Origin of the sequence: Bacillus sp. XT-4 (assembly GCF_050864245.1) — a bacterium.
GTDB classification, from domain to species: domain Bacteria; phylum Bacillota; class Bacilli; order Bacillales; family Bacillaceae; genus Bacillus; species Bacillus altitudinis.
In genome coordinates this window covers 1-57,671 of sequence record NZ_JBPAFI010000011.1, presented here as the reverse complement: position 1 = coordinate 57,671, position 57,671 = coordinate 1, and the positions used below count along the sequence as shown (strand labels likewise).

The window sequence follows — 57,671 nt, the reverse complement described above, 5'->3', positions numbered from 1 at the left end:
AGGTTTTTTATGGGGTGGCGCTATTGCGGCTAATCAAGCAGAAGGTGCATGGAATGTAGACGGAAAAGGGCTATCGACTGCTGATGTGGCGATTTTTAAAAAAGGCCTCAGCAAGTCTGACTATAAAAAGCACAATAAAGTGGATGAAGAACAAATTCAACAAGCGATGCGTGCAGATACCGCTGAAGGTTATCCGAAACGAAGAGGTGTCGATTTTTATCATCGTTATCCAGAAGACATGGCGCTCTTCAAAGAGATGGGATTAAAGACGTTGCGTGTCTCGATTGCCTGGACACGTATTTTTCCAAAGGGAGATGAAGAAGAGCCGAATGAAGCGGGATTATTGTTTTACGACCGCTTATTCGATGAAATGAAGAAACATGATATTGAACCACTCGTTACGCTATCTCATTATGAAATGCCGCTATACTTAGTCAATCAATATGGTGGATGGTCTCACCGCATTGTTGTTGATTTCTTTGTGAAATTTAGTCGAGTGGTATTTGATCGATACAAAGATAAAGTCAAGTATTGGCTGACTTTCAATGAAATTGATAGCATTGTTCGCCATCCGTTTACAAGTGGAGGAATCGTGTCAGAGCGTTTTGATAATGTAGAGCAGGCTGTTTATCAAGCGCTACATCATCAATTTGTTGCAAGTGCTCTGGCAGTGAAGTATTGCCATGAAATGATCCCGGGTTCAAAAATTGGCTGTATGCTGACGAAATTAACAACGTATCCTTATTCTTGTAATCCAAAAGATGTTTTAAAGGCATCGAAGAACAATCAATTTAATATGTTCTTCACAGATGTACAGGTGCGCGGGGAGTATCCACGTTTTATCCATCGACTGTTCAAAGAAAAAAACATTCACATTGAGAAACAGCTAGGAGATGACGAGTTATTAAAGGTTCATACCGTCGATTTTATTTCTTTTAGTTATTACAATTCACTTGTTGCTACTGAAAACAGTGAAGGGATGGAAACGGTCAGCGGAAATACGATAGGTGGCGTAAAGAATCCTTATTTAGAAGTGAGTGAGTGGGGATGGCAGATCGATCCTATTGGTATTCGTATTTCTTTAAATGATCTATACGACCGCTATCAATTACCGCTATTTATTGTTGAAAACGGATTAGGAGCAAACGATCAGGTGGAGCAGGATGGAACGATCAATGATGATTATCGTATTAGTTATCATGAACAGCATTTCCAGCAGATGTTAGAAGCGATTGAGGATGGAGTCGAATTGATGGGGTACACGAGCTGGGGGATTCTTGATTTAATCAGCTATTCATCGTCAGAAATGGAAAAACGTTATGGGTTTATCCATGTTGATCAAGATAACGATGGAAATGGAACATTAAATCGCACACCTAAGAAAAGTTTTTACTGGTACCAGAATGTGATTCGTCAAAATGGACTGGAAATGAACGAATAGATGTGTCAGAAATCTTTTAAGGAGTGGTGTATACCCACTCCTATTTTTTATTGATGAATGTTTCAGCTCGTAAAAGAAAAGATATGCATATGGATATGCATTTCCCTCAAATTTAAGCAATTCACTATCATTACCTTTCACATTCATATAAAATAAGAGCTAGTGAAAATTTGAAGAGATGCTTGATAAATGAAGGGCATGTAAGCTGTATGAAATGATGAGATGTTTCAAGTACGTGAAGGTTGCAAAGCTGTTTCTCTTCACGCATGAATCTTGTAAGCGTAACCATTATTTGTCACTTCATTGCAATGTGTTGAGGGGTGTGTCAGCATGAGGAATCCGTATTTGAGAACGGCTTCTAGTCTTTATATCAATTATTTTTTATTAGGTATGGTCAATATTATTTTGGCTTCAAATATGCCATTTTTGATCAAACAATTAGATACAAATAGTGCAGGGATTAGTTATATGATATCTGCACTCGGTATTGGCAGGGTGCTCACGTATGGTTTATCGGGCGTACTGTCAGATCGTTTTGGACGAAAGCCGGTCATTTTGGTTTCGGGGGTGCTGATGGCGGTGTTCCTCATTGGAATCCCATTGTCTCCGAATTATCAAATCGCGTTTGCGTTTGCGATTTTGGCAGGGGTGGCGAATTCGGCGATGGATGCAGGGACGTATCCGGCTTTAATGGAAGCTTTTCCTCAAAACTCGGGATCTGCAAATGTGATGGTGAAGGCGTTTATTTCGATTGGGGCGACCATTCTGCCGCTCGCTATTTTCTTTTTAGCAGAGCATGATCTGTTTTATGCATTTGCGTTTTTTGTACCTGCTTTTATCTATTTAGTGAATGTGATAATGTTGTGGACATTGCCATTTCCGAATCATCGCAAGGTGGAGCAAGTTCAGGTGACGGAGCATGATGGACTTCCGCGCTTCTCATCAGAGCCTACGTTTTGGAGAGAAGGGGTCGCACTGATTGTGATCAGTTTTACATCAAATGGTCTGTACGCCTTGCCACAAATTTGGCTGCCTACGTACGGTGAGGAAATATTGGGAATGGCTTCTGGCAGTGCTGTGAAGCTGCTTAGTTACTATAGCATGGGCGGTTTGCTGTCTGTCTTATTGCTCGCATTTCTTTTGCGCCGCATTGTTCGTCCGGTCACCGTGCTGCTACTCTATCCGATTATTACATTAGCCTCTATCTGTGTGCTATTGGTCGTGAAGTCTCCAGTCATTGGGACCGTCAATGCATTTGTATTGGGCTTTTCAACAGCGGGTGTCTTTCAGCTGACGTTAACCGTAATGGCTGAGTTCTTCTGGAAAAACAAAGGGACGATGACAGGAATTATCTCAACAGCAGGCGGAGTGTCCGCCATTGTGATTCCGGTCGTCACTGGTTTGATCGAAACCCACTCGACGATTTTGCAAATCTTTATATTTGATGCGGGTGTGGCTGTTGTGGCGATCATCGGGGCGATGTATATCCTTTATCGATATCGCCGTGTGATGATACACGAATAAAAAAGACGACTTCCAAAGCGGAGGTCGTCTTTTTTATGTGTTTCGTTTAGAAACGGTCATTTTCAAATAGAATTTGTTTCACTTGTTCAACCGGCATATCCTCGCCAGTAAAGAGTTTGTACGCAAGGGCACCTTGCCATAGCATCATGCCAAGACCGTTAATCGTTTTGGCACCCGCTTCTTGTGCTTGAGCAAGAAGTTTTGTTTTTTGCGGGTTGTAGACGACATCTGTCACGATTAAGTCTTTGCGTAATACATCAAGTGTATCGTCAATAATGCTGAGCTCATCTAATGGTTTCATGCCAAGGCTTGTCCCGTTTGCTAAGATCGCACTTTCAGCTACTTCACGACGGAAAGCGTCTTTGTCTTCAAGTGGGAAAATATTCGCTTTGACACCGAATGATTTCATTTCGTTGTTGATGTAATTTACATTTTCTTCTGCTTGAACAAAGTATTGGTCATTACGAGCAAAAATACTAATTTCACGAATACCTGATTGTGCAAGCTGAATGGCAATCGGAGTTGCAGCGCCGCCAGATCCAACGAGTGTGACCTTTTGTCCAGCTAATTCAACGCCATGTTCAATTAAGTTTCTAACGTAACCAAGACCATCTGTGTTGTAGCCAACCAGCTTGCCATCTTTGTTCACAACTGTGTTGCTTGCACGAGTATATTTTGCAGAATCATCTAGTTCATCTAAGTAATCGAGCACTTTCATTTTGTTCGGCATGGATACGTTAAATCCAGCTGCACCCATTGCTTTCATCCCGTTTACTGCTGCTTCTAGTTCATCATTTCCTACCTCAAAAGCAAGGTAAGCATAGTTGATTCCTGTTAGTGTATAGCCAAGGTTGTGCATCCGTGGTGACAGGCTGTGCCCGATTGGTGTTGCAAGAAGACCGACTAATTTTGTTTTTCCATCAATATTACGTTCATGTATGTTTGTCATGATTGACATCTCCTTTAATTATCTAAACAATTTTTTCATGCGTCGTAAAACAAAGACTGCTAACAATACGCTGATGACCGCAATGATCATATCGAAGAATAAAGTCATTTTAATATCGTACGTGCTAACGAGTCCGCTTGTAATCAGCGGAACAAGGATAAACGCTGAGCTTGCCGCAATGTTGACATATGATGAAGCCGTTGCTTTGTTTGTAGGGAATAATTTCATCATAATACTCATAGCCAACTGGAAAATGCCGGCTGTAAATAATCCTAAGAAAAAGGTACTAACAATGACAATGCCGTATGTTTCGATTTGAAATAGTGAAAGCATGGCAAGGAATGCCCCGATTGGGTAAATAATAGCGACCATAATTGGTGAAATGAATTTATCTAATACGATTGAAAGCAATAGAACAGATACGAGTGCACCAATACTAAAATAAGAAAGAAGCTGCGTCGCTTGTCCTGAGCCAAGCCCAATCAATTTCAACCCGAGCTGTGGAAGCCAAGTTTGCCATACGACAAATAATGCAGTAGACGTGAATCCCATAAGTACAACAGCTAAACCTTCACCAAACATTTTCGGTTCTTCCTTCATTTGCTCTTGAACGGGAAGATCGTTTTGAGAAGCCGTTTGCTTATGATTTGGGAACGGCATAAAGATCAAGTAAATGCCTACAAGTAAATAAAGAAGTCCTAGACCAAAGAATGCCCAGCCCCAGAAGATGTCATGTGCAATAAGGAATGCCAAGATAAATGGAAGAACAGTCGCACCAATTGATACAGACGCCTTCACTAATACAGAAGCTGAACTTGCTTTTTTAGGAAATGACTCTGTCAAAGCAGGATATGTCCCTGAATCAAGCAATGAGTTTGCAATCCCTGCGGAAATGGCAAAAATGAAAGCCAATGTATAATTGGTCGTCGTTGGAATCCCAATTAAGAATAATAAGTAAAGAAAGTTACCTGTAATAATGACAGGTTTTCGCCCCCAGCTGTCTGCCAGCCTACCAGAGAAAAAGAGAGCAATTAATTTACCGATACCGATTGCTGATACAAGCAAGCTGATTTTTGGAATATCTACATGGTAGCGTTCAGATAAGCTTTCCATGTTTGATGCCACAATAATATTGATCATGCCTAGCATGAAATAGTTTAAGTACATGCCAAGTGATGATTTAATGTATGGATTTTTCATGTTCCCACTCCTATATTTGAAACCCTGTTCGGGCCAAATTCTTGTTACCCTTTGTTATTTCCTTAAACGTAAATAATATTAAGTCCATCACAACACCCCTTGTGTGATTGATGAAAAAATAATGAATATTCATCTGTTCTTCAAATAAGTACATCGTTCTACTAAATAATTAAAAATAATAACAGTTATCATAAGTTGATGGACTTCCTCGATTTGATCAGAATCAAAAGATCCATCTTTAACTGTAGTTGATATCATAAATAACGATATGTTCACAAAAGGTATAACGATATACTAAAAGAAGCAACGAGATAAATATACTCCTGCGTTTAAAATGTGTCAAGTTTATGACTTTGCGATTTAAAAAAAGAAAAATGTAATAAAGAAATAGTTGACTTGCTCAATAAAAAAAGGAGAATCGCTTTGCAATTCTCCTTTCAGCGTGTAGACAAACCCTCGCATTCTTTGTCAGTCCTGCGCTCCGGTGCTCACGAATGTCAAATTCGCTCTGCTCCGGTGCTCGTCCTTCCTAGACTGCAAAGGTTTTCTATCACGCTGAAAAGAAGACAAAGGGCTAAAATCAAGTTCATTTTAGCCCTTTGTCAACAATCTGAAAGGGAGAATCGCTTTGCAATTCTCCTTTTCATGATCATGTCGAGGTTTCTCGAATATGAAGTTGAGGCTTTAATATCAATCGCTGCAGTTCTTCATCCTGCTCGTTCATTTTATGATACAAAAGGTTGGCTGCTTTGACTCCAATGGATCGTGGAAATGATGAGACTGTGGTGAGCGGCGGGTGATACATCTCCGCTTCAGGGATGTTATCGAATCCAACTACATCAATGTCTTCACCAGGCTTGATGTCACGCGCTGCCAATTCTTGAATCACCCCAAACGCCACTAAATCACTGAAGCAAAAAATAGCAGTAGGTGGTTCGGGAAGGTCAATCACTTGGGCAAGGGCTTCTTTCCCGCCTTCACGGGTAGGTACCATATCGATAATAAGAGATTCATCCATCGTCAGGTCTTCATCATCATGGGCTCTTTTGAACCCTTTCATCCGTTCAATCCAAGTCGAGGAGGATTTGACTCCGCCTAAGAAAGCGATGCGGCGATGCCCTTTTTGAAGAAGATGACGCACCGCCATCCAAGTACCTTGTTCATAATCAACGCCGACATAATCACAATGGACATCTGCTAATTCACGATTTGCCAATACTTTTGGTGTGCGAATGTTGTTTAATTGTTTCACCGTTCGTGTCGAGCTCTTCGATGCTGGATTTAAGATGATTCCACCCACTCGGTGCTCTACCATTGTGGAGATGAGACGCTCCTGCTTATCTACACTATCAAAGGTTGTCCCAAGTAAAACGGTATAGCCAAGTGATTCAAGTGTGGTTTGCACACCAATTAAAAATTCAGAAATAAAGGTGTTTGAAATATCCGTGACGATCACACCCACAATATTTGAACTTTTCGACCGCATGTTGGCAGCGACGCGATCGTACACGTATCCCAAATCCTCCATGGATTGCAGCACTTTTTTCCGGGTGGCTTCAGAGATCCTAGGGTTGTTGCGAACAACGAGTGAGGCCGTTGAAGTCGATACACCGGCATGCCGAGCGACTTCTTGTAATGTCACACGCTGTTTGTTCATTTTTTTCATTTGTCTTCACCAACTTCATTGGATTGCCTAACTATGGTTCATCATCAAGATGGATGTCTCCACCAAACTAGCCGAACATTCTTTGTTTCATTATACCTTAATCAAGGGGTGTTGATGAAGTGATGTCATATCGGCTTCAGATAAGGAGGAAACAACATCTTAAAAGATTACCATTGACAGCTTTCTTTTAGAGGCGTAAAATATAAAATTATTCAGAAATAGCAACATTTAAAGTAAATATCGAAGGCTATGATTGCTGTGGGTCACACTATGGCAGGAGCAGCTTCTGGAGAGACCGCATGTATGTGCGGCGCCGAAGGGTTCACAATCTCAGGCAAAAGGACAGAAGAGTACGAAATATTGTATTTGTGATGCATGGATCATACTGTGTATTGCTTTTCTCTATTTTGCTATTCTTTTATGACCGTGAGATTGGAGCGCATCCAATCTCTTTTTTTATGGACTTTTTGAGAGTTCATTATTTCAGTATAGGATCGTGTCGTAGGAGGGTGTTGAAATTGGCACAACAAGAGTTAAAGCGAGATTTATCAAACCGTCATGTTCAATTAATTGCCATTGGCGGAACGATTGGAACTGGGCTATTTTTAGGGTCTGGAAAGGCTATTCAATTGGCAGGACCATCGATCATTTTTGCGTACTTAATTGTCGGAATGGCCATCTTTTTTGTCATGAGGGCACTTGGAGAATTGCTCTTATCTAAGGCGGGCTATCAATCTTTAACGGATATAGCAGAGGATTATCTTGGACCATGGGCTTCCTTTGTGACAGGATGGACGTATTGGTTTTGCTGGATTATGACAGCGATGGCGGATGTTATTGCGGTCGGGGTGTATGTGCAGTATTGGTTTGATATACCGCAGTGGATTCCTGCTATTATTTGTTTATTGATTTTACTAGGATTTAATTTATTAACGGTGAAGCTTTTTGGAGAAATGGAATTTTGGTTTGCACTGATTAAAGTGATTACGATATTACTGTTGATTGGCGTTGGAATTGTCCTGTTAATCATTGGTTTTCAAACAGATGCAGGACCCGTGACGGTAACGAATCTGTGGTCACACGGAGGATTATTTCCAAATGGTGTGACAGGCTTCTTATTGTCATTCCAGATGGTGATTTTTGCGTATGTGGGCGTGGAACTTGTCGGTGTGTCAGCAGCAGAAACAGCGAATCCGCAAAAAAATATCCCGTCTGCGATTAATAAAATTCCATTAAGAATTCTCTTTTTCTATGTAGGTGCGATTTTTGTATTACTATGCATCAACCCATGGACAGAACTCAGTGCATCAGAAAGTCCTTTTGTGAAAACCTTTGGACTCATTGGGATACCAGTAGCGGCGGGACTCATCAACTTTGTCGTCCTGACATCTGCGGCGTCTGCTTGTAATAGCGGTATGTTCTCAACGAGCCGAATTTTGTATAATCTCAGTCATCAAAAACAAGGACCGGCATCTTTTGGCCGTCTAAATAAGCATGCTGTTCCAAGTAATGCCCTGTTTGTGTCGACGATTGTGGTGTCAGTAGGGGCTCTTTTAAGCAAGCTGATTCCTGAACAAGCCTTTGGTATTGTGACTACGATTAGTGCCATTTGTTTCATTTGGGTATGGAGTATTATTTTAATATGCCATCTGAAATATAAGAAAACACGTCCTGAACTGCATAAGGCGTCTACCTTTAAAGCGCCATTTACACCTTTTGTGAATATAGCGGTTCTTGTGCTCTTTGCTGCTATTCTTGTCATCATGCTTTTCGCTGATGCTACACGTCCAGCCCTGTTATTGACACCTGTATGGTTTGGGTTCCTATTTTTGATTTATGCACGAAAGAAACGCCGTTCAGCATAATGAACGAAAAAAGCACAGCCTTTTTAAATGGCTGTGCTTTTGCTTATTTAACGATTTCGAATCTTCAACATATAGTATGCATTAAGAATGATCAGAACAAGTCCAACGACGATGATGGAGAAGAGCTGAGAGTGATTGGCGCCAAGAGAATAGACAATCAAAATAAACATGGCACCGGTCAATAAAATATTCATCATTTGAAAAGTGTGAAAAAGCCCATCGAGCATCACATGCTTTTCGCCTTCATCAGAAATGGCGAGCAGTTTTTTGCCATAATCTTTATCGGTTGGACTAGGTAGGTGACGATTAGGATAGACGAGCTTTAGGACAGAGGTCGACACATAAGAAAGAATGACGGTGATCAAAAATAAGGCAGCATTTGCGAGAATCAGCCAGAGTGGCTGCTCGGTTACGATGGAAATTCCAATTGCAATAATCGATAAAATGGTACTCACCGTATTAGCTAACGTTACATCAGTAAAGGTTCGGTACTGTTTTACCTCTAGTTCATCTTCCTCATCACCAGATACTGAAAGAGAGACTCTTTTCTTCATGCGTGAAATGCCTGAAAAACAATAAATGATGAATAGAACTGTCAAGCCAGTGATGACAAGAGTCGCTTCAAATGCAGCTTGCAGAAGTGTCAGCTCAAATTCGGCAGCCAGCAAACAGTAAGCACCGAGAAAACCAAGGAGAGCACCTAAGAGCATTTTGTATACAGTTTTCATGTGAGTTCATCCTCCTCGAATAGAAAAATTTGTTCAATGGGTTCTTGAAAAATACGTGAAAGCCTCATAGCAAGTAAGAGAGACGGCATTAATTCATCTCGTTCCATTAAGCTGATCGTCTGGCGGGAAACCTTTGCCCGTTTCGCAAGCTCCGTTTGGTTTAAACCATCACGCGCCCGCAGCTCTTTTAGCCGATTTTTCATTCTGTCACCTCAACTCTGATCAAAATGTTATCTTGATTGTAAAGTATTATATTCATTTTGACAAGTATAGTTGTCAAAATGATAAAAATAATTGTCAAAAGATCGCCTTTATTCAAAAGGGAATCAATGATACGCTAAAGAAAAGAGAAACAGAAAATAGGTGATGCCCATGTTCATTGATCAATTAAAAAGTGATTTACATCAATCACAGCCGCTATTTATTGGAGAAGAGACAGCGTTCAAAGCGGCAGTCCTTGTCCCTTTGGTGCAAGTAGACGGGGAATGGCATGTTTTATTTGAAGTGCGATCACTGACGATGAGAAAACAGCCTGGCGATATTAGCTTCCCAGGAGGCAAACTCGACGGTGGGGAAACCGCACAAGAAGCTGCACTGCGGGAAACATATGAAGAACTAGGAATTCCGCCCGAATCCGTCAAGGTTTTAGGGCAGCTCAGCCCTTATATTGCCTCACCATCCTTTGTGGTATATCCATTTGTCGGGATTATTGATGAACAGCAGGTCAAACATTCCTTTAATCAAGAAGAAGTAGAGGAGACCTTTACTGTGCCTCTATCATGGCTCAGCCAATACGAACCGTACTTACACCATGTATCGGTGCAGCCAACACCAGGAGAGGACTTTCCTTATGAAAAAATCATGAATGGTGAAAAATACAGCTGGGGGAGTCGTTCGATTGAGGAGTGGTTTTATGATTACGATCGTTACACCATTTGGGGATTAACTGCCCGCATATTAAAACATTTTGTGATGGTTGCAAAAAGAAATTCCTAGAGAATCAGCTCTAGGAATTTGTTGTAGAAAGGCGTTCTTTTGCAGTTTCTTTTCCTTTCCCTTTTCCAATTAGGATGGGCGCTTTCGCTTGGCTCAATCCATATGAAGGCATGTTCACGTAGATAGATTCATATGAGCCGGCTTGAATTTGATACGTTTCATGATAAATTCCGACCGCGTCATTATGTCGTGCTCTTTGGTTGAATCCTTTCCAAGCAGTCAAATGCTTCTCCATCTTGGCGTAGGCAAGGAGGTCCTCTGTTGATTTCCAATATTGGATCATGGTGGTGGTGCGTAAACCGAAGTAATTTTCTGTCCCGAGAAAACCAAGTTCTTCTTGATGTGTATATAGTTCTTTGATCATCCCCGGCATCGCCTTAAATACTGGCAGCCATTGATGAACAGCCCAGCGTTTATTGATTCTCATTCCGATAATGAACACAACAATCGGCTCAGAATTGTCTGTTGTATACCTGCCAGCACGTATATTTTTTTTCATTTGTTCACCCTTCTTCCTTCATCGATTCACAGGTCTCCACGCACCAATCAATTCCAGCCTGCGCCACTTTCTTTCCGTAATCTAACGTATACAGCCAATACTTCGCATCAGCTTCATCTGGATACAGCTCTTGAATGTTTTGTTCAATCGCAACATATGTCTCATAACGGATACGGAGCTGCCTCTCATAATCCTGTAAAAGCACCAATTTTTTCTCAAACGAAAGATATTGACCAAAAAATAACTTTAATAACACCTCATTTCGTTCTGATGGTACTTGATCGAGCGGCTGCGCCAGCCATTGCCTCAACGTGTCCAGCCCTTTTTCAGTTAGATGATATTCCCGCTTGTCTGAGCGGCCAGTTGTAGAAGTGGGTGAAACCTTCGCAAGCCCTTCCTCGACTATTAACTTTAAAGCTGGATAAATTTGTCCATAACTAATTTTCCAAAAGTGATGCAAGCTCCTATCAATTAATTGCTTCACTTCATACCCAGACTTACAATCTGTCGTTAAAATCCCCAAAATCGCATATGTCGTATCATTGTATTTTTTCATTGATCAACACACCTATCTAAAAGATATATCATTTAGATATATGATAAACGATGTATAACTGCAGATACAAGAGGTATGAGAAAAAAATAAATGCTAGAAAGGAGGTGAAGAGATCACTGATTTGTTAATCAATGAGATGAATCCTTCATATAGAGTGAACGATTATAGTTTGGAGGGGGCATATGAGTAAATCGAAAATCTGGATCATGACTATTCTGGCGGTCCTACTGATTGGTGGAGGCGGCTGGATAGCCTATCAAGCAATCGCACAAAAGAGTGGTTTGAATCATCCCTACGCCTTTGCATATAAGACTCATGATCGTGTGAACTGGTTCAAGGTAACGGAGAGAAACGGAAAAGTAACAGGCCAGCTGAACGAAACCATTTTAGAGGAAAATCCGCAAAGGCATTATGATCCCAATCTATTTATCAACAAATATCAATTAACCGGAAAATCAATTGAAAACGGTTACGAATTTTATGTGAAGCAAGGGAAAGAAACGGTCACATATGAAGTTCACCTTGCCGCAAAAGATCTTTCTGTGAAAAAACAAGGTGAAAAGCACAGCATCACATACAAAGCAGTTGATCAAAAAAACCTACGTGCTGTTCAACAGGACATTCATACTCGATATGAGAAACTGATGGATGACACGGAAAATAGATTTCATGATTATGTACGAAACTTCATTAAGAAAGTAACAGGCGCTTATGGTTATCTGTATACAGCGGAGGATGGTTCATACCAACTATTTTTAAAAGTAAAACGAATGTATATGCAGTCTGAATGGGCAGGTTCTTTTCTAATGAGAAAGGTTCCAGGAGATGGTGGTGAACCATATAAAGAAACGAAACATACAGCCGGTGGAGTTTCAGATGGGATGATGTTTGATTTGAGTACTTATCCTGCAATTGAAAAGGGTTTTATTTTAGGGGAAACTGACCGAGACGCCACATACATTAAATTTCCTTTTAAAATGGCAGGCGGGATTATAGAATTTAAAGCGGTCACGAAAGAGGAATATCAAGAACAAACGGAAGCATTCAAAAAGAAGGCGAAAGAATGGCAAAAGTAGATCGTGTTGGAACAGATGATTGTTGTGAATGGCATTTCAGGACGATCAGAATTTAGTTGAATAAATAGGGATAATGAAGATTTTTTAAATCATATATTAGTGGAGGTACCTATGAGTAAATTGAAAATGTGGGTCGTGTCTATCCTGGCAGTACTCGTCTTAGGTGGAGGCGGCTGGACAGCATATCAAGCAATCGCAAAAAAGAATTCATTGAATCATACCTATGCATTTGCGTATAAAACGAAGGATAAAATGAGCTGGTTTGAGATATCGGAGAATAAAGGCAAAGTAACGGGGCATTTGAATGAAAAGTATATAGAAGAAGTAAGGTGGGATCCGCAAATCTATAAAAAACAATTTGTCGTATCTGGCAGTTCAAAAGAAAATGGGTATGAATTCAAAGTCACACAAGGTAAAGAAACGATCGTATACGAAGTTCACTTTTCAGGAAAAGACCTTTCAGTAAAAAAACAAGGCGAAAAGAAAAGTATGATATATAAGGCAATCAATCAAAAAAAGCTAGATAAATATCATAAAGAGATTCAAAAACGATATGATTATCTATTCGATACCGCTGAAGATAGGTTTTATGATAGTATGAGAAACTTCAAGGAGAAAGTGGCAAAGGTATATGGCTTTCTCTATACGGCAAAGGACAAACAATTATTTTTACAGGTGAAAACCATGCATATTGAGATTGGATGGACCGGCTCCCTTCTAATCACAACTGTTCCTGAAGAAGATTGTAAGTCTTATAAAGAAATGAGATTAGAAGTCTCGGGTGAAACGGATGGAAGAACTTTTTTTATGGGCTATGAGCCTTCAATTGAAGATGGAATCATTATAGGTTCCACTGATCGAGATGTAAAATCAATCAAACTTCCATTTAAAATGACAGGCGGTACTGTAGAGTTAAAAGCAGTTACGAAACAGGAATACCAAAAACAAGCGAAAGCATTCAAAAAGCAGGCGGAAGAAAGAAAAAAATAGATGATAAGAAACCAGATGAGTGAACTTATCTGGTTTTTTATTAATAAAGAGTTCTTATTGATGATAAAAAATATTGGTGTATAAAAAAAGTGAGAAAGGTTGCTTTAACTAAATTAAATAAAATTAATTTAGGTATATAGACCTTAATAATTTTTAGAAAAATAAATGTTGACGCTTTCATATAATCAATATATACTAAAAACAAATCCAATATAAATAAATTAGACATGTGACTGGTCATGCAGGCAGGATCTAAAAACGATGAATTTCTTTAATTTGTCGTTTTAGATCCTTTTTTTATTGCCAAAATATAGGTCTCATGTATGAGAAAAGGAGGAGAAAAAATGGATTACACACAAGTCGCCAAAGATGTTTTACAGAATGTAGGTGGTAAAGAAAACATTGCGCACCTTGAACACTGCTCAACAAGACTTCGCTTCACACTAATTGATCAGAAAAAAGCAGATGTACCAGCATTAGAAAAAACACCAGGTGTCATAGCTGTCAGAATGTCAGGACAATGCCAAGTGGTCATTGGGAATGACGTGATTGAAGTGTATCAACAGGTAACAAATTTAATGGGCGGCAGCTCGTCTGGGCAAAGCATGCCATCCAATCAGCCAAAAGAAAAAAGAAAAGCAGGCACAGTTCTATTAGATTTCATTGTGGGTGTCTTCCAGCCGCTAGTTCCGGCTATCGCAGGCGGAGGGATTTTAAAATCATTTCTTCTCCTTTTCTCTTTATTAGGCTGGGTGGATGCAAAAGGCCAAACCTATCAAATACTGAACATGGTGGGTGACGCACCACTATACTTCCTGCCATTACTAGTCGCTGTCACAACGGCAAATAAACTAAAGGTAAACCCACTGGTCGCATTATCAGCAGTCGGTGCACTCCTTCTTCCGAACATGACAGCCATGCTTACTGAAGGTGCGCAATTAATGTCATTCGACGTAAAAAATATAGCTTATGCGTATCAAGTGTTTCCAGCAATCCTTTCTGTATTGCTTTACGCTCAAATGGAAAAATTCTTCACACGATTTTCACCAAAACCAATTCGGATTTTCTTTGTCCCAATGATGTCATTAGTCATTACTGTACCCGTTACGTTACTGTTATTAGGACCACTTGGTTTTACAGCAGGACAAGGGTTTTCATCCGTTATTCTTGCGATGTTTAATACAGTAGGCTGGGTAGCTGTTGCAATTTTAGCAGCGGTACTCCCGTTTATGGTTGCATCAGGCATGCACAAAGCAATGGTCCCTTATGCAGTGACAACGATGGGGAACCTCGGGAAAGAAGCACTTTATTTACCAGCATCACTTGCGCATAATATTGCGGAAAGTGGAGCATGTTTCGCAGTGGCACTACGCACGAAAGACAAGGTACTCAGATCAACAGCCATTTCGGCAGGAATTTCAGCATTTTTTGGCATCACAGAGCCTGCTTTGTATGGTGTGACACTTCAAAATAAACGCGTACTTGGAAGTGTCATGATTGGTTCATTTGTTGGTGGGATATTCATTGGATTAGTTGGTATACAAGCATTTGTACTTGTTGGCCCTGGATTAGCCAGTATGTCGATGTTTATATCAGATGAGCTTCCACGAAATCTAATGTTTGCTGTCATTGGAGCTGTCATTTCCTTCGTTGTTGCTTTTATCGCTGCTTTTGTATTAGGTAAGGATAAAAAAGTAGAAGAAAAGACAAATGATCAAGAAGCATTTGCTGAACAAATTGGAGCAGGGGAAACTTTCAAAAGCCCTGTGATTGGTCAAATGATCTCTCTATCTGAAGTAAAAGATGATATATTCTCTTCAAAGGTCATGGGAGACGGAATTGCCATTATTCCTTCAGAAGGAGCGCTATATGCACCAGTAGAAGGTGAGGTCACCTTGCTGTTCGAAACAAACCATGCACTTGGTATGAAAACGGACAAAGGGGTGGAAGTATTATTCCACATTGGCATTGATACTGTACAGTTGGAAGGACAGTATTTTTATCCAAAAGTGCAGGCAGGAGATCGTGTACAAGCAGGGGATTTACTCATTGAATTTGATGTAGAAAAAATCATGGAAGCAGGATACGATCCAGTTACGCTTGCTGTCATCACGAATACAGATCAATATGATATTAAGGTACAGCCATTACAAGAGGTCAATCGCCAAGATACATTGATGGTTATCACCCAATTAGGAGGCTAAACATATGACGACAATAAAAGGTTTTCCAAAAGGATTTTTATGGGGCGGCGCCATTGCCGCCAACCAAGCGGAAGGCGCTTGGAATGTAGATGGAAAGGGCCCATCTGTTGCTGATATTGCGATGTACCGGTCTAATTTGAGTGTAGAAGATTATGAAGGGCATCTAGCTGTTACTTCTGAAAATATAGATCGAGCGATGAAAGACCCAGATGATAAAAAGTATCCAAAACGCAGAGGTGTTGATTTCTATCATCACTATAAAGAGGATTTGGCTCTATTTGCTGAAATGGGTTTTAAAACTCTTCGCATTTCTATTGCATGGAGCCGTATCTTCCCAACTGGAGAAGAGAAAGAACCAAATGAAAAAGGACTCCAATTTTACGATCGTTTATTTGCAGAAATGAAAAAACACAACATAGAACCGATTGTGACGCTGTCACATTATGAAATGCCGTTAGCACTGAGCGTGAAATATAATGGCTGGGTTGAAAGAAAAGTCGTTGATCTCTTTGTTAAGTTCGCCAATGTATGTTTTGAACGCTATAAACATGATGTGAAATATTGGCTGACCTTTAATGAAATAGATAGTATTCACCGCCACTCTTTTATTACAGCAGGAATTATTCCTGATCGCTGCCCAGAAGGGAAAGAGGAAGAGACGGTTTATCAAGCACTCCATCATCAATTCATTGCCTCTGCACTCGTAACAGCAGATTGTCATCGCATCATACCAGGCAGTCAAGTAGGGTGTATGCTGACAAAATTAACAACGTATCCGCACACTTGTCATCCGAATGATGTGGAGCGGGCATTGAAACAAAACTTAGAAAACTATTTCTATGCAGATGTTCAGGTATTTGGTGAATACCCTCCGCTTATCAAGCGCATGCTTGAGAGAAAAAACATTCATATCCAAATGGAATCAGATGATCTTTCTATTTTAAAAGAAAATACAGTAGATTTTATCTCGTTCAGCTACTATATGTCTTTAACTGAATCAGCTGATGAAGGATTAGAAAAAACGGATGGAAATACCATCCGTGGGGTCAAAAATCCTTACCTTCCATCTACTGATTGGGGATGGCAAATTGATCCGGTTGGTCTGAAAATTTCTTTAATAGAATTATATGATCGTTATCAAAAACCACTGATCATTGTAGAAAACGGCATGGGTGCAAAAGATGTTGTTGAAAGTGATGGATCAATTCACGATGATTATCGTATTAACTATTTCAAAGAGCATTTCCGCCAAATGAGAGAAGCGGTGGAAGAAGGCGTTGACCTCTTCGGATATACGAGCTGGGGCTCAATTGATATTATTAGTGCAGGTACATCACAGATGTCAAAACGATACGGGTTTATTCATGTAGATCAAGATGACGATGGAAACGGTACATTAAAACGTTCTCGTAAAGACTCATTTTATTGGTACAAAAAGGTCATTGAAACAAATGGTGAATCGCTTGATTGAAAAACCACAATCATGAAAACAGGTGATGACGATGTTTAAAATCAAAAAAGTTTTAAACTCGAGTGTGGTTCTGGCTGAAGATCAGAACCAACAGGAGATGGTTCTATTCGGCCGGGGGATTGGTTATGGACAAAAACCAGGTCAAATGATTGAAGAAAAGAAGGCAGATCAAGTGTTTATGTCTGTCGATAACATGAGAGCGAAGGAGTTTCTCCAACTATTAGATTCAATGCCACAAGAGTTTATCGATTTAACTCAGCATATTGTTCAATATGCTGAAAAACGCTTAAACTCGAGTCTGAATTCTGGTGTCTATTTTACCTTGATGGACCACTTGAATTTTGCAGTAGAACGGCACAAGAAGAATATTAATATTACAAATCGAGTATACTGGGAAATCAAAAACTACTATACCGAAGAATTTGAAGTAGGTAATTATGCGCTTGAGTTAGTCAACAATACATTGGGCATACAATTACCAAAGGAAGAAGCGGCCAATATCGCCTTCCATTTAATTAATGCGTTAGGTGAAGAGTCCGATTCCAAAGATGGCATGAAGTATGCCAAGATGATCGGAAGTATTGTGAATCTCGTCCGCTATACGTTGAATATGAAAATGGATCAAGAGAATATTCATTACAGCCGATTTATTACACATGTGAAATTCTTTGTTGAAAGATTTTACGCAAATAAATTATTATCAGATCAAGAAAATGAGTTGTTTGAACAAATTGCACACTTGTATCCTCAAGCGATGGATGTGGCTTTCAAAATCAAAGATTATATTAAACAGGTGCACAGTATTGTTATTCCAAATGACGAACTTACGTATCTGGCGGTACATATTCACCGCCTCATTTCTTATCAAGAACTAAAATAAATGTGGACCACTTGCCTTGTAATGAGGCAAGTGGTTATTTGTATTGTACGGTTTATGTTCCAATAGGTCGTTCTGTTGGGTTAAGATTTGTATCATTTAACGAATTGTAAGACACCGTTTGTCCGAAAACAACGATGGCTAAAGCGAAAATGAGTAAACTCACTTTTTTCATCATAATTCCTCCAATTAAGTGTAGTGTGTTCCAATTGATAGGCATCCTTCAAAAAGAGATATGCTTGGTGAATTGAACCCAGCTCTTCAAAGTGTTTGGCAGCTAGTGCACTTAATTCACGGGCACCTTCAACATCCTTTAATTCTTTCAGAATACTGATGTCATCGAAACAGGTTTGAGCTTTTTTGGATATGTCTTCAGTGAAATATAGGTGATAGAGAAAATTCATTTTTGCTGTATAGATGGGGTTTCTGTCTATTTCTTGTTTTTGTTTGACTAATTCAAAATAATAGAGAGCTTGCGACTTTTCATCAATGGAGAGCAGCTCTTTTAGTAACATAAACATGGAGTGTTCGAAATAACAAGATGAAAGGTAGTCATCATCACTAAGAGCCTTTTCTAGGGCATCAATACATTTTTTTGATTCTCCAGCTTCGGCATATAGAATACTGATATTGTGATAAAGCTGTGATGCTAGAAAATGATCGTTTAATTGATTTGAGATGTGTAATGCTTTTGTGTAGTAATTCTCAGCTCTTTTGAAATCGCCAATATCCATGAAGTTGGTGGCTGCGATCACAAAAGCTGCTGCCAGTCTTCTTTCATAGCCATCATGACCTTTGAAAATATCGATGGCATTCTGAATATAATGAAGTGAAATCAGGCTTTGGCGAAGCATCATATATAGGTTTGCGACCTTCGTATGGAATTCTGCTACTTCTATTTCATCAGGAATGTTTTGCAGTTTTTTCTCAGCAATTTTAAACAGTCCGATGGCTGATGCATAGTCTCTGTTATATGAAGCGTAAAGGGCTTTATATAGGTAAAAATAGTATTCAATTAAGTCGTTTGTTTTAGAAGGGTATTCTAGCACTGTCGGTTCATTCAGTTTTTTACCCCTTCGTTCATATAACATGAGCTTAAACTTGCCTTCTAGCAATGAATAGTAGGTCAAGACCTCCTGATTCTCTTCCATCTCTTGAAGTAATTCCTTTAATTCTGTGTAGATTGTCTTTGCATTGTGTACATCATGCTTACGAATGGCAATTCGCCAATCATTTAAACGGTTCCCCACCTGTTCAGCTGAAATGATCGTCATGGAAATTTCACCTCTTTAACATCCTTTCGCCTGTTTCAATAAAAAACGATATCACAATTTTTGGTAAAATATAATCGTTTCAGAGAGGTGATTGACAGGAGGTAATAAAAAGGACCTTATGTCATGAGATGTACGTTATTGTAATGATCATTAATTGTTTATTCAAATGAGTAAAATCTTTTTTTGGAAGTCTAAAAACGTGATAGATACTATTAGTTTTAAGTTTATGGTCGAAAATACCATCTGAATATATGAAATAAAGCTATTTTAGCTATGAGAGAAGAACAATGAAAGGTCGATCTAGAAGGGAAATTCAGTTATGATGTTGCTAGATGATTTTGGGAAAGAAACTGGTAGTTACTGAGAAAGGTGAAAATCCGAGACAAGTGTTGACCTTTCAGAAAGGATGTTGAAATGAAAAAAAGATTTCAAATGTTAAACTGGCAAATGACAATTGTGATTACTACGCTTTTACTTGTTTTAGTCACTCTTTATATCTCAAAGAGATACTTTTATAGCAAAGAAATTGAGTTGCTGACAGAATCTTGTCAACAAGAAGACGGCAAAATCATACTAGAAACAAATAGTTTGACTATGGATTACTCCTTTGAGTGTAAGAAAAAATAAAACAGGCAGAAAGCTGCCTGTTTGACACCAATTAAAACCCTAAGTTTTGTAACCACTTGTTTAACAAGGCCTCTCGTTTCTCAGCGGTGAAGCGGTCGTATTTTCCTAAATTTAAATGAGCTGAAATTTCACCGTCATTCATAAACAAAATTCTTTCAGAGCAAAGGGCCACTTTTGGATCATGGGTGACGAGAAGCAGAGTTGTTCCTTCAGAATTGATTTGTGAAAAAATATCCATGACTTCCTTTGTGGTTCTTGAATTAAGAGCACCTGTGGGCTCATCTGCAAAAAGAATGTTTGGTTCATTCATAAGAGCTCGACAGATAGAGGCTCTTTGGAGCTGTCCTCCTGATACTTCTGATAAATATCTATCAGCTAAATGATCAATATCAAGTTTCTCCATTAGATATTTTGCTCGTTCATTGACTTCTTTTCTCGGCATTTTCTTCGCTAAGTAAGCTGCAGCAATGATGTTATCAAATAGATTGAGGTTTTTTAGTAAGTGGCTGTGTTGAAAGACGAATCCCATCTCTGATAAGCGCAAAGCTGTTAACTGTTTGTCTGTCATTTCTGATAGCAGTTGACCTTTATATTTGATTTCCCCTCTGGAGGATGTCTCTATACCGCTAAGTTGATAAAGCAAAGAGGTTTTTCCACATCCTGAAGGTCCCATAATGGTGACAAATTCTCCACGTTTAATTGATAAGTGAATATTTCTAAGAATGGTCTGTTTTTGTCCTTTTAATGAATCAATTTGTAAAGACAATTGTTTCGCTTCAATTAATTGTTCCATGTGAAACATCTCCTTATGAAAGTGTATGACGGCTGATTTTACTAGAAAAAAAGGACTTCAATAACCACGAGATGACAGTTAAATTCACCATAAACAGCAGGAGAGGATACACGATCCAAACCCATTTCGGGGCTAACCACTGAAGGCTGGATGCTCCTAATGATGCTCCGCCTGCACTCATTAACGCCGGACCAATAGTATGAACAGCGATTGCTCCAATGAAGGCACCAATAGAGAGAACGACGATAAAACTTGTTAAGTATTGATAGGTTAAATCTTTTTGAGAAAAACCAATCGTCCTTAACAAGTGAGTACGATTTAAATCTTTCGCCCTTAACATGTGTAGAAACATCATTAACATGAGGCTGGCTGTTCCAAAAGCTGCGATGGTTGAAAATAATGCAATCACTTTTACTAGAGATGCGGTGCTTCCTATTGTTTGATGCACATATTCTTTCATATCTGTCACTTTTGCAGGAGACATATTTGTTTCAAGTGCTGCTTTTTTTCCTGCCATATCTATTCCTTGTTTTAATTGTATTTGAATGGTTTTCCAAAGGGATGATTGAGGAAAAGGCTGAGATAATGCTTTAGCAGTTTTCCCTCCGTTGGTGACGTCTTGATAAATGCCGGTAACCATTTTTTGAACTTGCTGCCCATTTGTGGCGAGAGTGACTTTTCCGCCTATCTTTTTCTGAAGTGAGTCAGCACTCAACACCGATAAAGCAATCTCTTCCTCCTTCAACGGTTCCCTTCCTTGTAAATAGGTGAGAGGGAATGCTGATAGATCACCTGTTTCTAAATAGAGCGTTTCTAGTGTATTCTCCATTGTTTTGGCTTGTAGAGAAGTTGTTTCATAGACGGCAGATGTTTGAATGTCTTGGTCTACGCTAATCATAGACTCTATTTTATTTGTACTTTTCTCTAAATGATTTCCCTGCCGAATATCAATTCGAAGGTCACTTTTTCCTGAGCCAAGATATGTGACGAAATCTGGTGATTGTAATGTGTACCATAGCGGAATCGGCATTAACATTAAAAATGTACAAAGCGCAATAATACAGGTAATTGTTGAATACATCTTTATTCGCGAGAACAGATCTTTCAAACCAAACCAAAAATTGACTGGGAGGAATCTGTTTTTCTGGAGGTACATAGGAATTTGTTTTTTATGGCTTGGTGAGCTTATGCCGCCTTGAATGGCTTGAGCTGCTGATATTTGACCAAATCTCCTTAGGACAGTATAGCTGAATGAGATGACGATCATTGCTGTCAAAATTGACACCAAAAGCGGGATCACCTGATGAATAAAAGAGAGGCGATTTCCCATATATTGCTGAATATTGGCTGTAAACAAATCGCCAAACATGAGCGTCATTAAATATCCTGCTATACACCCTATACAGGCAAGCACGGCATACTTCCCAACGTATAATTGTTTGATTTTTGATAAAGGGATTCCTAGTACTTTTAAGATTCCAATTTCACGTTCATCCTCTTCTATAGCGGCGGTCATAGCCAGACGAAGAGAGAGGAGGGAAATGCTAATGAGCAGAAAGCAGACAAGAAGGAGAATGGCAATCACCATACCATCTGTTAGGGCATTCAGCATGCGAAGCAGGGGTAATGTGACAGCAGGCCCCTGTTGTGGCAGCTCAGATGATTGATAGAGTGATTGAAAAGCATCTGCTTGACCAGCATCATGCAATAAAAATTCAATTAAGTACTCCTTTTTTTGAAACACTTGATTCAGTGCCGCCCAGTCCGCATCATGCAGAAGAAATCTCTTTGAACTGACAAGACTTGGATTCATTTGGGCATCTCGTAAGAACGTTTTGATTTGAAAAGAGAATTGATGAGAGCCTTTTGTAATGAGTAACCTTTCGCCAATCTTTAAGTGGTATTTTTGTTGAAAATAAATAGGGACTGCTACTTCTCCTTTATTTACAGTGAGCTTTTCATTTCGTTCGTTTAAAAGAAAATCAAAATAGCGATTTTGTTTTACAAATAAATGATCCATCACACCCGCTTGAGCAGGCTCCTGCCCGAACTTGATGCTGACGTGTTCGATCGGAATCATTGGAACAATTTGATGTGCCTTTACCATCGACTGTTTACTTGAAAATATATCGACCGCTTTTTCATCTAAGCTGCCATCGTGCATTTGGACAAAGTCTGGTGCTTTGGCTGATTGGAGTAGATCAGAAATGGAACCATTCAGCTGGACCGTCATTTGCGCAGCGCTTGTTGCTAAAAATGATGTCATCATGATGCAAAGGGTTAAGCCGATTGAAATGAGACGGTGGCGGGTTAGGTCTTTCTTGATAAACGTCAATCTCATGAGGCTGATTCTCCTTCATGTCGAAGCATATTTTTTGTAAGGAAGGCAAGTGCAAACATCAAGGCACTGACGATTAACACGGTCACATACATGCTGGCGGAAAAAGTGTTGAACAAGAACCCGTACATCATTTGACCGAGCGGTGCAGCACATTGAGAGACCATTGTTAGATTGGCCATGACTTTTCCTAATTGAGCATTGGGTGTTTTCTTTTGCACATGTGAGATGACAACGATCGAAATCATGGTGAGCAGCATGGCAATTGGGAGACACCCTGCTAAAAAGAGAAAATAGGCTGGAAATGTACCAAATTGAAGAGCCATCTTGGATGTTGAAAAAGCAACAGGCAGCAAAATGACTGCGATGACGAGCAGCCAGCGATACAAAGTAGGAATGCGCCAATGTTTCGCTACAAGCCCAACTAGCAGGGCGCCTGCGATGACGGCAAACTCAATGATGCCCATCCCTATTCCATACATGATGTCACTGCTTTTCATTGTGACTCTTAAAATAATGGGACCTCCAACGATAAAAAATGGTGTGAGGGTGAAATTTAGCAGCGCTGCAAGCAGCATGGCTCTTTTTAAAAATGGCTGGCTTCCGATATAGGAAAATCCTTGTTTCATATCTTTCAAGAGTACTTTGGTCATCGGTTCTGCGAGTGGGCTAGGTGAGAAAGAGATATTTAACCGTAAAAGCATGCATGCTGATAGAAAAAATACAATGCTACTAGCACCTATGATGACCTGGCTCCCAATGAGTCCGTATAAAACGCCGCCAATGATAGGAGCGACAACACCTGAAAGGGCCTGCACGCCATTCACGATGCCATTTGCTTGTTCTAATTTTTCTTCTTTCACTAGCTGAGGAATACTCGACATCACAGCAGGAGCATAAAATGTACTCATGACACCAAGGAGAATCATGACGGCTCCAATCATATAAAGCGAATCATGACCTGAAAATAACCAGAAATAAAAAGCCAGAATCATAATGCCAGTAAGAACATCAAATAAAATCATCAAATTTCTTCTGTTAAACCGGTCAGCCATTGCTCCTGCTAATGGCGAAAGGAGGAGCGGGATATTGGATAAAGCGAAAAGCAGAGCATATAAATCAACGCGATGTGTCATATCCAAGACGTGTAAAGATAGAACAAAACGAATCAAGGAAGACCCGAAAACGGAAATAATTTGCCCGAGAACGAGATAGATAAAATGGGTGGAGCCATTTTTGGCTGATAACGACATGAAAATCACTCTCCTTTTAGACCGACCGTCAGTCTATAATGTATGCAGGATTGGTATTGAAGTGACCAATCACTGATTATTGTCTTCCGGTTCTCCAGTTAAACGTTGGAGAAGGAAGGAGAAACTTCCTTTTTCTGCATGTAATGAGGCTTCAAGGATTGCGATAAATGCTAGAGCTCGTTGTATACTTTCCGCTGTGGTCCATTGGAAAAGTCCCTCATCAAAGATAACCTGTGCAGAAGCGAGGAGAAATTCGACAGTTTCTTGTGGGTAATCCGTTTGAAATATCCCTTCTTCTACACCTTGCTGAATGACTTCTGCTAAAACGGGTGATAGCTCTGTAATGGCTTTGATCAAGCTTTTTTGATGCATCTCTGCATTAGCAGGCTGATGAAATTGTTCGATCATGCCTTCTTTATGGCTGCCCTGTTTAGGAGATTGTGCCATGATGATGCGAAATAATTTATCGACCACTGAGATATCTGGATCAGCGGCAATACGCTTTGCCTCGATGATATCTGCTTTTATGATCCGGTCAATGATTGCATCCATCACTTCTTCTTTGGAAGTAAAGTAATAATAGAATGTGCCTTTTGCAATGCCAACGGCTTTGAGGATGTCAATAATTGTGGTTTGCTGATAGCCTTTGGTTGAAAAAAGCTTCTCTGCTGCATTTAAGATGTCATTTTTGCGTTCCTCAGGATGTTTAACGGTTCTCATAAAGCCATCCTTTCTTTTGACTAGACTGTCGGTCGGTCCCTTGATTTGATTAAACACTTTTTGGCGTATCCTTGTCAATGGCTGTTTTTTTCAGCTTTGCATTTATTGTGCAATGACACTATGATACATTGAATGAAAACCCCTTCAGGAGAGATGCAGAATGCAATTTTTAACCAGTGAATTGGCGCAAGAGATGGTTGAACGTACGATGCATATTTTACATCAAAACATCAATGTCATGAATGCAGATGGTGTCATTATTGGGTCTGGTGAACGAAAAAGGATTGGACAAAAACATGATGGAGCACGTCTAGTGCTGTCAAGCGGAGATAGTGTGGAGATTGATCAGGAGACGTCCCGCCGCTTAAAAGGCGTGAGACCTGGAATCAATCTGCCTATTTGCTTTCACGAACAAGTCGTTGGTGTCATTGGGATTACGGGTGAGCCAGGGGACATTCGTCATCATGCCGAGCTGGTGAAAATGGCAGCTGAACTCGTATTAGAGCAGTCTTTTCTACTTGAACGCTTCCAGTGGCGGCAGCGAATAGAGAGTGAAATTGTGAATCAGCTCATCTCCGAGTCTGACATGGGTGATCATCAGTTGAAGCACCGTGCTGACTGGCTTGGAATGGATCTAGACAAGCGGCGAATGGCTATTGTTTTTCAGCCGATTCCATCGTCCGAGGATACTGTACACAAAATGATGCATGCCATTCAATACGATAAGAATGCGGATGATTTACTAGGCATGACCTTCCGTCATGAATTGATCCTGTTAAGACAGCCGATATGTGACCATCAATTCAAGCATGTGATCGAACAGCTGCAACAAACAATGGCAGGTGCAGTTGATGGACAAGTGCTAGTGGGTGTAGGAACTGTCGCTGAGGACATGAGTCAATTACCGTTGTCCTTTCAGCATGCGAGAGAGGCCCTGCGGTTAGGAAAGGTGCTCCATCCAGAGGAAAACATATATGTCTTTGAATCTTATCAGCTTGAAAGCTTGTTTATAAAAGCGAGAGCCGCCAAAGAGGGCAAACGGTGGAGTGATTTTTATCATCCGCTGATACAAGAAATGGAGCTCGTTCAAACGTTAAAGGTTTACATTGAAGAGGGCGGGGATTTACAAAGAATCGTTGATCGTCTATTTATTCACCGTAATACACTGCGATATCGTTTAGATAAAATCCAGGCATTGACCGGAAAAGACCCTCGTCATGTGAAACAGTTGATGGAGCTGTACATAGCACAATTGGACAATCAATTGTCTTAATTGTGCATTTGCACAACTGGAAGAAGAAATAAATAAAAGAAGTTCATCTGGATTCACAACTCGATCCCAATGGGTAAACGCTTACAATTAAGAAAAGACAATCAGGAGGGATGGAGTATGGGTGGAGATGTGACAGTAAGTACATTGGGCGCATTGACTGCGCTTGTGATCGCTATTGTTCTTATTCTAAAAAAAGTATCACCTGCTTATGGCATGCTGGCAGGTGCATTTATTGGCGGTTTGGTTGGCGGTGTAGATGTTGTGCAGACCGTGAACGTCATGATGGAAGGCGCAAAGGACATGATTCCGGCTGTTCTTCGAATCATGGCGGCAGGTGTACTGGCAGGGGTTTTAATTGAGTCGGGTGCAGCGTTATCTATTGCGGAGGCCATCGTGAAAAAACTTGGAGAGGCGAGGGCACTTTTAGCACTCGCACTTGCAACAATGATTTTAACAACGGTGGGTGTTTTTGTAGATGTAGCAGTCATTACAGTAGCACCAATCGCACTTGCCATTGCCAAGCGTGCAAAACTTTCTAAAACGGGGATTTTACTTGCGATGATTGGAGGAGGGAAGGCGGGGAATATCATGTCACCGAATCCGAATGCCATTGCAGCCTCTGATGCCTTTGGTGTACCGCTTACTTCCCTGATGGCGGCAGGTGTCATACCGGCTATTTTCGGGATAGCCGTCACGTATGTATTAGCCAAAAAGCTTGCGAATAAAGGGACACCTGTTTTGGAAGAGGGAGCTGACCAAGGCGAGGTTCAAGTACCTGGTTTTCTACAAGCGCTTATAGGCCCGCTTGTGACCATTCTCTTGTTAGCCTTAAGACCGTTGTTTCAAATAAATATTGATCCAATGATTGCCTTACCAATAGGAGGAATTGTTGGCGCTCTTTTCATGAAAAAAGGGAAGTTTCTCAATGATTATGCGATGTCAGGGCTGCATAAAATGTCAGGTGTAGCGATCATGTTACTAGGGACAGGCACATTAGCTGGAATTGTATCGAATTCTTCCATGAAAGAGGTATTTATTCAGGCGCTTGACGCTTCGGGATTACCTCCTTACTTGCTTGCACCAACGTCTGGAATTTTTATGTCGGCAGCCACAGCTTCGACAACTGCAGGGACGGCAGTTGCAAGTGGTGTATTTAGCGGAACTCTTATTGGTCTTGGTGTATCTGCCCTTTCAGGCGCAGCTATGATTCACGCTGGCGCAACTGTTCTCGATCATATGCCGCACGGAAGCTTTTTCCATGCAACGGCGGGAAGTGTTCAAATGGATATAAAAGAACGGTTGAAATTAATGCCCTTTGAATCGTTAATTGGTTTGACATTAACTGTGGTATCGACCATTATCTTTGGTATTTTCCAGCTGTTCGGCTGAGGACTTAATGAGAAACGAGGGGTTTTTGGATGAAAATTGTGATCGCACCAGATTCATTTAAAGAAAGTTTATCTGCTTATGAGACAGCATGTGCCATCGAACGAGGATTTCGCTCTATTTTGCCATATGCAGAATATATGAAAATCCCAATGGCAGATGGAGGAGAAGGCACAGTTCAATCGTTAGTGGATGCGACAGGCGGAACCATTGTGCAGCAAGTGGTCACAGGCCCGCTTGGCAAACCTGTAGATGCCTTTTTTGGTATGTTGGGAGATGGGCAGACAGCTGTCATAGAGATGGCAGCAGCATCAGGATTACATCTTGTCCCGCCAGAAAAACGGAACCCCTTATTCACGACGTCTAGAGGGACAGGAGAATTAATGCTTGCAGCGCTGGATAAAGGAGCGAAGCATTTAATCATTGGGCTTGGCGGAAGCGCAACAAATGATGGTGGCGTTGGCATGATGCAAGGTTTAGGTGCTTCTTTTCTCGATAAAGCAGGCCAAGACCTCACGCCGGGCGGTGGATCACTGAATCAATTAGCTTCTATTGATCTATCTCGACTGGATCCAAGATTGCGATCCGTCCGTCTGGAAGTGGCGTGTGATGTGGACAATCCTTTAACGGGTGAAAGAGGAGCGTCTGCTGTGTTCGGTCCTCAAAAGGGAGCAGATGCAGAAATGGTTCAACTGTTGGACAAGAATTTATCTCATTTTGCACAAGTGGCTAAGCAGCATCTTCATGTCTCCTTTGGTGATGCAGCAGGTGCAGGAGCGGCAGGAGGACTGGGCGCGAGTTTATTAGGATTTTTACAGGCTGATCTGCAAAAGGGAATCGATATTGTACTGAAAGCCGTCCATTTTGCTGACGTACTAAAGGACGCTGACCTAGTCATTACAGGGGAAGGCCGGATTGATCAGCAGACCATTTACGGCAAAACGCCGATCGGTGTAGCCAAAGCTGCGAAACAATATGGACTCCCTGTCATTGGCATCGCTGGGTCCCTCTCAAAAGACAGTGCAGTCGTACATGATCATGGCATTGATGCACTTTTTAGTATTGTTCCTGGCGTCACGACTCTGGCTGAAGCCATGCATGATGCTAGTGTGCATGTAGAGAGAACAGCAAGGAATATTGCGGCCGTCATGACATTTGGAAGAGATAAGTAAATGATGAAAAATGTTTCCTTTTCTATCACATTTCTTTCTATAGAAATGTGGTAAAATGGTTCTAAATGAAAAAGAAAGTTGGAGGAAACACAAATGTCTAATCTACCGAATTGTCCATCGTGCAGTTCAACCTATACATACGAGGATGGCAGCATGCTTATTTGTCCAGAGTGTGCGCATGAATGGTCGCTAGAACAAGAACAAGCGGCAGAGGAACAGCTTGTTGTCAAAGATGCGAATGGAAATCTATTAAGTGATGGTGACACGGTCACAGTGATTAAAGATTTAAAAGTCAAAGGTTCTTCTTCGGTTTTAAAAATAGGAACGAAGGTCAAAGGGATTCGTTTAGTCGAAGGTGATCATAATATTGATTGTAAAATTCCTAGCTTTGGCGCGATGAAGTTAAAATCGGAGTTTGTGAAGAAAGTATAATATATGAAAAGAGGCTGTCGATCATCAGCCTCTTTTTTATTTCGATATTTATAGGTGAAAGGTATAATCTTAAACATCATTTCATACATATGTACCTATTGAAAATCATTCTTTTTTTAAAAAAATCAAGCCTCTTTTCTTATAAAAATTCACGCTTTTCTTAACTCTACCTTAAAAAAGGCAGATGATTCTCTAAATTTTGCCTAATCCCCTTCACAACTTTTGGGCATTGCTGTACCATATGGAAGTGTTCTTCTATTTTTGACGGATCATGGTGTTTATCAGGAAATAGATGATAGATGATACTTAGACAAAGAAGGAGAGGTAACGTGACGAACGTTTTAGAACTGCAAAATGTATCTAGGCATATTCGCGGGAAAAAGATTGTTCAAGACTTGAGTTTCTCTGTTCAAGCGGGCGAAGTCTTTGGCTTCTTAGGGCCGAATGGCGCAGGAAAAACGACAACCATTCGCATGATGGTCGGTCTTTCTCCCATTACATCCGGTGACATTCTGATTAATGGTCATAGTATTCAAACCTCATATCAGCATGCCATCCAAGATGTCGGTGCAATTATTGAAAATCCAGAAATGTATAATCATTTAACGGCAAGGCAAAACCTTGTTCATTTTGCCAGAATGAATGGAAAAGTGGATGAGGGTCGAATTGATGAACTGCTAGAACTAGTTAGTTTGCAGCATGTGAAACATAAGCGTGTCCGTACGTTTTCATTAGGAATGAAGCAGCGTTTGGGGATTGCTCAGGCATTGATACATAAACCGAAACTGCTAATCTTAGATGAGCCGACCAATGGACTAGATCCAGAGGGAATTCGTATGATACGAGATTACTTGAGAAGGCTGGCAAAGGAAGAAGGGCTTGCTGTCATTGTTTCAAGTCACCTCATGTCAGAAATGGAATTGATGTGTGATCGTTTTGCTATTATCCAAAAAGGAAAGCTGATTGCGATTGAGGATCAGCGTGCAGAGACGAAGCAGGATGATTTGGTCAATTATCGAATGAAAGTAGCATCAAGTGAGCTTGAAGAAGCTCAAAAGCTCATTGAAGCATTTGAGGAAGGCATCACAGTTAGAGAAGAGGAGCAGTACTTATTCTTCTCCATCCTAGAAGAGAAAATGCCACAATTGATTCGTCATTTGAGTGAAGCTTCTATTCATTTGTACGAAATCAAAATAGAAAAACAAACCTTAGAAGATAAGTTCTTAAGCTTAACAGGTAAAAAGGAGGCAGACGTATGATTCGCCTCATTCAAAACGAGTGGATGAAAATCAGTTATCGTGTGGGTACTTGGATTATGGTTGGGCTTCTTGTTTTAGGTATGATTGCGACGTTGATTTTTGCTGTTAAGACAAATGACGGAGATCAAGCATCCGGTGATTGGAAAACTGAGTTGCAAGAAATCAATAAAGCAAATAAGCAAGAATTGAAAGAGGATAATATAGGATTTTATAAGAGATCCCTTGAAACCGATATAGCGATTAATGAGTATCGAATCAAACATGATTTACCTCCAGCCGATCAATTCGGTAAAAATGCATGGACTTATGTGAAAACAAATGCTAATTTGCTTCAGCTGGTCGGTGTATTTGTGATTATTATTGCAGCCACAATTGTCTCGGCTGAATATAAGCATGGTACAATTAAATTATTACTGATTCGTCCGCCATCCAGGTTGAAGGTTCTTTTGTCTAAATACTTTACCGTCCAACTATATTCACTTTTCCTGATCGCTGTCCTATTTATCTTATCCTTTATCTTAGGCGCGATATTCTTTGGACTAAACAATGATTATGTGTATTTGGCTTATCAAAATGGTGAAGTCATTGAACGGTCTCAGTTTGCAAATATGGTCTCTTATTATTTGGCGCATTGTGCTATGTTTGTTGTATTAGGGACACTTTCTTTTGCCATCTCAACGGTGTTTAGAAGTGAGGCCATTTCCATAGCGATTAGTGTATTAGCCTATGTTGTCGGAGCATCCATCACAAGCATTTTGATGTTCTTCTTTGATTGGGCGAAATACTTATTGTTTGCCAACGATCCTGTACAGTATTTCGCAGAAACACCTACTTATATCGAAGGCATGTCCCTAGGTTTCTCACTAACGGTCCTAGTCATTTATTGGGCCATCTTCTTGGCGGTTGCTTTAATCGTCTTCCAAAAGCGAGAAGTAAAAACAGGTTAATTTAACTTTTTAGGAGGTTTCTATCAATGATTAAGCGTAAAGGTGAAAAAATTATGGGGATTATCAGTATTGTCCTCAACGTAATTGGTGTTGGTTTTGGGGCATTGATGCTCTCTGTGGACCCAGCATTTTATGAAGAAATGAATGAAATTTTACAAGAGGAAGGCAGCGCCTTGCCAGTTGAAACACTTGAAGCTTCGGTTCATGCCTTTGGCGTTCAGTTTATGGTTGTTTCCGCAATTGCGGCTGTCTTAGCCCTTGTTGGTGTGATTGTCTTGAAAACAGACCGCCGTGCCGTGCTTTCTGGTATTCTTTTCTTGGTTTCAGCTGTGACTCTTTTAATTGGAACTGTTGGTCTTGCTTTCGTTCCGATGATCTTGTTGCTAATCGTTGGATTGATGTCACTGATTAGAAAACCGAAAACAGACATTCACACGAGTGAATATCCTTCATAATTCAATGAAAAAGACATGCGCTGGTTTGCGCATGTCTTTCTTTTTATATGATGCCAATCAGTTTGGCGATGATGAGTAAAACGATACTGAACCCCCACATCCAAAAGAAGGAGTAGCGGATATGTTTCCCCATATCGACCCCTGCAAGACCGATGGCAAGCCATACAGCAGGTGCAAGGGGGCTGACAAAGGTGCCGATGATATTTCCAATCATCATGGCGTATGCCGCAGATGTTCCTGACACACCAACCTCTGATGTAATCGATTCGACAATCGGCAAGAGTGCATAATAATAGGCATCTGTACTTGTCAGCATATCAAGAGGAACCCCAAATATCCCCACAATGATATGTAAAAATGGCAGTAAGAAAGCTGGCAAAATGTGAATACTGTCCACTGCAATCGCCTTTAGCATGCCCGTTCCTTCAAGAATTCCTAAAAAAGAACCTGCGGAGAAAATTACAGCTGCCATCATTAGTGCACTTGGGGCATGTGCCTTTATTCGCTCCATTTGTAAATTCACATTTGGAAAGTTAATCAGAAGTGCTAGTGAAAGACCAATCATAAACATATAGCTAGCAGGAATCACGTTAAGCACAAGAAGGACAACAACAGCTAAAAATAGAATGAGGTTGACCCACATTAAGTGATAACGCTTTAAAGACGCATCGCCTGTTTCGCTGATCGATTGAATGGCACGATCCCAATCGGCGCCTTCTAATTGGACAGCGGCTACTTCATTTGCGGCGATTTTCACCCGAATTCGTTTTTCTTCTCTTTTTCCTAAAATGAATGCCATTCCTAATACGAGCACGACCCCGATCAGCTGAATGGGAATAAGCGGTACCCACAGTTCAGATGGGTCCATATTTAGAACACTTGCTGCCCGTCCTGTGGGGCCAGCCCATGGAATCATATTGGTTAATCCAGCACTTGTCCCGATTAACAAAAGCAATAAATAAGGACTCATATGTAATTTTTTATAAAGCGGAAGCAGTGCAGGTACAGTTAATAAAAAGGTGGTAGCTCCTGCTCCGTCTAAGTGTGCGATGACCCCAATCAAGGCAGTTCCCATCGCAACTGTGACAACATTTCCTTTTGTCAGCTTGATTAATGCTTTAATTACAGGTTCAAAGAACCCTGTATCTTGTAAAATGCCAAAAAATAAAATGGCGAAGATAAACATGGTCGCCACTGGCAATACTTTGATAATCCCTTGTTCAAAGAAAGTTTGAATGTCATTGATACCAAATCCCGCGATGAGCGCCCCTATTAAAGGCACCATGACCATGGCGACAATTGGACTCGCTTTCCCCCAAATCAGCAAAACAACAATCGTTAAAATAATCAACAATCCAACAAACGTTAACATAAGCCCCTCCCCCTACAATAAACCGTTTACATTTGTTTGTTTTTATACCAATGCAGTCCCACATCTGCATTGAAAAAAAGAGTATCAAAAATATGAGTATTAGGCAACCGCTTTCATACCTATACAATGGTAAAAAAGGATGGTGAATCCAATCGTGGCGCGGTGTTCAATATGTCAAAAAATTTAGATAAAAAATAATGATTCTATTGGTAATCTACTACCGGAAGAGATTTTATAGGTATTTAGATTCACTTAAAAGTAAAAAGCGCCCTTTGGATGGACGCTTCTTTCACGCTATTTTTTCAAAATAACGTATTCGTAAGGATTCAGTTGTAACTGTTGAGATGTATGCTGTCCAGTCAGCATATTTTCATAGCTTTCCGCTGAATCTAGTGAAATGTTCTGTTGCTGTTCTGTAAAATTCATCATAAACACAAAGTCCTGCGATCCATCTGTTCGTTTCTGGACGCTGACGCCCTCTGGAATCGAAGAGGTTAGGATCGGTTGTATACCTATTCCTGTGATAAGGTCTTCGTAAAAATCATCATAAAACGCCTGCTCATTTTCAGAAGCCATATAGTATGCTTTCCCTTTGCCAAATGGACGGACAGTAAGGGCGGGCTGTCCTTCATAGCAGCCATTCTCAAAATGCCCTAACACAGAGGCTGATTCTGGGTGAATGGATTCGCAATATTGGCCGACATGATAAGTGCGTCCATTTCCTGTGGTCATTAAGACGTGTTCATCTGGCATCAATGTGTTGATCTCTTCCGCCCAAATACCAAGTACATGACGGAGAGGACCGGGGAAACCACCGAGGAAACAGAGGTCGTTTTCATCGACCATGCCGCTCCAGTACGTTGCTACAAAAATGCCGCCCTCTTTGACAAATGCTTCGATCTTTTCTGCCACGCCTGGTTTGATCATGTAGAGCATTGGCCCCACAAGCACTCGATAGGATGAGAAATCCTTTTCCATCCCGACAATATCAATAGGGATGCCCTTTTTCCAGAAACTGCGATAGTGAGTTTGGCAAGCCTCTACATAGCGTTTGTTGGTATTATTTAAGCCTTGCGCATCATCAATTGCCCAATGGTTTTCCCAATCATATATGATGGCGACTTCTGGTTGAACGGATGTACCTGCAATCGGCTGAAGCTGCTCCAGCTGTTTTCCTAAATCAGCGACTTCTTGAAACACACGCGTGTGTTCATGTCCTGAATGATCCACAACGGCTCCATGGAATTTTTCAGAGGCGCCTCGGCCTTGTCTCCACTGGAAATAAAGGACGGAGTCGGACCCGTGGGCAATCGCCTGCATGGCAGAGAGGTGTGCCATTCCTTTATGCTTCACCTTATTCACTTCATGCCAGTTCACGAGGCTTGGTGTGCTTTCCATCACAAGAAACGGCTGACCGCCCTTTAATGAACGATACAAATCATGAACGAAGGCGACGTTTGACGCTAATTCTGCAGTGGATTCTCTGCCGCTATGCCATGCTGGATAGCTATCCCATGAGATCACGTCGACTTCTTTTGCAAATTGATGATAATCCAGTCCAAGGAATGGACGCATATGCGGATAGTCGCCCATAAAATTGGTGGTTACTGGCACATGAGGTGTTAATTCTCTCAGCGGTTCAATCTCATTTTGATAAAAATTGATCGTTTGTGCTGTGACAAAACGCTTCCAGTCTAGGTTCATGCCATGAATCATGTGCTCCCCGTGCGGTGCAGGTGACTCGATTTGCGACCAATCGGTAAAGGTGTGGCTCCAAAATCCCGTCCACCATGCTTGATTCAAAGCTTCAAGGTCATGGTTGTATTTGTCTTTCAAATAGTCTCTAAATGCTTCTTGGCAAAGATCACAATGACATTCGCCGCCGTATTCATTTGAAATGTGCCACATGATCAGCGCTGGATGGTCCTTGTAGCGTTCAGCAAGCAAACGATTGAGTGTATTCGTTTTTTCTCGATAAACCGGTGAGGTGAAGCAATGATTATGGCGAAGTCCGTGTAAGTTGCGCTGGCGGTTTGCTTCAACGCGTAAGACTTCTGGATATGTTTGCGAGAGCCAAGCAGGTCTTGCTCCGCTTGGCGTGGCGAGAATGGCGTGAGCTCCCTGCGCTGCCAAGCGATCCATGATATCATCCAGCCAGGCAAAATCATATTCCCCTTCTTTTGGCTCGAGCTTGCTCCAAGCGAAAATGTTGATGGAGAATGTTTGACAGTGTGCAAGCTTCATTAATCGAAAATCTTCGTCAATGATCTCCGGCATATGAAGCCATTGATCAGGATTATAGTCGCCACCATGCAAAAAGCCTTTCACATTTGGGTGGACGAGTGGGTAACGCTTTCCCATTTTGTCACGTCCTATCTGTTTAATTACGGTGTCATTTGTTTAAATACATCAAGAGAAGGCAGGGCTTTTCCGTTGAAATCAAACATGGCCTGATTTTCCCAAGCATTCCCGACTGTGCCGGTTGTTTGAATATAAGCGAGCCCGTATTGACTAGACCACGGCGCACCTTTTGCTGGAATCCAAAGCGGCTCCCAATAAAAGAACCCTTTCCCACGATTGTTTTTCACTTGTGAAATTTTTTCTGATAGATCTCGTATAAAAGATGCCTGCCCTTGTGGTGATGCTGGATAACCGGCCGTATTGACTGAATCTTGGTTAAATGAGTTATCGAGGTTATCACCATTTGCTGTTGTAAAGCCGTAGGCGGTTTCTACCACGATGACATCTTTGTTATAGCGGGCGCTAATATCATTCATGTTGTTAGTAAGACCGCTAAATCCCCCGTCCCAATACGGGTAGTAAGATAAACCGATCGTATCGAACGAAACGCCTCGTTTGGTGATTTCATCAAACCACCAGCGAGATGCACCATTGTCCCCTCCATGTGCAAGATGAAGCATGACTTTGATGTTTGAATCGACAGAGCGGACAGCATTTGTTCCCGCTTTTAGCAAAGCAGCGAGTCGGTCAAATTCACCGCCGTCTTCACCCCAGCTCTTTCCGTTCGGCCAAAGCATACCTGAATTTAATTCATTCCCGACCTGTACCATATTTGGTAGGGCATTTTGTGCTTTCATCGCTTTAAGTACATCGCTTGTGTAAGTGCCAACAGCTTTTTCTAAATCGCTTTGGGAGAGATTGGTCCAAGCTTTCGGTTTGAACTGTTTACCGGGATCGGTCCAGAAATCACTGTAGTGAAAATCAAGCAGCACTTTCATGTTTTGTGCTTTTGCACGTTTCGAGAGAGCAATGGCGGTATTTAAATCGTTTGTCCCCCCGTTATAGGCACGGCCTTGGTTGTCGTATGGATGGTTCCAGAGTCTGATGCGCACATAGTTGACACCTTTCTCTTTTAATAGCTTGAGCGGATCAACCTGCTGCCAGTTTTGGTTGTAGTATTTGCCGCCGCTTCGCTCCACTTCTGCGAGCATGGAGATATCGGCTCCTTTGATGAAATCACCTTGCAATCCATTGATCGGTTTCACCGAAATCGTATCAGCCTTTGCTTCAGGCAGAATACCTAACCCCATCAGAAAGAAAACGACAACAGTGACAAGCAACCATTTCTTCATCAAATCTCCCCTTATCCTTTTGTCCCGCCTTGTGTGAGGCCGGATACAAATTGTTTTTGTAAAACAAGAAACAATAAAGCAACTGGAATCGCAATGAGTAAAGCCCCTGCTGCAAAGGTCGTGTAGCTAGCACCCATTTTGTCTGATACAAGATTGTATAGACCGATTGGGAGCGTATACATTTCGGGTGAGCGGACAATGACACTGGAGATAATGAAATCACCGAGCGGTCCTGTAAATGAGTTGATGGCAACAACGGCTAAAATCGGCTTGGCAAGTGGCATAATAATTTGGATGAAAATCCGGAAATGCCCTGCGCCATCCATTCTGGCTGATTCATCGAGATCCTTTGGAATCGCATCAAGATAGCCTTTCATTAAATACGTATTCATCGGAATTTGTCCGCCTGCATAAATCAAAATCAATGCGAGGTGGCTGTTAATGAGTCCAAGCATTTGAGCCAATACAAATATGGCAATCAGCGCTGAAAATTGAGGAATCATTTGCAGCAGCAAAAATAGCATCAGTCCATTCTTGCGTCCTTTGAATCGGAACCTAGAAAAGGCATAGCCTGTAAAGCTGACAAGGATCAACGTTAAGAGCATAGTTGCAATACTGATTTTCATTGAGTTCCAATACCATTTTGCATAAAGTGCTCCCTGACCGAAGAAGAGTTCTGTAAAGTGGCTGAACGTTGGATTCTTCGGAAACATGCTTGTGCTCATCAGGCTGTTCCCAGGATTAAAGGAAGCGCCGATCGTCCAAAGGAGTGGATATAGAATACAAACGGAGGCAATGAAAAGGATGAAATAGGTGATACTCAGGCGAATGAGCTTATTTTGTTTTGATCCCATATCACATCATGTCCTCCTCTTTGAATGAATTCGTTCTCTTAAACTGCCAAAGTGCAATGGCAATGACGAAGATTGATAGTAAGATCGTAACAGCGGCAGCGAGTGCATATTGAGAAGACTGCATCGTCAGTTTGTAAATCCAAGACACCAAGATGTCTGTGCCCCCAGCAGTTGAGCCAGCCACAGGCGGTCCTCCGCCATTAAATAAGTAGATGATATTAAAGTTGTTAAAGTTAAACGTATATTGCGTGATTAATATAGGTGCAATTGAATAGAGGACAAGCGGTAATGTGATGGAACGGAATTTCTGAAAGAAATTTGCCCCATCAATGGTTGCAGCCTCGTATAAATCTTCAGGAATGGCCTGCAAAACGCCAGTTGTCATAATGAACACAAAAGGAAAACCAAGCCAAGTCTGCATCGCAATAAGAGCGATTTTGCTCCAAAATGGATCTGTCAGCCATGGTTTTGGATCAATTCCAATCGATGCAAAAAGGGTATTGTTGATCGCACCAAACGTGTCATTAAACAATCCAGCAAACACCAAAATGGTCACAAATCCTGGAACAGCCCACGGCAGAATCAAAATCGTTCTGAAAAACCGTTTTCCTTTTAAATCTTTTTGATTGAGCAGAACCGCTAGGAAAATGCCGACAGCACATTGAAGGGTCGATGCAGCCAACGTCCATACGACCGTCCAGCCTAGTACATCAATGAATGTGTCTCTCCAAATATCGATTGAAAAGATATTTTGAAAGTTTTTGATGCCTACCCAATCGATGAGATTGGCAGGAGGCGAGTGGTATAAATCATAGTTTGTAAAGGCCAGCGCAAAGCTGAACATAATAGGAAAGACAACAGAGAATAGAAGTAAAAAGAAAGCAGGAGTGCTCATTAAGTAAGGAAAGCCTTGATCAATGAGCTGATGGTATTGAGCACGGATGGAATGAAGCGGAACCCCTTGATCACGTTTCTTTCCGTTCATAAATGCATCTCGTATCATGAGTACATAAAAACCGATGCCAAATCCAGCTGTTAAAAGTGCAATAATTCCTTTTGCTAAAAGGAAAACAGAGTTGTCACGAGGCAGCATCGTACCAAGTGTGAACAGCCCCCAGAAGCCAATATTGAATAAATCATAAAACACTACTAGAAAAGAAACGCCAAACAGGAAAAAGAGTGCCCCTTTGCCATACTGTTTGTTGTATATTTGCCCCATCCCGGGTATAAGAGAGAACATTAGCGCCCGTCTCCGGTGTGTCTTTGATTCCACTATGTGTGTGCGGTCTAGTTCAAGGTTACCCGTCACGTCTAACACCTACTTCATATGAAATTAGATCAAGTGCAGGCAGCATGATAGATGAACAGCTACCTGCGCTTGATGTTTATTTGGAGTGATTCGCTTTAATTTGCGAGTCGATTTGTTTAACCGCATCATCAAATGCCTTTTTCACATCGGTACGGCCAGTCGCAATCAGCCCTAATGCGCTGTCAATCGGTTTCCACACCTCTGCCATCTCTGGATTGTTCGGTGTCAGCGTGGCATATTTCGTTTGCTTTGAAACAGCATCCGCATTTGCGTTTTCAGTAATGACTGGGTCTTTCATCAGCTTTTTCACTGGTGGAATTTCCTCTGTGACTTCAAAGCGCTTTTTCGAATTTTTTTCGTTCGTGATAAACTCAACAAATTTCTCGGCAAGTTCTTTATTTTTAGAATAAGAGGAGACGTTGTAGCTCTTTACACCTAAGAACGAGCTCATATGTTTTCCGTTAGGGAGTGTTGGCAGTTCCGTCACGCCATAGTCGATACCCCCTTCTTTATAAGGACCAAATGACCATGGACCAGAAATCACAGCCGCTGCCTTTTTCTCAGTGAATAAGGAATTGAGGACATTGATTCCTTGCTCACCAATGATGCCTTTCGGGAAAAGACCTTCGCTAAAGAATGTCTGAATGTATTTTCCGCCTTCGATGGCACCATCGTTATTAAGACCAATATCATTGACGTCATAAGACCCATCGTTTTTCTGTTTGAAAATATAGCCGCCTGAACCGCCTAATACACTTTGTGCGTAATAAATTTCATCCCACTTCGCAACAAAACCGTATTTCCCGTCCTTTGTCAGCTTTTTCGAAAGGTCATACCAGCCATCGAGTGTCGTTGGTGCCTTTTTCACAAGGTCTTTGTTATAGAAAAGCACAGTGGTTTCAACGGATTTTGGCAGGCCATACAGCTTACCATCTACCGTTTGTGATTGAATCGATTCGTCTGTGAAGGAATTGATTACTTTTTGATCTGGTTTGATTTCTTGTAACAATCCCTCTGTGACAGCTGATCCAATTTGGTCGTGAGGCATGGTGATGACATCTGGACCAGTGCCGGCTGCGCCATCAAGACGAAGCGCTTCAATTTGGTCGGCATATGCTTTTTCGACTACTTTGACTTTCACGTCGTTTTGTTTTTCAAATTCTTTGACAGCGTCTTGAATCCCATCAGACTTTTTGACATCCTCCCACACTAGCAAGGTCTTTGTACCTGTAGATGCCGGCTGTGTACCGCTTGAATTGTCATCTCCTGGTCCGCATGCTGACAGCAGAAGCACAGCAGTACCAACGACTGCCGATAATGTCGCCCATTTTCCCTTTTTCATTCGTAATCCCCTCTCGTTCTTTTTTCACAGATGATAAGAAAACGCTTTCTTAATGTGAGAATATCAACTTGAGTAAAAAAAGTAAACACATTTTATTAAATTTATTAAGTAAAAATTTTTACTGAAATAAAGAGAAAAGAAGCCCACCATATACGGCAGGCCTTCCAGCTGTTTATATCGTGCTTTTCCGAAAGACAGGTTCTGAGGCAATCAGCACGGTTTTTGGTAATGTTCTGCCATCAACAAGTCTTTCTAAAAGTAAATCGACAGCTGTTTCGCAAAGTAAAGAGGTATGGATGTGATAAGTTGTGAGCGGTGGTGACACATATTGAGAGACGTGAATATCGTTGATACTAAAGACACTCACTCGATTTGGTAAAGAAAAACCGCGTTCATTTAATGCTTGTAAACAGCCTATCGCAAGAGGATCACTTGCGACACAAAAAGCGGTTGGCAGGTGATCGCCGAGCTCGTCGATCGCCTTCATCATCAATGAATAGCCTTCATCTACAGAGAAGTGGTGACCGATATAGACCAATTGTTCATCCAGTTTGTTGTGTGCTGTCATGTACTGGCGGAAGGTCGTTTCACGAATATCTGGAATACGTCTATTTGTATTGAGATCAAGATCTGTCCCGCCAATAAATCCGATGGATGTGTGCTGTTTTTCGATAAAAGAATCAATAATCTTTTCTACAATTCGTTTCAGGTTTGGTTTCACAGAATCAAAGCGGTCTTCATCTGGTGATGTATCAATAAAGACGATGTGTTTTGTGATCGCATATAATTGATCCAGCTCAGTTTTTTTAAATCGACCGATGGCGATGATGCCTTCTGTAGAAGGATCAATCGATTGAAGACCATCAGACGGGTTGTAAGCGGTAACATTTAAGCTTCTGGTATTGGTGAGTTCCTCAATGCCTAGACGAATGGATTTAAAATAAATATCTTCAAGCTCTTCTTTTTCGGTCATCCAATAGAGAAAGGCAATTTTTTTTAGTGAATGTTTGAATGTCTTTTTTTGATAGGACAAAGCTTCTGCTGCCGCGTATACTCTCTCACGTGTTTGATCCGTAACCGATAGGTTGGGATCTTGATTCAATACGCGAGACACGGTGGCGATGGATAATCCGGCTTTTTCCGCAATGTCCTTTATTTTAGCTGCCAAGTCAGCACCTCCTATAGAAAATATCTCCTTTCAGTATAGAGTCTTTAAAAAAATTAGTAAATATTTTTATTAAATTGATTGGTTTAGACTGTTCTTTACGAGTTGGAAAGGAATTAGTAAAATATATGTATTGAAGATGTAGGATTAAGATTTCTGATAGGAGAGGGACAGATGTATTATGATGCACTGAAGACATTTGTGACAGTTGTGGAAGAGAAGAACTTTACAAAAGCAGCCCAGAAGCTGCGGATTTCTCAACCGAGTGTCAGTCTTCACATTAAGAACTTGGAGCAGGAATTTCAGACGGTTCTGCTCAATCGTTCGCCAAAGCAATTAACGGTGACGCCAACTGGGGATATGCTGTACCATCGATCAAAACAAATCATTCGTTTATATGAACAGGCGAAGCAGGATATTTATGAGCATCATCATCTGGCACGAGGGAAGCTCACGATTGGAGCGAGTTTTACCATTGGGGAGTATGTGCTGCCGCAAATCTTGGCACAATTTCATCAGCTTTATCCGCATGTTGATATTGAGGTAGTCATTGATAATACAGAGGCGATTGCCAGACATGTTCGCTTATTCCATGTCGACATCGGACTGATTGAAGGACAAACCAATGACAAAGAACTCTCTGTAGAAACGTTTCTAGAGGATGAACTGTATATCGTTGCCCCATTAGACCATCCGTTTGCAAAGAAAAAGGATGTCACCATTGATCAATTGCAAAATGAAACATGGATCACAAGAGAAGAAGGATCTGGGACAGGAGAATACTTACAGCACGTCCTGAAATCAAATGGACTGAAAGCGCGGACCTTTGTGACATTTAGCAGCAATCAAGCGATTAAAGAAGCTGTCATTCATGGAATGGGGCTGTCTGTTTTATCTAAATATGTCCTCCAGCGGGGCAGCATTGGAGGGGAATTGGCTGTCATTTCTGTGAGGGGAATGGACTTTAAACGGACATTTTCCTATGTTGAATCCCCGATGACAGGTGGGAATAAGAATAAGGAATTGCTTGTTGAGTTGTTGAGAAAAGAGAGAAAAGACGCTTCTCCGCAGTAGGAGAAACGTCTTTTTTTATAATCCTTTGATGTTGATTTCATCGACTGGTAGGAAAATCTCACCTGTATCTGTGTACTTCATGATGACTTGATCCCCTTCTTTTAAATAAATAATAAGAGGCTCTTTTTCAGAAGACATCGTGTAGTTTTTCCCATCGTCTAGTAAGAAGGTGACGGTTGTATAATCACCGGTCTTTTCCTTATACACCCTTTTCACTTTACCTGTTGACTCTTTCTTTTCTTGCTTTGATGAACTATTGACGGTACCACCGCCTTTTTGAAGAGCTGTTTTATAGGCTCTTAGTGCTTCATTTGGTGTAGAAGCGTATGCGGCGATCTCAGGATTGGCTGCCGAAACAATAAAGTAGTTTTGCAGGAACCCGTTTGAATCGAGAACAGGTGTAAGCCAGCTGGCTTCCCCGTAGAAATTATAAAGAATCGGCATGCGGCCCTTCCATTTCTTCTCGATAAATCGTTTCTCAATAATTTGCAAAGCTCCTTGTGAATCCATGTAGGATTCTTCAAGATTACCCGTATAATACGTGGCTTTTCCTGTTCGGGCATTTGTTAGTGCATACCCGAGCATGGAATCAACGCCCTCTTTTGGACTCGTGAAATCTGTGAAGTAATACATATCCCCTTTTGAATCAAACACCGGACTTACATTGGCTTCAGTCCCCTCATCAGAAGGCAGCTTCACATCTGATTTTCCAAAGAGGCTGTTCCAGAAACCATGTACATAGTTGCCGAAGTAACTATTCTGCAGACTGACAGCCTCTGGCGAAACAGCGCCATCAATAAAGGCTGGTACTTTGTCTAAGGCGTATTTCTTCGTTTCACCTGTTTTGGCATCCACAACAACCACACCTGAAGCTTTAAACCCGTTTCGTGCAGTGATGAAATCCCCAAATGTTTGGATGTAATAAGGCTTGCCATCATCATTGATCTCTAGCTGCGTGTCTCCATAGAAAATCAAATCTGGGTACTGAAGACGGATATGCCGCTCAATTTCCTTATTGAAATAGGAAGAAGGCGTATAGACCATCTCGGTTTTCACAAACTTTGGATTGGCAGATGAGTCGGTCGCACTTAATGTAAAGTAACCCGGTGTGCTACCAGAACGAATCCATTTAAAGAAATCGGAGAACTCGACGGGAGCGATATACACATACTCACCATTGACCTTCTGAATTTGCAAGCTACCCAGCTCGTAGTAGCTCGTGTTTGGCACCTGTCCGAACGATTTCTTCATCTTATTGCGAGCAAATTGCGGTGGTACACTCGCAGGTGTTTCTGTCTCATCAAACGCTTTGATTTCGACTTTTTGATCCATCTTAGACACGTCGAATTTCTCATTTGCATTGAATAGAAAAGCGGTTGCCATATAAACACCGAGCAACAATAATATGAGAAATAAAACGCCCTTGATCTTCCGCTCCAATCCCACTGATAAAAAGGCACCTGCTGCTGTCACAACAAGTCCAATGAGCCACAGTGATGATGGGTTGCGGTCTAAATTGGTGATGTAGTAGAAGCCGAAAATCCCGATGATAAACAGCAGGGCAAGTCCCGCAATCCACATAAGCGGCACCTGTTGTTCAGTCCCTTTTTTTCTAACGATTAACCTGAGTGGTGTGAGCAAAAGGGTCAGGACAAGACCGATCACAACCGAAAATAACAACATATATCCCACAAACAGATCTCCTTTCAAATCAATCACTCTTTTAGTATATACGAGTGAGACGGGGAAAAGATTCACCGGATGGCAGGTTCATTTAAATGCCGATCGAGTCGATGGCGGATTGAACATCTTCTTTCAGCTCAAAAAATGTGAGTCTTTGTTCGATTTTTTCGATTAAGGCGTCAATGGCTTCACCTGACATATGGGTTTGGATGTTCCTTTGATGTTTGTACACGTTAATCAGAAGGTCATCAATCAGATCTACTATTTTTTTGGCTTCTTGGCGATCCTCTGCAAATTCATTTTGAAGTTGATGCCGGATGGCTCTGATCAGCGCTGTTTTCTGTTCTTCTTTGATCTTTGCCTTCAAAGCAGCCAGCTCTGCTGGTGTCATGTCTTCCGTGTTAAAGTTTGCTTGAGAGAAGATGGAGCTTGATGTATGCGTATCTGTCATTCTTTGCAAAAAACGATCTGCATCTGTTGGTTGTTTCTTTGAAAATTCCATTTATCGTTCTCCTTAAGAAATACCCATGTTCTTGGCGAGGGCCGTATCTGCATCGTGGTATTGTTTTCCTAGCTGGCTCATATCATCTGATATTGAGTCCATCCACCTTTTCATATCCATCGCATGATCAATCGCTGCATCATACTTTTTAACTGAATAGAACTCATTGTCAAGACCCTCTGTTTTTAAGTGGCGAATGACAGCATCCACATCTGAAGCCGTCAGCTGATCATACGAGCCAAAACCGACAATTTGTTTGTATCTTGAACGAACGCGTTCCACTGATTGATCCACTTTGTCATCGAGTTTCTCAATTTTGCGAATGATTTGCTGCATATGGTGCTCGGCATATGTGGAGAATGTACGACCTGTGTTCATAAGAACATGCGACTTGATTAAAATCGCTACCACACTTTGCGGGTGAACATTTGATTGGCTCAATTGATGTAACATGGCGGCAGTGAGAGAAGGGTTTTTTCTCAACATATCATCAATGGTTTGAACGGAGCCATCTGACGAAAAGGAATACCGGTCTAAGCCATGGCTGCCGGCGAGGGCTTCAAGAAATAAATTCGCATCAAGTGAAGGATTCACACTCATTGCCCGATTGAGGAGATTTTTCATAAATTGGACGGCTTTTGAGGAGTCCTCAGTGTAATCGACGCCTTCAGGTAAAGCGGCATCATACATCACTTTCACACGACCGATTTCTGTCGTATGACGATTTAAGAGAGATAGCCCGTCATTGAGATTGATATATTCTGTTAATCTACTACGGTAATCACCTTTTAATGCTTTGGCTTGCAGACCATCCGATAGATTTGGGTAAATATTCGGATTCTCAAAGGTGACCCCGCCTTTAATAAAATCATTTTTGACAAGAACATAAGAAGCATTTGACCCGCCAAGTGAATGCCCTGTCACATACATCTTCGCATTCGGCATTTTCTTATGGATCTCTTTCGCATACCGGTCCGCCTGCACCATTTGATTCTCTGCGCCGTGTTCAAAAGGGATATTTTTAATCAAATACTTCGTATCTGAAATCAACCAATCTTGTACAATCTCATTTGTATAGGTCGTTGTCCCTGTCGTCACCTTCGTCGTGACTTCCTTTGACGTCTGTGACTGGCTAAAAGGAGGCAGCTTTGTCAAAATGGTAGAAAGAAGATCATCTGACTCTTTTTTTCCATGTTTTTTAATGGTATCTTTATATTGGCCTGCCCCAATCGGTTCTGAGCCGCGGTAGGCGATGACGGCGTTTTTGATTTTTGTGAGGTCTTTTCCTCCATCGGAGCGATCAAAATCTTCTTCGGAAACGATAGTTAGTGCATTAAGACCTTTAGTTGTTTCTTTATAATCAATGACATACATGGTCTTATTTTTACTAATTTCTATTTCACTAGAAATTCTATAGTAATCTATTTTATAAGATGCATTGGAAATAAGATTATAGTCTTTATCAGAAAGTTCGTTTTGGGCTACGGTTTTAGACAAAATTGTCACTCCTGTAATATTTATCTTATATATTATATGATATTGTATGATAGATATCTATAAAAAGAGGATTAAAATCCTCTAGATTAACAAAGGTGGATTTATCTAATGAAAAACACAATCAAAGTTGTGATTATATTATTTACTATCGTTATTATTCTAATAGTTTCTCTTATTATCCAACAAGATAAGAAAGAAAAATCGAATGATTCAGGAGGGGAAACTGTTGTGAAAGAGAAAAGTGATCAAGAAAAAGCAGAAGAGTTCGCAGAGAAAATGAAACCAAAAATAGAAGAAAGATTACATAAAAAGGATATCTATCATTTTATAGAAAAAATAACATTCAAAAAAAAGGTATCCATTAGTCCAATGGGATATGTAACAGTTGATGGTTATATAAATGATGATCCTGAAAAATTTTATTTCTCAGCATCTTTAATGCATAAGTCTAACGAAATTGGTTCTATGAGCTTTTCCCCAGAGTTGTCATATCGTTTTAAAGACTGGAATAAATATAAAGATGAGCCTGAGATAAAAGAAAACTACCTTAACAGACTCTCTAAAAAAGAACGAGAGCAATATCTAAAGGACATTGGAGAAAAAGAGTAAAGCAGGTACTCACCTACCTGTTTTTATTTGTGTCAATTTCATTTGTAGATTGATTAAAGGTTCATAAAGGAGTTTTTATTTTTTATGAGAAATACAATGAAATTTTCTATATTATTTGTGGTCGTCATCATCTCAGTAACTGCTTTCATTGTAGAGTACATTAATCAGAGTCTGTCGGATGATGTAGTGGAAGAGAAGAGCGATGAAGAAAAAGCAGAAGAACTTGCAAAGAAGATGAAGCCTAAGATAGAAGAGCATTTACATAAAAGAGACATTCATCACTTTATTAAAACCATAACGTTTGAAAAAGATGTGACCATCAATCCTATGGGGGATATTATAATCGATGGCTATATAAATAATGAACCGGAGAAGTTCGGATTTTCAGCTTCTTTACAATATAGTGCTAAAAAAATAGGTTCAATGAGTTATGATCCTGAGTTGTCATATCGTTTTAAAGATTGGGACAAATTTAAAGATGAACCAGAATTAAAGGAAAACTATCTTAAACGACTCTCTGAAAAAGAACGAGAGCAATATCTAAAGGACATTGGAGAAAAAGAGTGAAGCAGGTGTCTACCCACCTGTTTTATTTTTTTATTATCATTAATTGAGAAGTTTTGATTGTAAGGAGTGTTGCGTTGTATGAAAAATACTTTAAAACTTGTATCTGTTTTGGTCGTTATCATCATTGTCTCAGTGACTTCGTTAATCACTCAGCACAATAAGCAAAGTAAAACAAATGATGTGGTAAAAGAAAAGAGCGATCAAGAAAAAGCAGAAGAGCTTGCAGAAAAAATGAAGCCTAAAATAGAAGAATGTTTACGCAAAGAAGACATCCATCACTTTATTAAGACCATAACGTTTAAGAAAAGAGTAACTATTGATCCGATGGGCTACATTGTAATTAGAGGATATATAAATGGTGAGCCAGAAAAGTACGGTTTCTCAGCTTCTTTACAATATAGAGCTAAAAAAATCGGTTCAATGAGTTATGACCCTGATTTATCAGACCGCTTTATAGATTGGGAAGAATATAAAGATGAGCCGGAAGTGAAAGAAAATTACCTTAAAAGTTTTACTAAGGAGGAACTTGAACAGTATCTGAGAGACATTGGAGAAAAAGAGTGAAAAATATCCGTTAGCCGTATGTTCTTTAAAAAACGATGACCAAAGTAATATGCTATCATTCCCCTAACAACACTTACAAACAAGGGAGAGCTTTCAAACATGGCAAATAAAAAGAAATTGATCTTGGATGTAGACACTGGAATTGATGATGCGATTGGTATTTTGCTTGCAGTGAAAAGTAAGCGGTTTGATATGTTGGGGATCACAACGGTGTGCGGGAATGTGTCTGTTGAAGCGGCGACGTTGAATACGTGTAAAGTGCTTGAGCTGGTTGAGGCAGAGGAAATCCCTGTCATCAAAGGTGCAGTAACGCCTCTTTTGAGAGCCCCTCATTATGAACATCGGGTGCATGGGGAGGATGGAATTGGCGGCGCTTTAAAGGACGCCCGGCCTAAAAAGACCGCAGATGAAGGTTTTGCGCCTGATTTTATCATTGACCAAGTGCTGAAGTATTCGAAGCAGGTTACGCTCGTGTTGACAGGGCCGTTAACGAATTTAGCCCTTGCGGTAAAAAAATGCCCTGAGCTGATTCATCATGTGAAAGAAGTCATTTTTATGGGGGGTGTCGTGCAGGGACAGGGGAATGTCACACCGGTTGCGGAATTTAATACATATGCAGATCCAGAAGCGGCGAAATTGGTGCTGGAGGCTGGTTTCCCTTCACTGACTCAAGTAGGGCTGGATGTCACAAGACAGGTCTTGTTAACGGATGAGAGAATTGATGCCATTCAAAATGAAACGTTAGCCAGTTATATCAGAGAGAGCACAAGCATTTACCGCCAGCGCTATTTTGAGCGGAATGGGGTGTGGGCATGTGCCATGCATGATCCGCTTGCTGTAAGTCTTGCAATTGATAAACAACTTGTGAATACACAGGCTTTTCATGTAGAAGTGGAGACGAAGAGTGAGTTCTGTGATGGTCAAATGATATGTGATTTTCAGCATCAATGGGGAAAAGATCGCAATCTTCAAGTGTGTATGGATGTAGATGCTGAAGGGTTTTTTGATTTAATGAGCAAAGTCTTGAATTCTTAAAAAAGAAGTCTGTGCAAACAGGCTTCTTTTTTATAAGATGGGAACATGAGGAAATGTATGCGCTCACATGAATGAGGAAGGAGTGAAGTCAATTGGCTTCTGTCAGTTTAAGTAGTATGGATAAGATAAGGGCAGCAAGCAGAGGATTGCCGCCAAAACTGAAAGCAATTGCTGAGCACATTACGAGTGAGCCCCGCGACATCATCCATTTGTCGATTGTCGAGCTTGCCAAAAAGACAGCGAGCTCAGAGGCAACGATTTTTCGTCTTTGTAAAAGGCTTGGATTTGAGGGGTATCAAGATTTGAAGATTGCTATTGCCCAGGAAATAGACCAAACGAAGCCTGATTATGTAGATGAAGAGATGAGTCTTGACGATGATACTGCCGTTTTTATGCAAAAGGTATTTCAGGCTAACATCACTGCATTAAAGGATAGTTTTCAATTGTTGAATCCAGAAGATGTAGAAAAAGCCGTACAATTAATCCATGAAGCAGAGCGCTTAGAGTTTTATGGCAGCGGTGGGTCTGGCCTCATCGCCACAGATGCTTTTCACAAATTTATGAGAACAGGCATCAACTGTATTGTTCATACAGATTCTCACTTTCAAGCGATGTCGGCAGGTCTGCTTGATCAAAAGAGCACAGTGCTTGGTATATCTCATTCTGGTCGAAATAAGGATTTACTGGATGCGATGAAAACAGCCAAGGAAAAAGGAGCGAAAACCATTGGCATTACAAGCTATCAGCGTTCTCCATTGAGTCAGCTTGCAGATGTCACGCTGTATACATCAACGCAAGAAACGGCTTTCCGAACGGAAGCGATGTCTGCTAGACTTGCCCAGCTTACTGTGATTGATGTGCTATATTTTGCGCTTGCACATTTAAGACAGCAGGAAACATTAACAAACTTAAAGCAAATGAGAGAAACTATTTCTCAAAAAAGAGTGTAATGGTTTCAAAAATAAATTTTTCTATTAGTGAAAAATGCTGTTGTGGTAACGATTCTGAGGTTTTTAGTGAAAATTATTTTCTTTTTGATCGTTGAATGTCGAAAAAAATATTCCTATAATGGGATTTATCAGGTACACCGACACCACGACATTTTATTTCAAATCAATGATTGGGCGTGATACAGATGAAGGGAAACCAGGCGGTAATTGGTTTGGATATTGGAACAACAAGTACAAAGGCGGTTCTATTTGGACCACAGGGGAAAGTCATATCAAAGCATTCTGTTCCTTATGACCTCATTCACCCCCAGCCAGCATGGGTTGAGCAGAACCCTGAACATATTTTAGATGCTGTGATTGCGAGTGTAAGAGGCGCATTGACGAAAGCAGCATTTGATGCAAAAAACCTCATAGGTGTGGGAATTAGTACGGCGATGCATTCCTTAATAGTCATGGATGAGAATGGAAAAGCATTAACAAACAGTATCATTTGGGCTGATAACAGAAGTGCAGAACAAGCGAAACGAATCATAACGGACTTAGATGGCTTTCAAATTTATAAAAGAACCGGAACACCGATCCATCCAATGTCACCGCTTTCAAAAATACGATGGATCAAGGAAATGACACCTGACGTCTTCAATCAGGCAGCAAAATTCATTTCCATCAAAGAGTATGTTCTTTATCATTTCTTCGGTCAGTATGTGGTTGATTATTCAATCGCATCGGCAACAGGACTGTTCCGATTGGAAACGCTTCAATGGGACGAGGAGGCACTACGTATTGCAGGAATTCAGGTGAATCAGCTGTCTGAACTTGTTCCAACGACGCATCAGCTGCGTGGTCTTCAGCCAGAAATTGCGCTGCGAATGGGCATTGAAGAAGATACACCATTTGTTGTGGGTGCAAATGACGGTGTACTAGCGAATCTTGGTGTTGGTGCGATTGGCAAAGGTGAGGTAGCAGTCACGATTGGGACAAGTGGTGCAGTACGTACAGTCGTAGATCAGCCAATTACAGATGAGCAATCAAGAACATTTTGCTATGCATTGACGGACAAGCATTGGGTGGTCGGAGGACCGACCAATAACGGCGGGATTATGCTGAGATGGCTGAAGGATGAACTTGGGTCGTCAGAGGTGGAGGTAGCGAAGCGTCTAGGTGTAGACCCTTACGATCTAATGATTGATATTGCAGAGAAGGTTCCAGCTGGCTCAGAAGGACTGCTGTTTCTTCCATTTTTAACAGGTGAGCGTGCACCTTATTGGAATCCAAACGCAAGAGGCACGTTCTTCGGGATCGGTCTTCAGCATAAGCGCGAGCACTTTATTAGAGCCGTGTTAGAAGGCGTCATTATGAGTGTTTTCTCGATCGGTGTGGCACTAAGAGATTTAACAGGTCCAGCGAAGGATGTCAGGGCTTCTGGTGGATTTGCGAGATCCCCGCTATGGCGGCAGATTTTGGCGGATACAATGGGCAGAGAAGTGCTTGTTCCAGAGAGCTACGAGGCTTCCGCACTTGGGGCGGCTGTCCTTGCACTTCATAGTTTAGGTCATATGGAAGAGATAGAAGAGGTGCAGGAATGGATTCGTATTTCTGCCCGCCATGAACCAAATATGAAGAACAACGAAACATACATAGAGCTATTTTATTTATATGAGCGTCTCTATGACAAACTGAAGGATGAATTTGATGTCATTAGTGCGTTGCAATTAAAACAAAATCGTTAAACATCGGGGAAAAGGTGGGAGAACATGCTTTTATTCATTGTGATTGCGGCGATTGTCCTTTTACTTATTCTCATTACAGTCGCTAAGTTGAATCCGTTTGTGAGTTTGATCATTACCTCTATGCTAGTAGGCTTTGCTACAGGAATGGATTTACAGGAAATCATTCAATCGATTAAAACGGGATTAGGGAACACGTTATCGTTACTGGCGATTGTACTAGCGCTTGGGACCATGCTTGGGAAAATGATGGCTGAGTCAGGGGGTGCTGAGCGGATCGCTCAAACACTCATCAGTCGTTTTGGGACGAAGAATGTGCATTGGGCGATGATGTTTGTAGCCTTTATCGTGGGGATACCTGTCTTTTTCCAGGTCGGATTCGTTCTTCTCATTCCCTTACTCTTTACCATTGCGATTGAAACGGGCATTTCGCTCGTGACGATTGGGATTTCATTAATCGCAGGCTTGTCTGTTGTGCATGGGCTAGTTCCGCCTCACCCAGCTGCCATGGCAGCAGTAGGCATCTATCATGCCAACGTGGGGAAAACGATTTTCTTTTCAATCATCGTCGGTTTGCCAACAGCTATTATCGCTGGACCGTTGTATGGTAAGTGGATTGGAAAACGAATACATAAACCAGTTCCAGAAATGCTCAGAAAGCAATTCACGGAACGACATGCTGATCGGAAGCTTCCTGGTTTTGCAAATACGATGTTTACCATTTTGGTGCCGGTCATTCTTATGCTGCTTGCCACGTTGGCGGATATTATTTTGCCAGAGGATAGTATGTGGTATCAGATGTTCAAGTACATTGGAGATCCCATAACAGCTTTATTGATTGCGACAGTGTATTCTTTCTTTAGTCTTGGCTTTATACAAGGGATGAGCCGTGACCGAGTGCTGTCATTCAGTAACGATTGTTTGGGACCGATCGCTTCCATTCTGCTTGTGATTGGTGCAGGCGGAGCGTTCAATAATGTACTGATCGATTCAGGCGTTGGGGATTATATTGCTGATTTAGCCAAACACTCCCCAATCTCACCGATTTTACTTAGCTGGCTGATTGCTGCGGTTATTCGTGTGGCAACAGGATCAGCTACAGTATCCATGATGACAGCGGCCGGAATTGTAGCCCCAATCGCTGCATCCATGCCGGATGTGAGCAGAGAGCTGCTTGTTTTAGCAACAGGAGCGGGTTCACTGATTTTGTCTCATGTCAATGACTCTGGTTTTTGGCTGATCAAAGAGTATTTTGGTATGACCATTAAAGAGACGTTCTTGACTTGGACGGCTATGGAGACCATCATTTCCGTTAGCGCCATTGCATTTATTATGATCATAAATATGTTTATATAACGGGACAACAGCTCAATTCTTCGGGATTGGGCTGTTTTTGGCTTGTTGTTATGCCGCTTTTGACAATTTAGGATAAAATAATGATATTGAGCTATGGGAGGCGGACATGATCGAACCATTAAAACATGTATATAATGAACCATTTATTCAACATTTAGCAGAAAAACTGGCGCAAGCGTCAACTGTATTTGATGCTGATCACTTTCAGCAGCTCGTGTTTCAAGAGGATTGGGAGGAGCTGGAGTTAAAAGGACGAATGAGAAGAGTGACTGAATCGATGCACGCCTGTCTGCCTGAAGATTATGAGAAGGCAATCGATGTACTGCGTCAGACAGCACCGCATTTTACAGGGCTCAGTGCGCTTGTATTTCCAGACTACGTCGAGACATATGGTGTTGACCATTGGGATATCTCGATCAAAGCACTTGAATTCTTTACACCGTTTTCCACTGCTGAATTTGCCGTTCGACCTTTTCTCATTCAAGATCAAGAGAAAATGCTGGCGCAGATGCTTGTGTGGTCACAGGATCAAAATGAACATATTCGCCGTCTCGCTAGTGAAGGGTGCAGGCCTCGTTTGCCGTGGGGATTATCCGTCCCTGCGCTGAAAAAGGACCCTTCTGTCACGCTGCCCATTCTAGAAAATTTGAAGTCAGATTCGGCCAAGTATGTGCAAAAAAGTGTAGCGAATCATTTAAATGATATTTCTGTAATGCAGCCAGACCTCATGAAGCAAATGGTCAAAAGCTGGTATGGAACCAATGAACATACAAACTGGATTGTCAAACATGCATCCCGTACGTTATTGAAAAAAGGCGATCCAGATATCATGGCTTTATTTGGCTATGGAGATGATCCGTCTATCCAAGTAACGGATTTGAAGGTGACGCAAGACCCCGTTCGTATTGGAGAGAAGCTGACCTTTCATTTTATTCTTCAGGCAGATAAGCCATTAAAGCTGCGCGTAGAGTATGCCGTTGATTACGTGAAAGCTCGTGGTACACGCAATCAAAAGGTATTTAAAATCACAGAATTTGAAACAGGATCGGCGCTGTATAGAGAATTTGTCCGGTCACAGTCGTTTCAAAATATGACAACGAGAAAGCACTATGAGGGCATTCATACATTAACCATCATCATCAACGGCAACCCAAAAGCGTCTGTCGATTTCGAAGTCACAGCAGCTGCTCATGAAAAAACCCGCCACTGAGGCGGGTTTTACTTGCGTTTCTAAGCTTTCTTTTTCATTAAGAATGAAGCAATGATGGCGGCTGCTAAGAAACCGATGCTGATAATCGAGCTAGGTAAGTTCTCTGGTCTGAATAGGAACAGAACAAAACTGACACTGAGTACAAGACCAGCAAATAAAGTGAAATACGGGAATAACCAAACTTTGAAATACGGCTCTTGCGGATATTTTGGACGCAGTTTCAAATGAGCCAGACAGATGCTAATCCAAATAAGAGAAACCGCAAAACCAGGGATAGCCAGCATATAGCTGAAAATTTGATCTGGGTACAAGTAAGCAAAGAATGTTCCGATTAAAAGAAACAGAACGGTCACCCATAAACTTAAAATAGGTACACCTCTTTTGTTGACCTGTGCCAGCTTTTTTGGACCGCCGTCTGATTTAGATAGAGAATGAATCATTCTCGTCGTGCCGTAAATACCAGAGTTGGCGGCAGATAGAACGGCTGTAATTAAGACGAAATTAATGAAGTGAGAGGCACCTTGCATGCCAGCTGCTGAAAAGACTTGGACAAAAGGACTGTTATTCGGATCAATTTGATTCCAAGGAATGAGTCCACAAATAATCAAAATTGGCAGTGTGTAAAACAAGATGATGCGCCACATCATACTTTTGACAACACCAGGTAGTACCTTTTCTGCATCCTTTGTTTCTGTAATGGTCAGCCCGATCAATTCAGAGCCTCCATACGAGAAGATCACCACTAATAATGAGGCAAAGACAGCACCCCATCCGTTCGGGACAAAGTTTTGGTAATTGGTGAGAACAAGCGTGCTTTGTTCGCTCGGAATGATTCCAAATAATAATGCAGCACCGAGAAGAATAAACACAATAATAACGAAAATCTTCATTCCAGCGAACCAAAACTCAATTTCACCAAAGTATTTTACATTATTTAAATTAATTCCGATGACTAAGAGCGAGCAAAGTAAACATAAAGACCATAAAGGTACGTTTGGCATCCAATATTGAAGTAAACTCCCCGCTGCAATGATTTCAATGACACATACAGTGAGCCACATAAAACAGTAAACCCATCCGACAACAAATGAAAAACGTTGACCAAGCGCAATCTGTATGAGGTCGCGAAGGTTATTCCCCGGGTAGACGATGGCCATTTCAGCTAAAGCCGCCATGACAATGAGAAGAAGCAATCCAGCAAATACATAGGAAAAGATAACTCCAGGACCTGCTAAGCCGATTGTATCGGCACTTCCTTTAAAGATTCCTGTACCAATGACCCCGCCCATCGCAATCATGCGAATATGACGCGGCGATAAAAGCTTTTTTAATTCGTGTTGTTCCTGATTCGCGCTCATGACGTTCTCCTTTTTTAAAATGCTTATGTTCCATTTTCTTTTTTCGAGCGGTCAGTGTCAATATAAAAAAAGAGATTTTTCAGACAAAATAGGCGGTTGATTCTATCAAATGAGCCGTTTTCTTCCATAAATCCTTTCCATGACCCATCCCCAAAATCTGAAACTTCGTGAAAAAATGAACATTTGCCTTCATTCTGACATAAACAATTTTCAGTTTTTGTCGATATATCTTTTGTATTACTAAAGTCCTAATAAAGAATTGTTTATAACTGTAAAATATTTCAAAAACGTACTAAAGAATGAAAGGAGTTATTAAAGATGTTTATGAGAAAAGCAAGTGATTCATCGTCGGGAGCCCTTCTAAGTGAAAGCAGTCAATTAGTTGAACGAATTGAGAAGGGAGATTTTTCAGCCAGAATTGATACTGCTGCATTCTCTTCTAGTCAAACAATAGAAGCAGTGGCTCAAATAAATGAAGCGTTGCAAAAGATGCAAGAAGCGCAAGAAGATATTCATATGCGTATGAATTTAGTGACAAAAGCGATTCAAGTGGGTCTATGGGATATGACGGTTGTAGCAGGAGATCCTGTGAATCCAAAAAACGAATTCACATGGACAGATGATTTCCGCAAAATGCTAGGTTTTCAAAATGAAAACGATTTTCCGAATGTCTTAGACAGCTGGGCATCTCGAATTCATCCAGATGAGCAGGAATACACTTTGAATGCATTCTCTACGCATTTATTGGATCATTCTGGCCGTACACCGTATGATATCGAGTATCGTCTGAAGTTGAAAAATGGCGAGTATCGCTGGTTCAAAGCAACTGGAACGACGATTCGAGATCGAAATGGGGTACCTCTTCGTGTGGCAGGGGCTCTTTTTGATATTCATGATCAGAAATTGAAAGAAGAAGAGCTGCAAGCATTCGTGACAAGATATGACTTGATCAACCGTGCGCTTGTGGAAGCTCCTTGGGATATGGTTGTAGAGGCTGGTGATTCTGTCAATCCAAACAATGAATTCTGGTGGTCTCCGCAGTTTAGAAAAACGCTTGGTTTTACAGATGAAAAGGATTTCCCGAACGTATTGAGTAGCTGGAGTGATCGTTTGCATCCTGAAGATAAAGAATCGGCTCTCCAAGCCTTTTCGGATCACTTAAATGACCACTCTGGGCGCACGCCATTTGACATTGATTATAGATTGCAGAGTAAAAATGGCGAGTACCGCTGGTATCATGCGGGCGGTGAAACCATTCGTGATGAGAAGGGTGTCCCTTTACGTGTTGCAGGAACGATTCGTGATATTACGTTAGAAAAAAATAAAGAAAAAACAGCCAATGAAATGGCTTCCCAAGTAGAGCAGCTTTCAAGTTCTATTAGTGAAATGGTATCTGGCATCAGTTCTGTAACAAACCAAGCACAAGAGCTTGCTGTCGCCCAAGAGCAGTCAACGTCTGCTGCTAATCTGGCGAAAAACAGTGCAGATGAGACGAAGAACATTTCAGACTTAATCAAAGAAGTGGCAAACCAAACGAATCTGCTTGGTTTGAATGCCGCAATTGAAGCAGCAAGAGCAGGCGAGCAGGGCCGCGGTTTCTCAGTCGTTGCCGATGAAGTGCGTAAGCTAGCGCTTCATAGTGCCAATGCGACAGAAAATATCGAATCTAGTTTAACTGAAATGAAAACACAAATCGATCAAATTCTTGAAAATATCTCCAATATGACAGCTCTTACGCAAACACAGGCTGCTTTAACAGAGCAAGTGAACGCTTCCGTTGATGAAGTGAATCATATGTCTCAGCGTCTGGTGGCATATTCAAAGAGTATCTAATGTCAAAAAACCGCCTTTTCATCAGTGAAGTGCACCCCATATATTAGACACAGTCTAACATTTGGAGGTGCTTTTCTTTTGGCTAAATTTACAATTGAAG

General features: G+C 41.1%; 49 protein-coding genes and 1 riboswitch (1 of these 50 running past the window's edge). Of the genes, 26 read left to right on the top strand and 23 right to left on the bottom strand.

Annotated elements, in window-relative coordinates:
• Positions 1 to 1,441, top strand: partial view of a glycoside hydrolase family 1 protein gene (locus tag ACRRMM_RS18540; RefSeq protein ID WP_017359940.1) — the 3' portion only. It extends 29 nt beyond the left edge of the window; only the last 1,441 of its 1,470 coding nucleotides appear in the window; its start codon lies beyond the left edge, outside the window; it ends in the stop codon at positions 1,439 to 1,441.
• A 330-nt stretch (positions 1,442 to 1,771) separates the two neighbouring features.
• Positions 1,772 to 2,965 carry an MFS transporter gene (locus ACRRMM_RS18535; RefSeq protein WP_046344844.1) on the top strand — a complete coding sequence of 398 codons (1,194 nt, stop codon included), beginning with the start codon at positions 1,772 to 1,774 and terminating at the stop codon, positions 2,963 to 2,965.
• 46 nt (positions 2,966 to 3,011) lie between these two features.
• On the opposite strand, the gene ACRRMM_RS18530 is transcribed toward ACRRMM_RS18535, so the two are convergent.
• The 3 genes from ACRRMM_RS18530 to ACRRMM_RS18520 all read right to left on the bottom strand — a co-directional run bounded on the left by ACRRMM_RS18530 (position 3,012) and on the right by ACRRMM_RS18520 (position 6,780).
• Positions 3,012 to 3,914 carry a shikimate 5-dehydrogenase gene (locus ACRRMM_RS18530; protein ID WP_008344408.1) on the bottom strand — a complete coding sequence of 301 codons (903 nt, stop codon included), beginning with the start codon at positions 3,912 to 3,914 and terminating at the stop codon, positions 3,012 to 3,014.
• Between the two features lie 18 nt (positions 3,915 to 3,932).
• Positions 3,933 to 5,114 (bottom strand): MFS transporter, encoded by a 1,182-nt coding sequence (locus ACRRMM_RS18525; protein ID WP_007497314.1) that lies wholly within the window; start codon positions 5,112 to 5,114, stop codon positions 3,933 to 3,935.
• Between the two features lie 649 nt (positions 5,115 to 5,763).
• The gene (locus tag ACRRMM_RS18520) at positions 5,764 to 6,780 is read right to left on the bottom strand and encodes a LacI family DNA-binding transcriptional regulator (RefSeq protein WP_007497313.1); all 1,017 of its coding nucleotides are present in this window, start codon (positions 6,778 to 6,780) and stop codon (positions 5,764 to 5,766) included.
• Between the two features lie 276 nt (positions 6,781 to 7,056).
• Positions 7,057 to 7,136, top strand: a riboswitch (glycine riboswitch).
• 162 nt (positions 7,137 to 7,298) lie between these two features.
• Here ACRRMM_RS18520 and ACRRMM_RS18515 point away from each other — a divergent pair.
• Complete coding sequence (locus tag ACRRMM_RS18515) at positions 7,299 to 8,645, top strand: amino acid permease (RefSeq protein WP_008347408.1); 1,347 nt, start codon at positions 7,299 to 7,301, stop codon at positions 8,643 to 8,645.
• A 47-nt stretch (positions 8,646 to 8,692) separates the two neighbouring features.
• Here the strand turns inward: ACRRMM_RS18515 and ACRRMM_RS18510 are convergent, their stop codons facing one another.
• Both ACRRMM_RS18510 and ACRRMM_RS18505 read right to left on the bottom strand, forming a co-directional pair.
• Complete coding sequence (locus tag ACRRMM_RS18510) at positions 8,693 to 9,373, bottom strand: DUF3169 family protein (RefSeq protein ID WP_079920016.1); 681 nt, start codon at positions 9,371 to 9,373, stop codon at positions 8,693 to 8,695.
• Positions 9,370 to 9,576 carry a helix-turn-helix transcriptional regulator gene (locus ACRRMM_RS18505; protein WP_025208285.1) on the bottom strand — a complete coding sequence of 69 codons (207 nt, stop codon included), beginning with the start codon at positions 9,574 to 9,576 and terminating at the stop codon, positions 9,370 to 9,372. Before ACRRMM_RS18505 ends, ACRRMM_RS18510 begins: the two co-directional genes overlap by 4 nt.
• Before the next feature lie 169 nt (positions 9,577 to 9,745).
• On the opposite strand from ACRRMM_RS18505, the gene ACRRMM_RS18500 reads away from it, so the two are divergent.
• The gene (locus tag ACRRMM_RS18500) at positions 9,746 to 10,369 is read left to right on the top strand and encodes an NUDIX hydrolase (protein WP_008347394.1); all 624 of its coding nucleotides are present in this window, start codon (positions 9,746 to 9,748) and stop codon (positions 10,367 to 10,369) included.
• Between the two features lie 10 nt (positions 10,370 to 10,379).
• Here the strand turns inward: ACRRMM_RS18500 and ACRRMM_RS18495 are convergent, their stop codons facing one another.
• Positions 10,380 to 10,868 carry a DUF4188 domain-containing protein gene (locus tag ACRRMM_RS18495; RefSeq protein WP_035390052.1) on the bottom strand — a complete coding sequence of 163 codons (489 nt, stop codon included), beginning with the start codon at positions 10,866 to 10,868 and terminating at the stop codon, positions 10,380 to 10,382.
• A 4-nt stretch (positions 10,869 to 10,872) separates the two neighbouring features.
• On the bottom strand, positions 10,873 to 11,424 hold the full coding sequence (locus ACRRMM_RS18490; protein WP_065461415.1) for a PadR family transcriptional regulator: 552 nt from the start codon (positions 11,422 to 11,424) through the stop codon (positions 10,873 to 10,875).
• A gap of 182 nt (positions 11,425 to 11,606) precedes the next feature.
• Here ACRRMM_RS18490 and ACRRMM_RS18485 point away from each other — a divergent pair, with 182 nt between their 5' ends.
• From ACRRMM_RS18485 to ACRRMM_RS18465, 5 genes are all read left to right on the top strand, one after another.
• Entirely contained in the window at positions 11,607 to 12,500 is an 894-nt protein-coding gene (locus tag ACRRMM_RS18485; protein WP_428828702.1) for a hypothetical protein, read from the top strand.
• Between the two features lie 111 nt (positions 12,501 to 12,611).
• Entirely contained in the window at positions 12,612 to 13,490 is an 879-nt protein-coding gene (locus tag ACRRMM_RS18480) for a hypothetical protein (protein ID WP_428828701.1), read from the top strand.
• A 344-nt stretch (positions 13,491 to 13,834) separates the two neighbouring features.
• The gene (locus tag ACRRMM_RS18475; RefSeq protein ID WP_428828700.1) at positions 13,835 to 15,694 is read left to right on the top strand and encodes a beta-glucoside-specific PTS transporter subunit IIABC; all 1,860 of its coding nucleotides are present in this window, start codon (positions 13,835 to 13,837) and stop codon (positions 15,692 to 15,694) included.
• Positions 15,695 to 15,698: 4 nt separating this feature from the next.
• A complete protein-coding gene (locus tag ACRRMM_RS18470) occupies positions 15,699 to 17,165 on the top strand; it encodes a glycoside hydrolase family 1 protein (protein WP_025208280.1) in 1,467 nt (488 codons plus the stop codon).
• Positions 17,166 to 17,196: 31 nt separating this feature from the next.
• On the top strand, positions 17,197 to 18,045 hold the full coding sequence (locus ACRRMM_RS18465; protein WP_008347382.1) for a PRD domain-containing protein: 849 nt from the start codon (positions 17,197 to 17,199) through the stop codon (positions 18,043 to 18,045).
• A gap of 92 nt (positions 18,046 to 18,137) precedes the next feature.
• On the opposite strand, the gene ACRRMM_RS18460 is transcribed toward ACRRMM_RS18465, so the two are convergent.
• The 5 genes from ACRRMM_RS18460 to ACRRMM_RS18440 all read right to left on the bottom strand — a co-directional run bounded on the left by ACRRMM_RS18460 (position 18,138) and on the right by ACRRMM_RS18440 (position 25,047).
• The gene (locus ACRRMM_RS18460; protein ID WP_008347380.1) at positions 18,138 to 19,316 is read right to left on the bottom strand and encodes a tetratricopeptide repeat protein; all 1,179 of its coding nucleotides are present in this window, start codon (positions 19,314 to 19,316) and stop codon (positions 18,138 to 18,140) included.
• A 658-nt stretch (positions 19,317 to 19,974) separates the two neighbouring features.
• A complete protein-coding gene (locus tag ACRRMM_RS18455; protein WP_008347378.1) occupies positions 19,975 to 20,736 on the bottom strand; it encodes an ABC transporter ATP-binding protein in 762 nt (253 codons plus the stop codon).
• 13 nt (positions 20,737 to 20,749) lie between these two features.
• Positions 20,750 to 23,077, bottom strand: a complete 2,328-nt coding sequence (locus ACRRMM_RS18450) for an FtsX-like permease family protein (RefSeq protein WP_428828699.1) — start codon at positions 23,075 to 23,077, stop codon at positions 20,750 to 20,752.
• Complete coding sequence (locus ACRRMM_RS18445) at positions 23,074 to 24,327, bottom strand: MFS transporter (RefSeq protein WP_144625460.1); 1,254 nt, start codon at positions 24,325 to 24,327, stop codon at positions 23,074 to 23,076. The genes ACRRMM_RS18450 and ACRRMM_RS18445 overlap by 4 nt, the downstream gene beginning before the upstream one ends.
• A gap of 69 nt (positions 24,328 to 24,396) precedes the next feature.
• Entirely contained in the window at positions 24,397 to 25,047 is a 651-nt protein-coding gene (locus tag ACRRMM_RS18440) for a TetR/AcrR family transcriptional regulator (RefSeq protein WP_008347371.1), read from the bottom strand.
• A 160-nt stretch (positions 25,048 to 25,207) separates the two neighbouring features.
• Here ACRRMM_RS18440 and ACRRMM_RS18435 point away from each other — a divergent pair, with 160 nt between their 5' ends.
• From ACRRMM_RS18435 to ACRRMM_RS18405, 7 genes are all read left to right on the top strand, one after another.
• The gene (locus tag ACRRMM_RS18435) at positions 25,208 to 26,320 is read left to right on the top strand and encodes a CdaR family transcriptional regulator (protein WP_057078842.1); all 1,113 of its coding nucleotides are present in this window, start codon (positions 25,208 to 25,210) and stop codon (positions 26,318 to 26,320) included.
• A gap of 117 nt (positions 26,321 to 26,437) precedes the next feature.
• Positions 26,438 to 27,709, top strand: coding sequence for a GntP family permease (locus tag ACRRMM_RS18430; RefSeq protein WP_035703981.1), 1,272 nt, complete (start codon positions 26,438 to 26,440; stop codon positions 27,707 to 27,709).
• Between the two features lie 29 nt (positions 27,710 to 27,738).
• The gene (locus ACRRMM_RS18425) at positions 27,739 to 28,878 is read left to right on the top strand and encodes a glycerate kinase (RefSeq protein ID WP_428828698.1); all 1,140 of its coding nucleotides are present in this window, start codon (positions 27,739 to 27,741) and stop codon (positions 28,876 to 28,878) included.
• A gap of 93 nt (positions 28,879 to 28,971) precedes the next feature.
• Positions 28,972 to 29,310 carry a zinc ribbon domain-containing protein YjdM gene (locus tag ACRRMM_RS18420; protein ID WP_017359922.1) on the top strand — a complete coding sequence of 113 codons (339 nt, stop codon included), beginning with the start codon at positions 28,972 to 28,974 and terminating at the stop codon, positions 29,308 to 29,310.
• Between the two features lie 329 nt (positions 29,311 to 29,639).
• Positions 29,640 to 30,569: an ABC transporter ATP-binding protein gene (locus ACRRMM_RS18415; protein WP_008347360.1), complete on the top strand. Its 930-nt coding sequence runs from the start codon at positions 29,640 to 29,642 to the stop codon at positions 30,567 to 30,569.
• Positions 30,566 to 31,516: an ABC transporter permease subunit gene (locus ACRRMM_RS18410; RefSeq protein WP_428828697.1), complete on the top strand. Its 951-nt coding sequence runs from the start codon at positions 30,566 to 30,568 to the stop codon at positions 31,514 to 31,516. The genes ACRRMM_RS18415 and ACRRMM_RS18410 overlap by 4 nt, the downstream gene beginning before the upstream one ends.
• A 26-nt stretch (positions 31,517 to 31,542) precedes the next feature.
• Positions 31,543 to 31,971, top strand: a complete 429-nt coding sequence (locus ACRRMM_RS18405) for a DUF4064 domain-containing protein (protein ID WP_007497283.1) — start codon at positions 31,543 to 31,545, stop codon at positions 31,969 to 31,971.
• Positions 31,972 to 32,014: 43 nt separating this feature from the next.
• Here ACRRMM_RS18405 and ACRRMM_RS18400 read toward each other — a convergent pair whose 3' ends face one another.
• The 7 genes from ACRRMM_RS18400 to ACRRMM_RS18370 all read right to left on the bottom strand — a co-directional run bounded on the left by ACRRMM_RS18400 (position 32,015) and on the right by ACRRMM_RS18370 (position 41,609).
• Positions 32,015 to 33,343, bottom strand: a complete 1,329-nt coding sequence (locus tag ACRRMM_RS18400) for a CitMHS family transporter (RefSeq protein WP_035390026.1) — start codon at positions 33,341 to 33,343, stop codon at positions 32,015 to 32,017.
• A 294-nt stretch (positions 33,344 to 33,637) separates the two neighbouring features.
• A complete protein-coding gene (locus ACRRMM_RS18395) occupies positions 33,638 to 35,704 on the bottom strand; it encodes a beta-galactosidase (protein WP_428828696.1) in 2,067 nt (688 codons plus the stop codon).
• 23 nt (positions 35,705 to 35,727) lie between these two features.
• Positions 35,728 to 36,936, bottom strand: a complete 1,209-nt coding sequence (locus ACRRMM_RS18390; RefSeq protein ID WP_099496969.1) for a glycoside hydrolase family 53 protein — start codon at positions 36,934 to 36,936, stop codon at positions 35,728 to 35,730.
• Positions 36,937 to 36,947: 11 nt separating this feature from the next.
• Positions 36,948 to 37,790, bottom strand: a complete 843-nt coding sequence (locus ACRRMM_RS18385; RefSeq protein WP_007497274.1) for a sugar ABC transporter permease — start codon at positions 37,788 to 37,790, stop codon at positions 36,948 to 36,950.
• 1 nt (position 37,791) lies between these two features.
• The gene (locus tag ACRRMM_RS18380) at positions 37,792 to 39,030 is read right to left on the bottom strand and encodes a carbohydrate ABC transporter permease (RefSeq protein ID WP_007497272.1); all 1,239 of its coding nucleotides are present in this window, start codon (positions 39,028 to 39,030) and stop codon (positions 37,792 to 37,794) included.
• A gap of 145 nt (positions 39,031 to 39,175) precedes the next feature.
• A complete protein-coding gene (locus tag ACRRMM_RS18375) occupies positions 39,176 to 40,441 on the bottom strand; it encodes an extracellular solute-binding protein (RefSeq protein ID WP_428828695.1) in 1,266 nt (421 codons plus the stop codon).
• A 172-nt stretch (positions 40,442 to 40,613) separates the two neighbouring features.
• Positions 40,614 to 41,609 carry a LacI family DNA-binding transcriptional regulator gene (locus ACRRMM_RS18370; protein WP_024720441.1) on the bottom strand — a complete coding sequence of 332 codons (996 nt, stop codon included), beginning with the start codon at positions 41,607 to 41,609 and terminating at the stop codon, positions 40,614 to 40,616.
• Between the two features lie 171 nt (positions 41,610 to 41,780).
• Between ACRRMM_RS18370 and ACRRMM_RS18365 the strand changes: the two genes are divergently transcribed.
• Positions 41,781 to 42,680, top strand: coding sequence for a LysR family transcriptional regulator (locus ACRRMM_RS18365; RefSeq protein ID WP_017359912.1), 900 nt, complete (start codon positions 41,781 to 41,783; stop codon positions 42,678 to 42,680).
• 15 nt (positions 42,681 to 42,695) lie between these two features.
• Here the strand turns inward: ACRRMM_RS18365 and ACRRMM_RS18360 are convergent, their stop codons facing one another.
• From ACRRMM_RS18360 to ACRRMM_RS18350, 3 genes are all read right to left on the bottom strand, one after another.
• Positions 42,696 to 44,372, bottom strand: a complete 1,677-nt coding sequence (locus ACRRMM_RS18360; protein WP_099496966.1) for a hypothetical protein — start codon at positions 44,370 to 44,372, stop codon at positions 42,696 to 42,698.
• Positions 44,373 to 44,454: 82 nt separating this feature from the next.
• A complete protein-coding gene (locus tag ACRRMM_RS18355) occupies positions 44,455 to 44,865 on the bottom strand; it encodes a hypothetical protein (RefSeq protein WP_076821413.1) in 411 nt (136 codons plus the stop codon).
• Between the two features lie 12 nt (positions 44,866 to 44,877).
• Positions 44,878 to 46,371, bottom strand: a complete 1,494-nt coding sequence (locus ACRRMM_RS18350) for a lipase family protein (protein ID WP_235655732.1) — start codon at positions 46,369 to 46,371, stop codon at positions 44,878 to 44,880.
• Between the two features lie 99 nt (positions 46,372 to 46,470).
• Between ACRRMM_RS18350 and ACRRMM_RS18345 the strand changes: the two genes are divergently transcribed.
• From ACRRMM_RS18345 to ACRRMM_RS18310, 8 genes are all read left to right on the top strand, one after another.
• On the top strand, positions 46,471 to 46,971 hold the full coding sequence (locus ACRRMM_RS18345; RefSeq protein ID WP_019743871.1) for a DUF1433 domain-containing protein: 501 nt from the start codon (positions 46,471 to 46,473) through the stop codon (positions 46,969 to 46,971).
• 84 nt (positions 46,972 to 47,055) lie between these two features.
• Positions 47,056 to 47,538 carry a DUF1433 domain-containing protein gene (locus tag ACRRMM_RS18340; protein ID WP_076821411.1) on the top strand — a complete coding sequence of 161 codons (483 nt, stop codon included), beginning with the start codon at positions 47,056 to 47,058 and terminating at the stop codon, positions 47,536 to 47,538.
• 78 nt (positions 47,539 to 47,616) lie between these two features.
• Positions 47,617 to 48,102, top strand: coding sequence for a DUF1433 domain-containing protein (locus ACRRMM_RS18335; protein WP_428828694.1), 486 nt, complete (start codon positions 47,617 to 47,619; stop codon positions 48,100 to 48,102).
• A 99-nt stretch (positions 48,103 to 48,201) separates the two neighbouring features.
• Positions 48,202 to 49,137 (top strand): nucleoside hydrolase, encoded by a 936-nt coding sequence (locus ACRRMM_RS18330; RefSeq protein WP_428828693.1) that lies wholly within the window; start codon positions 48,202 to 48,204, stop codon positions 49,135 to 49,137.
• A gap of 116 nt (positions 49,138 to 49,253) precedes the next feature.
• A complete protein-coding gene (locus ACRRMM_RS18325) occupies positions 49,254 to 50,087 on the top strand; it encodes a MurR/RpiR family transcriptional regulator (protein WP_034646848.1) in 834 nt (277 codons plus the stop codon).
• Between the two features lie 185 nt (positions 50,088 to 50,272).
• Positions 50,273 to 51,817 (top strand): gluconokinase, encoded by a 1,545-nt coding sequence (gene gntK / locus ACRRMM_RS18320; RefSeq protein WP_428828692.1) that lies wholly within the window; start codon positions 50,273 to 50,275, stop codon positions 51,815 to 51,817.
• Between the two features lie 24 nt (positions 51,818 to 51,841).
• On the top strand, positions 51,842 to 53,170 hold the full coding sequence (locus tag ACRRMM_RS18315; RefSeq protein ID WP_017359903.1) for a GntP family permease: 1,329 nt from the start codon (positions 51,842 to 51,844) through the stop codon (positions 53,168 to 53,170).
• 109 nt (positions 53,171 to 53,279) lie between these two features.
• Positions 53,280 to 54,380: a DNA alkylation repair protein gene (locus ACRRMM_RS18310; RefSeq protein WP_428828986.1), complete on the top strand. Its 1,101-nt coding sequence runs from the start codon at positions 53,280 to 53,282 to the stop codon at positions 54,378 to 54,380.
• Between the two features lie 20 nt (positions 54,381 to 54,400).
• Here the strand turns inward: ACRRMM_RS18310 and ACRRMM_RS18305 are convergent, their stop codons facing one another.
• Positions 54,401 to 55,738, bottom strand: a complete 1,338-nt coding sequence (locus ACRRMM_RS18305; protein WP_428828691.1) for an amino acid permease — start codon at positions 55,736 to 55,738, stop codon at positions 54,401 to 54,403.
• A gap of 318 nt (positions 55,739 to 56,056) precedes the next feature.
• On the opposite strand from ACRRMM_RS18305, the gene ACRRMM_RS18300 reads away from it, so the two are divergent.
• Positions 56,057 to 57,571, top strand: a complete 1,515-nt coding sequence (locus ACRRMM_RS18300; RefSeq protein ID WP_017368371.1) for a methyl-accepting chemotaxis protein — start codon at positions 56,057 to 56,059, stop codon at positions 57,569 to 57,571.
• Positions 57,572 to 57,671: the final 100 nt, after the last annotated feature.

Bases quoted from the DNA above. Each gene is read 5' to 3' on its own strand.
- gntK (WP_428828692.1), top strand. From the start codon at position 50,273: ATGAAGGGAAACCAGGCGGTAATTGGTTTGGATATTGGAACAACAAGT.
- ACRRMM_RS18345 (WP_019743871.1), top strand. From the start codon at position 46,471: ATGAAAAACACAATCAAAGTTGTGATTATATTATTTACTATCGTTATT.
- ACRRMM_RS18405 (WP_007497283.1), top strand. From the start codon at position 31,543: ATGATTAAGCGTAAAGGTGAAAAAATTATGGGGATTATCAGTATTGTC.
- ACRRMM_RS18500 (WP_008347394.1), top strand. From the start codon at position 9,746: ATGTTCATTGATCAATTAAAAAGTGATTTACATCAATCACAGCCGCTA.
- ACRRMM_RS18510 (WP_079920016.1), bottom strand. From the start codon at position 9,373: ATGAAAACTGTATACAAAATGCTCTTAGGTGCTCTCCTTGGTTTTCTC.
- ACRRMM_RS18495 (WP_035390052.1), bottom strand. From the start codon at position 10,868: ATGAAAAAAAATATACGTGCTGGCAGGTATACAACAGACAATTCTGAG.
- ACRRMM_RS18440 (WP_008347371.1), bottom strand. From the start codon at position 25,047: ATGAGAACCGTTAAACATCCTGAGGAACGCAAAAATGACATCTTAAAT.
- ACRRMM_RS18380 (WP_007497272.1), bottom strand. From the start codon at position 39,030: ATGTTCTCTCTTATACCCGGGATGGGGCAAATATACAACAAACAGTAT.
- ACRRMM_RS18450 (WP_428828699.1), bottom strand. From the start codon at position 23,077: ATGAGATTGACGTTTATCAAGAAAGACCTAACCCGCCACCGTCTCATT.
- ACRRMM_RS18340 (WP_076821411.1), top strand. From the start codon at position 47,056: ATGAGAAATACAATGAAATTTTCTATATTATTTGTGGTCGTCATCATC.
- ACRRMM_RS18445 (WP_144625460.1), bottom strand. From the start codon at position 24,327: ATGTCGTTATCAGCCAAAAATGGCTCCACCCATTTTATCTATCTCGTT.
- ACRRMM_RS18330 (WP_428828693.1), top strand. From the start codon at position 48,202: ATGGCAAATAAAAAGAAATTGATCTTGGATGTAGACACTGGAATTGAT.
- ACRRMM_RS18335 (WP_428828694.1), top strand. From the start codon at position 47,617: ATGAAAAATACTTTAAAACTTGTATCTGTTTTGGTCGTTATCATCATT.
- ACRRMM_RS18455 (WP_008347378.1), bottom strand. From the start codon at position 20,736: ATGGAACAATTAATTGAAGCGAAACAATTGTCTTTACAAATTGATTCA.
- ACRRMM_RS18530 (WP_008344408.1), bottom strand. From the start codon at position 3,914: ATGACAAACATACATGAACGTAATATTGATGGAAAAACAAAATTAGTC.
- ACRRMM_RS18525 (WP_007497314.1), bottom strand. From the start codon at position 5,114: ATGAAAAATCCATACATTAAATCATCACTTGGCATGTACTTAAACTAT.
- ACRRMM_RS18420 (WP_017359922.1), top strand. From the start codon at position 28,972: ATGTCTAATCTACCGAATTGTCCATCGTGCAGTTCAACCTATACATAC.
- ACRRMM_RS18355 (WP_076821413.1), bottom strand. From the start codon at position 44,865: ATGGAATTTTCAAAGAAACAACCAACAGATGCAGATCGTTTTTTGCAA.
- ACRRMM_RS18315 (WP_017359903.1), top strand. From the start codon at position 51,842: ATGCTTTTATTCATTGTGATTGCGGCGATTGTCCTTTTACTTATTCTC.
- ACRRMM_RS18325 (WP_034646848.1), top strand. From the start codon at position 49,254: ATGGATAAGATAAGGGCAGCAAGCAGAGGATTGCCGCCAAAACTGAAA.
- ACRRMM_RS18390 (WP_099496969.1), bottom strand. From the start codon at position 36,936: ATGAAGAAATGGTTGCTTGTCACTGTTGTCGTTTTCTTTCTGATGGGG.
- ACRRMM_RS18435 (WP_057078842.1), top strand. From the start codon at position 25,208: ATGCAATTTTTAACCAGTGAATTGGCGCAAGAGATGGTTGAACGTACG.
- ACRRMM_RS18480 (WP_428828701.1), top strand. From the start codon at position 12,612: ATGAGTAAATTGAAAATGTGGGTCGTGTCTATCCTGGCAGTACTCGTC.
- ACRRMM_RS18300 (WP_017368371.1), top strand. From the start codon at position 56,057: ATGTTTATGAGAAAAGCAAGTGATTCATCGTCGGGAGCCCTTCTAAGT.
- ACRRMM_RS18465 (WP_008347382.1), top strand. From the start codon at position 17,197: ATGTTTAAAATCAAAAAAGTTTTAAACTCGAGTGTGGTTCTGGCTGAA.
- ACRRMM_RS18505 (WP_025208285.1), bottom strand. From the start codon at position 9,576: ATGAAAAATCGGCTAAAAGAGCTGCGGGCGCGTGATGGTTTAAACCAA.
- ACRRMM_RS18490 (WP_065461415.1), bottom strand. From the start codon at position 11,424: ATGAAAAAATACAATGATACGACATATGCGATTTTGGGGATTTTAACG.
- ACRRMM_RS18305 (WP_428828691.1), bottom strand. From the start codon at position 55,738: ATGAGCGCGAATCAGGAACAACACGAATTAAAAAAGCTTTTATCGCCG.
- ACRRMM_RS18485 (WP_428828702.1), top strand. From the start codon at position 11,607: ATGAGTAAATCGAAAATCTGGATCATGACTATTCTGGCGGTCCTACTG.
- ACRRMM_RS18460 (WP_008347380.1), bottom strand. From the start codon at position 19,316: ATGACGATCATTTCAGCTGAACAGGTGGGGAACCGTTTAAATGATTGG.
- ACRRMM_RS18475 (WP_428828700.1), top strand. From the start codon at position 13,835: ATGGATTACACACAAGTCGCCAAAGATGTTTTACAGAATGTAGGTGGT.
- ACRRMM_RS18535 (WP_046344844.1), top strand. From the start codon at position 1,772: ATGAGGAATCCGTATTTGAGAACGGCTTCTAGTCTTTATATCAATTAT.
- ACRRMM_RS18375 (WP_428828695.1), bottom strand. From the start codon at position 40,441: ATGAAAAAGGGAAAATGGGCGACATTATCGGCAGTCGTTGGTACTGCT.
- ACRRMM_RS18400 (WP_035390026.1), bottom strand. From the start codon at position 33,343: ATGTTAACGTTTGTTGGATTGTTGATTATTTTAACGATTGTTGTTTTG.
- ACRRMM_RS18365 (WP_017359912.1), top strand. From the start codon at position 41,781: ATGTATTATGATGCACTGAAGACATTTGTGACAGTTGTGGAAGAGAAG.
- ACRRMM_RS18520 (WP_007497313.1), bottom strand. From the start codon at position 6,780: ATGAAAAAAATGAACAAACAGCGTGTGACATTACAAGAAGTCGCTCGG.
- ACRRMM_RS18395 (WP_428828696.1), bottom strand. From the start codon at position 35,704: ATGGGAAAGCGTTACCCACTCGTCCACCCAAATGTGAAAGGCTTTTTG.
- ACRRMM_RS18385 (WP_007497274.1), bottom strand. From the start codon at position 37,790: ATGGGATCAAAACAAAATAAGCTCATTCGCCTGAGTATCACCTATTTC.
- ACRRMM_RS18425 (WP_428828698.1), top strand. From the start codon at position 27,739: ATGAAAATTGTGATCGCACCAGATTCATTTAAAGAAAGTTTATCTGCT.
- ACRRMM_RS18430 (WP_035703981.1), top strand. From the start codon at position 26,438: ATGGGTGGAGATGTGACAGTAAGTACATTGGGCGCATTGACTGCGCTT.
- ACRRMM_RS18410 (WP_428828697.1), top strand. From the start codon at position 30,566: ATGATTCGCCTCATTCAAAACGAGTGGATGAAAATCAGTTATCGTGTG.
- ACRRMM_RS18470 (WP_025208280.1), top strand. From the start codon at position 15,699: ATGACGACAATAAAAGGTTTTCCAAAAGGATTTTTATGGGGCGGCGCC.